Origin of the sequence: Pseudomonas sp. Sample_24 (assembly GCF_004307605.1) — a bacterium.
In the GTDB taxonomy this organism is placed as follows: Bacteria; Pseudomonadota; Gammaproteobacteria; order Pseudomonadales; family Pseudomonadaceae; genus Aquipseudomonas.
In genome coordinates this window covers 1-41,504 of the sequence record NZ_RCNW01000117.1, presented here as the reverse complement: position 1 = coordinate 41,504, position 41,504 = coordinate 1, and the positions used below count along the sequence as shown (strand labels likewise).

Annotated in this window: 40 protein-coding genes and 1 pseudogene; 20 read left to right on the top strand and 21 right to left on the bottom strand. The window is 59.9% G+C overall.

Annotation, left to right across the window (positions count from 1 at the left end):
* The 4 genes and pseudogenes from D8V06_RS05950 to D8V06_RS05935 all read left to right on the top strand — a co-directional run.
* Positions 1-618: transposase (locus D8V06_RS05950; protein WP_241667782.1), on the top strand; the 618-nt coding region annotated here is incomplete at its 5' end.
* A gap of 140 nt (positions 619-758) precedes the next feature.
* Positions 759-1,013: a hypothetical protein gene (locus D8V06_RS05945; RefSeq protein WP_130904713.1), complete on the top strand. Its 255-nt coding sequence runs from the start codon at positions 759-761 to the stop codon at positions 1,011-1,013.
* A 150-nt stretch (positions 1,014-1,163) separates the two neighbouring features.
* A pseudogene (locus tag D8V06_RS05940) lies at positions 1,164-1,438 on the top strand (transposase); the annotation flags it as partial.
* A 278-nt stretch (positions 1,439-1,716) separates the two neighbouring features.
* Positions 1,717-2,727 (top strand): GlxA family transcriptional regulator, encoded by a 1,011-nt coding sequence (locus D8V06_RS05935; RefSeq protein WP_130930609.1) that lies wholly within the window; start codon positions 1,717-1,719, stop codon positions 2,725-2,727.
* Positions 2,728-2,763: 36 nt separating this feature from the next.
* On the opposite strand, the gene D8V06_RS05930 is transcribed toward D8V06_RS05935, so the two are convergent.
* The gene (locus D8V06_RS05930) at positions 2,764-3,624 is read right to left on the bottom strand and encodes a CAP domain-containing protein (RefSeq protein ID WP_056853412.1); all 861 of its coding nucleotides are present in this window, start codon (positions 3,622-3,624) and stop codon (positions 2,764-2,766) included.
* A gap of 368 nt (positions 3,625-3,992) precedes the next feature.
* Positions 3,993-4,781: an alpha/beta hydrolase gene (locus D8V06_RS05925; RefSeq protein WP_130907160.1), complete on the bottom strand. Its 789-nt coding sequence runs from the start codon at positions 4,779-4,781 to the stop codon at positions 3,993-3,995.
* Between the two features lie 52 nt (positions 4,782-4,833).
* Between D8V06_RS05925 and D8V06_RS05920 the strand changes: the two genes are divergently transcribed.
* The 4 genes from D8V06_RS05920 (at position 4,834) to D8V06_RS05905 (ending at position 8,611) form a co-directional block, all read left to right on the top strand.
* Positions 4,834-6,087 (top strand): MFS transporter, encoded by a 1,254-nt coding sequence (locus D8V06_RS05920; RefSeq protein ID WP_130930608.1) that lies wholly within the window; start codon positions 4,834-4,836, stop codon positions 6,085-6,087.
* A 21-nt stretch (positions 6,088-6,108) separates the two neighbouring features.
* On the top strand, positions 6,109-7,053 hold the full coding sequence (locus D8V06_RS05915) for an aldo/keto reductase (RefSeq protein WP_130930607.1): 945 nt from the start codon (positions 6,109-6,111) through the stop codon (positions 7,051-7,053).
* Positions 7,054-7,165: 112 nt separating this feature from the next.
* Entirely contained in the window at positions 7,166-7,828 is a 663-nt protein-coding gene (locus D8V06_RS05910; RefSeq protein ID WP_130930606.1) for a hypothetical protein, read from the top strand.
* Positions 7,829-7,957: 129 nt separating this feature from the next.
* Positions 7,958-8,611 carry a peroxiredoxin gene (locus D8V06_RS05905; RefSeq protein ID WP_056853417.1) on the top strand — a complete coding sequence of 218 codons (654 nt, stop codon included), beginning with the start codon at positions 7,958-7,960 and terminating at the stop codon, positions 8,609-8,611.
* A 99-nt stretch (positions 8,612-8,710) separates the two neighbouring features.
* On the opposite strand, the gene yghX is transcribed toward D8V06_RS05905, so the two are convergent.
* The 6 genes from yghX to D8V06_RS05875 form a co-directional block, all read right to left on the bottom strand.
* On the bottom strand, positions 8,711-9,598 hold the full coding sequence (yghX, locus tag D8V06_RS05900; RefSeq protein WP_130930605.1) for a YghX family hydrolase: 888 nt from the start codon (positions 9,596-9,598) through the stop codon (positions 8,711-8,713).
* A gap of 160 nt (positions 9,599-9,758) precedes the next feature.
* Positions 9,759-10,160, bottom strand: a complete 402-nt coding sequence (locus D8V06_RS05895; protein ID WP_130904720.1) for a heme-binding protein — start codon at positions 10,158-10,160, stop codon at positions 9,759-9,761.
* A 17-nt stretch (positions 10,161-10,177) separates the two neighbouring features.
* The gene (glcF, locus tag D8V06_RS05890; RefSeq protein ID WP_130904721.1) at positions 10,178-11,398 is read right to left on the bottom strand and encodes a glycolate oxidase subunit GlcF; all 1,221 of its coding nucleotides are present in this window, start codon (positions 11,396-11,398) and stop codon (positions 10,178-10,180) included.
* A 3-nt stretch (positions 11,399-11,401) separates the two neighbouring features.
* Positions 11,402-12,466: a glycolate oxidase subunit GlcE gene (gene glcE / locus D8V06_RS05885; RefSeq protein ID WP_130930604.1), complete on the bottom strand. Its 1,065-nt coding sequence runs from the start codon at positions 12,464-12,466 to the stop codon at positions 11,402-11,404.
* Positions 12,466-13,965 (bottom strand): glycolate oxidase subunit GlcD, encoded by a 1,500-nt coding sequence (gene glcD, locus D8V06_RS05880; RefSeq protein ID WP_056853422.1) that lies wholly within the window; start codon positions 13,963-13,965, stop codon positions 12,466-12,468. The genes glcE and glcD overlap by 1 nt, the downstream gene beginning before the upstream one ends.
* A gap of 261 nt (positions 13,966-14,226) precedes the next feature.
* Positions 14,227-15,990, bottom strand: coding sequence for an L-lactate permease (locus D8V06_RS05875; RefSeq protein ID WP_130930603.1), 1,764 nt, complete (start codon positions 15,988-15,990; stop codon positions 14,227-14,229).
* 178 nt (positions 15,991-16,168) lie between these two features.
* Between D8V06_RS05875 and D8V06_RS05870 the strand changes: the two genes are divergently transcribed.
* On the top strand, positions 16,169-16,405 hold the full coding sequence (locus D8V06_RS05870) for a hypothetical protein (protein ID WP_056853424.1): 237 nt from the start codon (positions 16,169-16,171) through the stop codon (positions 16,403-16,405).
* A gap of 99 nt (positions 16,406-16,504) precedes the next feature.
* Here D8V06_RS05870 and D8V06_RS05865 read toward each other — a convergent pair whose 3' ends face one another.
* The 10 genes from D8V06_RS05865 to D8V06_RS05820 form a co-directional block, all read right to left on the bottom strand.
* Positions 16,505-17,929: a gamma-aminobutyraldehyde dehydrogenase gene (locus D8V06_RS05865; RefSeq protein WP_130930602.1), complete on the bottom strand. Its 1,425-nt coding sequence runs from the start codon at positions 17,927-17,929 to the stop codon at positions 16,505-16,507.
* A gap of 187 nt (positions 17,930-18,116) precedes the next feature.
* Positions 18,117-19,640: an amino acid permease gene (locus D8V06_RS05860; protein ID WP_130930601.1), complete on the bottom strand. Its 1,524-nt coding sequence runs from the start codon at positions 19,638-19,640 to the stop codon at positions 18,117-18,119.
* Between the two features lie 122 nt (positions 19,641-19,762).
* Positions 19,763-20,785 (bottom strand): DUF3445 domain-containing protein, encoded by a 1,023-nt coding sequence (locus D8V06_RS05855; protein ID WP_130904342.1) that lies wholly within the window; start codon positions 20,783-20,785, stop codon positions 19,763-19,765.
* A gap of 17 nt (positions 20,786-20,802) precedes the next feature.
* On the bottom strand, positions 20,803-21,771 hold the full coding sequence (locus D8V06_RS05850; RefSeq protein ID WP_056853427.1) for a PDR/VanB family oxidoreductase: 969 nt from the start codon (positions 21,769-21,771) through the stop codon (positions 20,803-20,805).
* Positions 21,768-22,373 (bottom strand): dimethylamine monooxygenase subunit DmmA family protein, encoded by a 606-nt coding sequence (locus tag D8V06_RS05845; RefSeq protein WP_130930600.1) that lies wholly within the window; start codon positions 22,371-22,373, stop codon positions 21,768-21,770. Before D8V06_RS05845 ends, D8V06_RS05850 begins: the two co-directional genes overlap by 4 nt.
* Positions 22,374-22,619: 246 nt before the next feature.
* Entirely contained in the window at positions 22,620-24,056 is a 1,437-nt protein-coding gene (locus D8V06_RS05840; protein ID WP_056853429.1) for a sigma 54-interacting transcriptional regulator, read from the bottom strand.
* On the bottom strand, positions 24,053-25,183 hold the full coding sequence (locus D8V06_RS05835; RefSeq protein WP_130930599.1) for a PAS domain-containing protein: 1,131 nt from the start codon (positions 25,181-25,183) through the stop codon (positions 24,053-24,055). Before D8V06_RS05835 ends, D8V06_RS05840 begins: the two co-directional genes overlap by 4 nt.
* A gap of 613 nt (positions 25,184-25,796) precedes the next feature.
* Positions 25,797-26,216: an organic hydroperoxide resistance protein gene (locus tag D8V06_RS05830; RefSeq protein ID WP_056853431.1), complete on the bottom strand. Its 420-nt coding sequence runs from the start codon at positions 26,214-26,216 to the stop codon at positions 25,797-25,799.
* A 151-nt stretch (positions 26,217-26,367) separates the two neighbouring features.
* Positions 26,368-26,586 (bottom strand): PLD nuclease N-terminal domain-containing protein, encoded by a 219-nt coding sequence (locus D8V06_RS05825; protein WP_056853432.1) that lies wholly within the window; start codon positions 26,584-26,586, stop codon positions 26,368-26,370.
* 121 nt (positions 26,587-26,707) lie between these two features.
* The gene (locus tag D8V06_RS05820; RefSeq protein WP_130930598.1) at positions 26,708-29,155 is read right to left on the bottom strand and encodes a TonB-dependent receptor; all 2,448 of its coding nucleotides are present in this window, start codon (positions 29,153-29,155) and stop codon (positions 26,708-26,710) included.
* Positions 29,156-29,417: 262 nt separating this feature from the next.
* On the opposite strand from D8V06_RS05820, the gene D8V06_RS05815 reads away from it, so the two are divergent.
* Positions 29,418-29,885, top strand: a complete 468-nt coding sequence (locus D8V06_RS05815) for a cupin domain-containing protein (RefSeq protein WP_056853435.1) — start codon at positions 29,418-29,420, stop codon at positions 29,883-29,885.
* Between the two features lie 15 nt (positions 29,886-29,900).
* Here the strand turns inward: D8V06_RS05815 and D8V06_RS05810 are convergent, their stop codons facing one another.
* The gene (locus tag D8V06_RS05810) at positions 29,901-31,313 is read right to left on the bottom strand and encodes an MFS transporter (RefSeq protein WP_130930597.1); all 1,413 of its coding nucleotides are present in this window, start codon (positions 31,311-31,313) and stop codon (positions 29,901-29,903) included.
* 131 nt (positions 31,314-31,444) lie between these two features.
* On the opposite strand from D8V06_RS05810, the gene D8V06_RS05805 reads away from it, so the two are divergent.
* The 6 genes from D8V06_RS05805 (at position 31,445) to D8V06_RS05780 (ending at position 38,431) form a co-directional block, all read left to right on the top strand.
* Positions 31,445-32,335: a LysR family transcriptional regulator gene (locus D8V06_RS05805; protein WP_130930596.1), complete on the top strand. Its 891-nt coding sequence runs from the start codon at positions 31,445-31,447 to the stop codon at positions 32,333-32,335.
* Positions 32,336-32,818: 483 nt separating this feature from the next.
* On the top strand, positions 32,819-34,216 hold the full coding sequence (locus D8V06_RS05800; protein WP_130904333.1) for a diguanylate cyclase: 1,398 nt from the start codon (positions 32,819-32,821) through the stop codon (positions 34,214-34,216).
* Positions 34,217-34,224: 8 nt separating this feature from the next.
* Positions 34,225-35,541, top strand: a complete 1,317-nt coding sequence (locus tag D8V06_RS05795; protein WP_236708421.1) for a glycosyltransferase — start codon at positions 34,225-34,227, stop codon at positions 35,539-35,541.
* A 1-nt stretch (position 35,542) separates the two neighbouring features.
* A complete protein-coding gene (locus D8V06_RS05790) occupies positions 35,543-36,361 on the top strand; it encodes a hypothetical protein (RefSeq protein ID WP_130930595.1) in 819 nt (272 codons plus the stop codon).
* Between the two features lie 6 nt (positions 36,362-36,367).
* Positions 36,368-37,483, top strand: coding sequence for a biotin/lipoyl-binding protein (locus tag D8V06_RS05785; protein ID WP_056853441.1), 1,116 nt, complete (start codon positions 36,368-36,370; stop codon positions 37,481-37,483).
* A gap of 3 nt (positions 37,484-37,486) precedes the next feature.
* The gene (locus D8V06_RS05780; protein WP_130930594.1) at positions 37,487-38,431 is read left to right on the top strand and encodes an NAD-dependent epimerase/dehydratase family protein; all 945 of its coding nucleotides are present in this window, start codon (positions 37,487-37,489) and stop codon (positions 38,429-38,431) included.
* Here the strand turns inward: D8V06_RS05780 and D8V06_RS05775 are convergent.
* A complete protein-coding gene (locus D8V06_RS05775) occupies positions 38,403-38,663 on the bottom strand; it encodes a hypothetical protein (protein ID WP_130930593.1) in 261 nt (86 codons plus the stop codon). The genes D8V06_RS05780 and D8V06_RS05775 overlap by 29 nt on opposite strands.
* Before the next feature lie 186 nt (positions 38,664-38,849).
* On the opposite strand from D8V06_RS05775, the gene D8V06_RS30335 reads away from it, so the two are divergent.
* The 3 genes from D8V06_RS30335 to D8V06_RS05765 are packed head-to-tail and all read left to right on the top strand — an operon-like array spanning position 38,850 to position 40,475.
* Complete coding sequence (locus D8V06_RS30335) at positions 38,850-38,996, top strand: hypothetical protein (protein ID WP_177434382.1); 147 nt, start codon at positions 38,850-38,852, stop codon at positions 38,994-38,996.
* Positions 38,997-39,040: 44 nt separating this feature from the next.
* The gene (locus D8V06_RS05770; RefSeq protein WP_130908354.1) at positions 39,041-40,105 is read left to right on the top strand and encodes a hypothetical protein; all 1,065 of its coding nucleotides are present in this window, start codon (positions 39,041-39,043) and stop codon (positions 40,103-40,105) included.
* A 16-nt stretch (positions 40,106-40,121) separates the two neighbouring features.
* Positions 40,122-40,475: a DUF1428 domain-containing protein gene (locus D8V06_RS05765; RefSeq protein ID WP_056853445.1), complete on the top strand. Its 354-nt coding sequence runs from the start codon at positions 40,122-40,124 to the stop codon at positions 40,473-40,475.
* A gap of 15 nt (positions 40,476-40,490) precedes the next feature.
* On the opposite strand, the gene D8V06_RS05760 is transcribed toward D8V06_RS05765, so the two are convergent.
* A complete protein-coding gene (locus tag D8V06_RS05760) occupies positions 40,491-40,685 on the bottom strand; it encodes a hypothetical protein (protein ID WP_056853446.1) in 195 nt (64 codons plus the stop codon).
* Positions 40,686-40,794: 109 nt separating this feature from the next.
* Here D8V06_RS05760 and thpR point away from each other — a divergent pair, with 109 nt between their 5' ends.
* Positions 40,795-41,334 carry an RNA 2',3'-cyclic phosphodiesterase gene (gene thpR / locus D8V06_RS05755; RefSeq protein WP_130930592.1) on the top strand — a complete coding sequence of 180 codons (540 nt, stop codon included), beginning with the start codon at positions 40,795-40,797 and terminating at the stop codon, positions 41,332-41,334.
* Positions 41,335-41,504: the final 170 nt, after the last annotated feature.

Here is a 41,504-nt window from a genome sequence, read left to right as displayed (position 1 = left end):
GTCGCCGAGGATTATCAGCGCTACCTGACGGATTTACGTGAACTCAAAGATGCATGGGGCGTAAAGGTCTACGCCTACTGTTTGATGACCAACCATGTTCATCTGTTGCTGGCTCCGGGTGACTCTGCTGCTGGACTGGGGCAGTTGATGAAGGTCTTGGCAGCGCGTGCGACGCGCTATCGCAATCGACTGGAAGGGCGTACAGGCACTCTGTGGGAGAGTCGGTACAAATCCAGTGTGGTGCAGTCAGATTCCTACCTGCTTGCTTGTTGTCGTTACATTGAATTAAATCCAGTACGTGCTCGCATGGTGGCCGATGCGGCGGATTACCCATGGTCCAGCTATGGAGCCCGAATCAGTGACAGGCCTGATGAGCATTGGCTGGATTTCGACCCATGCTTTACGGCTTTGGGTGACACGGCGATGGAGCGGCGCCTTCAATATGAGCGGTTCATGCAGCAAGCTACTTCCGATGAGGAGACCAGATTGATTCGGGACGCCTTGCAGCGTGGTCAACTGACGGGGACAAGCCGTTTTGTGGACGAGGTGGAGCGGATTGTGGGGCAGCGGGTAGAGCAGCGTGGGCGAGGCCGACCAAGGAGCGGACTAGGAAAATAAATCTGTCCCCTTTTTTCTTTATATCGGAACAATTAAAGCCTTTTGTAGGCGATAGTGCAGCTCAGGTATTTGGAAATATGGCAGGAGCAGGAATTTCAGAAGTAATAGGGGGGCGAAGTCCAGTCGCTGGGTGATAAATAATGAAGCCAAAAAAAGTTGGGTTGCATTTGTTCTTGCTGTTGATTGTATATGCCACTGCGTTATTTTATGTCGCAGGGCTATGCGGAAGTCTTATTGGTGCAGCAATAAATTACTACAAAAGTGGTGCTTGGACATTTGACGGGGATGATTTTCTAGTTTCGTTACGGTTTGCTCTTGTCTATGGCGCTTGGGGCGGAGCAGGAGTTTGGGGTTTGTCAAAAATTGAAGACGTTAAGAAAAAAAGAAAAAAATAAAATGAAAGAAGCTCTCACTTGAATTGCCGCATGAGGACCAATGTTTATTTTTTAAGCCTCTTGATCCTTCGCTTTCAAAAAGGGGACAGGGACAGATTTATTTTTTCTCCTTTGCTACGCTGAAAACCTCCATGGAAGGAGAAGTAAAAAGTGCACAGAATGGGACGCCTCGTATTACCCAACTACCCGCACCACGTTGTGCAACGCGGTCATAATCGCCAGGTGGTATTTGCTGTCGCCGAGGATTATCAGCGCTACCTGACGGATTTACGTGAACTCAAAGATGCATGGGGCGTAAAGGTCTACGCCTACTGTTTGATGACCAACCATGTTCATCTGTTGCTGGCTCCGGGTGACTCTGCTGCTGGCTGGGGCAGTTGATGAAGGTCTTGGCAGCGCGTGCGACGCGCTATCGCAATCGCCTTGCGATAGCCATTTTCTGACTTCCCAAATCCCCCCATCTTCAGCCGCTTCCTGCAATCCTCCATGTCCTCATTGAAAACCCTCGGATTTCTGTGATTGCCTGATCAACCCCAACAAAATTTCTTCCGATGAACCCTCCCACTTGCTCGCTGGTTTCAACTGGCGTAAACAATGCACGCACCGCGCAGGCGCAACTGTGCGGTTTTTGCTGCGGAGCAGGAGTGATAGACATCAAGGCGCTTAATCACATGTACGACCACACGACGAAGCGAGGCGGGCGTTGGTAGAGCGACGTCAGTTCAGCGGTGCGATGAAGGGCAAGAACCTTCGCTACCTCAATGAACAGGAAGGCCAGTCAATTCGCGCCCGGGCAGGTTTTTTGCTGCTGGAGCATTTCTCGTTGCCGGCATTTACCCAGGCACTCGATACGATTGTCACTGCGAACCTGCTGCGGCCAGAGCTGTTTTCCACCAAGACTTTCGGTTTGCGCGAAGGTGAAGTGATCAGCGATTTGGGGTTGGTGATCCGCCCGGATGCGCGCCTCGATCATGGGCAGATTATGCAGCTCGATCTGTTGGTGATTTGTGGCGGGTATCGAACGGCGCTCCAGGCTGACGACGTGCTGGTCAGTCTTTTGCAAGGGGCCGCCGAAGCAGGCGTGAAGCTGGCAGGGATCTGGAATGGCGCCTGGTTTCTCGGTCGAGCCGGTTTGCTGGACGGTTATCGCTGCGCGATCCACCCGGAGCATCGTCCCGCGCTGGCGGAAATCGCCAAACTCACCCAGGTCACCAGCGAAGCGTATGTGGTGGACCGCGATCGTCTGACGGCGTCCAGTCCCAACGGTGCGTTCTACATGGCGCTGGAATGGATCAGAGGTTTGCACGACAAGGCGCTGACCGACGGTATTGAAGACATACTGGCATTTGAAGCGTCGCGCTATCGACGCATCAAACCCAGCCTCAATGTCTCTGTCAGCGGCCCGCTGCGCGAGGTGGTCAACCTGATGGATGCCAACCTGGAAGAGCCTTTGGAGATGGAGACGCTTTGTCTGTATGCCGGTCGTTCCCGACGGCAGATCGAGCGACTGTTCAAAGAGCAGTTGGGTACGACACCGCAGCGCTATTACATGGACTTGCGCATCACTGAGGCACGCCGGTTGCTGCAGCACACGACCTTGACCATCGTCGAAGTCTCCGTCGCCTGTGGCTTCGTTTCACCGAGCCACTTCAGCAAATGCTACAGCGCCTATTTCGGCTATCGACCGTCCAAGGAAACCCGGTTGGTGAAGTAACGGCTCGATGAATGATCGGCAATCACAGCGAGCCGATCATTTCGCCCCGAACAGCATCGTCCAGTAGACCCCTTCATCGCTGCGTGCGTCCGTCGCAAAGCCCGCACCCACTTGAGTGAACATCGGGTTCATCAGGTTGGCGCAATGCCCGGGGCTGGCGAGCCATCCGGCCATTGCCTTGTTCGCCGAGCCTTGGCCGGCTGCAATGTTTTCGCCGATCTGCCGACCACGGTAACCGGCGGCGCGCGCCCGGTCGGCGGGGGTGTCGCCATCGGGGTCGCGGTGGGCGAAGTAGTTACCGTAGGCCATCGCTTTACTGTGGCCTTGCGCGGCGGCCCCGAGACTTGCATCCCAGGACAACGGACGGGCCGCGGCGAAACGCTGGCGACCGCACAGCCGTGGTTTGGCCCGGGCGGCATTCACTTGCGCCAGCAAAGCTTTGCTGACGGCTCGCGGATCGGCCATTTGACTGTCGAGAACGGGACGGGCCAACACCACTTGCCACTCACCCCGACTGCGGCTCACACCGATGTCAGCGTACTGGCTATCGAGCAGTGCGGCGCAGTGATCATCCTGCAGCAGTTCAAAGGCCTCTTCGGCATCCTGCGCACCCACCACGCGGATGGAGCGCACGGCGACAGCCTGGTAGCCGGATGCCTTCAATCGATCGCGTAAACCGCCACCGTAACCCACCGGCAATGCCAGGTTTGACTTCAGGGCCAGCGGCGACAAGCGCTGGGCCGGTCGCCGCGAGCAGTCTCGCGGATGGGCACGGTAATCGTTGATGGCTTCCACCAGTTGTCGCTCCGCGCCGGCGTGGGCGGGAGGGGCGATCAAGGGCAGTAAAGTAACCAGACACAGCGAAGTGAAGCGCAAGGCGGAGGCGGTTTGGCGCATGGTGCGGACAGCTCGGATGAGGTGACGACGTTAAGGAGGAAGTGCAATCGCCGGTCTAAGACTGGCGCCGTGAAACAAGGTTCACGGGACGGACGGGCTTATTGGTTGGAGACGGTTTGTGTCCGACGGACGTACTTGAGGATGGCGGTCCATTGCCTGTCGGTGTGTCAGTCGGGTGAGATGGTGGATGGGCCGGCCTCATCGCCAGCAGGCTGGCTCCTACCGTTGATTGGTGTCGTACGCGAGGTATATGCACGCCGTAGATCCCTTGTAGGAGTGAGCCTGCTCGCGATGACGGTGTGTCAGGCGCGGGAGATTTTGGATGTGCCGGCCTCATCGCCAGCAAACCGGTTCCTGCAGGAATCGCGCTATAACCCATCCCCCAGCGCCTTGAAGTACTCAGGGCTGTCGCTGATCGAATTGTGCCCCGCCCCCTTGATGATCTGCATCGATGCCACGCCCTTGGCGAAGTGGCTGTACAGCCGTTGCGTGCTGGAATTTGGAATCACTTCGTCATGTTCGGCGGCAATCAGCCGCGTCGGCACTGCGATGTGTGATGCATAGCGCCAGGATTCGAATTTGTCCTGCAACAGCCACCGCACCGGGAACCATCGGAACTGACGGGCGGCGAGCTCTTCGAGGCTGTTGTAAGGCGTGACCAGCAGCAGGCGGGTGGCCGGTCGAGAACTGGCCAATCGCACCGCGACGCCTGACCCCAGGCTGCGGCCGACCACGATGATGTGCGGATGATCGGCATAGACCTTGTCGAACAAGGTCATGGCGTCGCGGGCAATGGCCTCCTCGGAGGGCGATCCACTGCTGCCGCCGTAGCCTCGGTAATGCATGAAGTACAGTGCATGGTCCGGGAAGGCCTCGGCGAAGCCGGGCAGGCTGCGGGAAACGTCTTCGGCATTGCCACCGAAATAAATCAGCGCCTTGGGGCCGTCGTGCGAACGCACCGAAACCAGCACCTGCGCGTCATCGACGGGCAGCGTGAGCAATGCTTGCGCTGAACCAGCGGCGCGGGGTTGCGGGTAGTAGATCAGCGAGCGCTGAAACACGTACAGCGCTGCGCAAAGCGACAGATACGCTGCGGCAAGGATGACAACGAGTAACACCAGGGTTCGGGACATTCGACTAACGTTAGTGGGCGGCATTGACGGCTCCGGGGTGCTGTCAGAGTGTAGCTGGCGGTGAAGGAGGGCACCGATGCCCATCGGTCTCAAGTGGCTCAATGTGTTGCCTTCGGAAAGAGCGGCCCTGGCCCTGGGTTTTGCTTTTCATTTTTGCGTGCTCGCCAGCTATTACCTGGTGCGACCGTTGCGCGATGCGCTTGGGCTGGAGGGCGGCGCCGATCAATTGCAGTGGCTGTTCACCGCCACGTTTGTGGTGATGCTGCTGATGGTGCCGGTGTTCGGCGCGCTGGCGTCGCGTCTGCCGGCCACGCGCTTCGTCCCGTTGATCTACCGCGTCATTGCCGCCTCGATGCTGGTGTTCGGCCTGCTGATCGCCAACCACGTCGCGCCAGTGACGGTCGGGCGGGTGTTCTTTGTCTGGATCAGTATCTACAACCTGTTCATCGTCTCGATTTTCTGGAGTGTGCTGGTCGACCGTTTTACCAGTGAACAGGGCCGGCGGCTGTTCGGTTGCATCGCCGCCGGTGGCACCCTCGGCACGTTTATCGGGCCGCTGCTCGCGGCGACCATGGCCACCCGGCTTGGCCCGGTGGCATTGACCGTTGCGGCGGCACTGTTGCTGGAGATCGCCGTGCATTGCTATCGAGGGCTGCTGGCGCGCACGCAGTCGCAATCGGGCAAGCCGTTACTCGACGAACGGCGCATGGGCGGCAACATGCTCGCCGGCATCACCCTGATCCTGCGGTCCCCGTACTTGTTGGGGCTGGTGCTGTTCATGCTGCTGCACACCAGCGCCGCGACCCTGTTGTATTTCGAGCAGGGACGGATTGTCGCTGACAGCTACGCTGATACAGGCAGCCGGACGCAATTCTTCGCCATTGTCGATTTGATCGTGTCGGCACTGACCCTGACGTTGCAACTGCTGCTGACCGCACCCTTGATCCGCCTGGTGGGGATCGGCGGTGCGCTGCTGGCAATGCCGTTGGCGACCATCGTGGCCTTTGCCGCCATGGCACTGGCACCGGTGCCGGCCACCGTGGCACTGGCCCAAGGCTTGCGCCGGGCTGTGGAGTTCGCCCTCGTGCGACCGGCGCGGGAGGTATTGTGGACAGTGGTCAGCCGCGAAGAGAAGTACAAGGCCAAGAATGTCATCGAGACCCTGGTCTATCGCGGCGGCGACGCCGCCAGTGGCTGGTTGTCCGCCGGTTTGACGGCGTTGGGCGCAGGGTTCGGCCTGGTGGCGCTGGTGATCGTGCCATTCGCCGGGGTGTGGGGCGGGTTATGTCTGTGGCTGGCGCGGCGCCAGGCGCAACAAGTCGAAACCTGATTGGCGGGCGAGGGACGATTTATGAGCCATCCTGTGGGGTACACCCGTAGAAAAATTCTTACGCTGGCTGCCGGTGTTTCGGCGGTCTTCACGTTCGGTCCGACCGGCGCACAAACCCCGCCGTCGACGGGAACAGGAGGCAAGAACATGCAGACCCGCGTCATTCCTTCCAGCAAAGAGTCGTTGCCCATTGTCGGCCTGGGCACCTATCGCGGTTTTGACGTGGCCCCGGACGATGCCGCCTACAAGCAACTGCCTGCGGTGCTTCGCGCATTGTTCGAGAAGGGCGGGACGGTGATCGACAGCTCGCCAATGTACGGCCGTGCCGAACAGACCACCGGTGAACTGTTGTCCATCCACGAGCCCCGCTCACCAGCGTTCCTGGCAACCAAGGTCTGGACCCGGGGCCGCGAAGAGGGCATCGCGCAGATGGAGCAGTCGTTCAAGTTGTTGCAGACCGATCGTATCGACCTGATGCAGATCCACAACCTGCTCGACTGGCAAACCCATCTGCCAACATTGCGCCGATGGAAGGAAGAGGGGCGCATTCGTTACATCGGTATCACCCATTACACCGCATCGGCGTATGAGGAAGTGGAAGCGGTGCTCAAGGCCGAGCCGCTGGATTTCTTGCAGATCAACTATGCGCTGGATGATCGCGGTGTCGAAAAACGCATCCTGCCGCTGTGTCGCGAGCGCGGTGTAGCGGTGATTTGCAACCGGCCGTTCGGCGGCGGTGGCTTGTTGGGGCGACTCAAGGACAAACCGCTACCGGGCTGGGCGGCTCAAGTCGGGGTCAAGAGCTGGCCGCAACTGGCGCTCAAGTTTTTGTTGTCGCATTCGGCGGTGACCTGCGTCATTCCCGGCACCGGTAACCCGCGCTACATGGCTGAAAACGCCGGTGCCGGTTTCGGGCCGATGCTCACCGATGCGCAACGGCATCAATTGATCGCCATGGTGGATTGACGAGGGCTCGCTCGATCAGCAGCAGGCACGTTCCTGACTACACTGAGTGAAGCATTCGGATTTAACCTCCCTTAAACACGACGGCTCGCCTGCGGGCCGTAAGGCCGTGCCTATGCAAGACAACCGCGAACAGCTGCGTACACGCGTGCTCGATCCTGTCGATCGGGTCACGGAAGTGATTTTTGGCTTGCTGATGGCCATGACTTTCACAGGCACTATCAGTGTTGCGACCGCCAATCAGGAAGAGGAGCGCACCATGATGATTGCCGCGCTCGGCTGCAACCTGGCCTGGGGGTTGGCGGACGCGGTGATGTATCTGTTGCGCACGGTGATCGAACGCACGCGCAACCGCACACTGTTTGCCGGTTTGCGCGCGGGCGTGGACGCAAGCGCCGGCCAGGCACTGATTGCCGATGCGTTGCCACCGCGTATCGCCACGGCGGCTGGCACCGAAGGCCTGGAAGTGTTGCGCCAGCGCCTGGTCGCATCGCCGGCCACGCCGAATTATCCAGTCCTGAGGCTGGAGGATTTCAAGGGGGCGCTGGGTGTTTTCCTGTTGGTGGTGCTCGCGACGTTTCCGCTGGTGGTGCCGTTCCTGCTGCTTGAGCAGACGGGGCTGGCGGTGCGTTTGTCCAACCTGATCGGGCTGGTGGTGCTGTTCGTGGCTGGCTGGATACTGGCGCGATACGCCGGCGCCAAGCCTTGGCAGGGCGGGGTGGCGATGGCGGTTGTTGGTGCAGCGCTGATCGCGGCGATCATCGCGCTGGGTGGCTGAGCGTGGGCTTGCAGCCTGTCATCATTCGTCTCCTATACTCAGTCGCGTTGACTGGCTCGACAGCCATGCACGAATGCTGTTGCGCGTGCTCTGACAGCATCCCTGAAACTCACTTTAAGGAGATCGATCATGACCATTCGCATTGGCGATGAAGCACCGGATTTCACCGCCGACACCACCGAAGGCCCTATCAATTTTCACCAGTGGATTGGTGATGGCTGGGCCATTCTGTTTTCCCATCCCAAGGATTTCACACCGGTCTGCACCACTGAACTGGGCTATCTGGCCAAGCTCAAGCCGGAGTTCGACAAGCGCAACACCAAGATCCTCGGGCTGAGCATCGACCCGGTCAGTGATCACAACAAGTGGGTCGGTGACATTGAAGAAACCCAGGGCAACGCCGTCAATTATCCGTTGATCGGCGACGAAAACCTGGTGGTGGCCAAGCTCTATGACATGATCCATCCGAACGCCAGCGGCGGCTCGCGCACCGCTGTGGACAACGCCACCGTGCGCTCGGTGTTCCTGGTCGGGCCGGACAAGAAGGTCAAGGCCATGCTGATCTACCCGATGAGTGCCGGGCGTAACTTCGATGAAGTGCTGCGCCTGCTCGATTCGCTGCAACTCAATGCCAAGCACACCGTGGCTACGCCGGTGAACTGGCGTCCGGGTGAGGACGTGATCATTCCGACGTCGGTGTCCGATGAGGACGCGAAGAAGAAGTATCCGGATGGGTTCAAGACTTTGAAGCCTTATCTGCGCACCGTGGCGCAGCCCAAGTAATCAGCGGCAGTGACACCGCCAACGCGAGCAGGCTTGCTCCCACATTCGATCATCTGTAGGAGCGAGCCTGCTCGCGATTGGGCCGGTCCTGCCGGCCCGTCAAACCAGATACTTGCGAAACCACTCCAACGTCCGATCCCACGCCAGTTTCGCCGCCGCTTCGTCATAACGCGGTGTGGAGTCGTTGTGGAAACCGTGATTGGCGCCCGGGTAGATATACGCTTCATACGTCTTGCCGTTGGCCTTCAGTGCCTGCTCATAAGCCGGCCAGCCTTCATTGATTCGCGTATCCAGTTCGCCAAAGTGCAGCATCACCGGCGCCTTGATCCGGGGCACATCCTTGGCATCGGGTTGGCGGCCATAAAACGAAACGGCGGCGCCCAGTTCCGGGTAAGCCACCGCCGCCGCATTGGTCACGCCACCGCCGTAACAGAACCCGGTGATGCCGACTTTGCCGTTGCCGGCTTCATGTTTCATCATCCATTCCACGGCCGCGAAAAAGTCATTCATGAGCTTTTTCGGGTCGACCTTTTCCTGTAGCGCGCGACCCTTGTCGTCATTGCCCGGATAGCCCCCCACCGAACTCAGGCCATCCGGAGCGAGGGCGATGAAACCGGCCTTGGCCACACGCCGGGCGACGTCTTCAATGTACGGGTTGAGCCCACGGTTTTCATGCACGACCACTACACCCGCGACCTTGCCGGTGGCTTTGGCCGGGCGCACCAGATAACCACGTACCTGCCCGTGACCCTTGGGCGACGGGTAGGTGATGTATTCAGCGATGATGTCCGGGTCGGTGAACTCGACTTGCTCGGCGAGCGCGTAATTCGGGCTCAGGGACGCGAGCAGCGCACTGGCAGTCAAACCACCGAGAGTGAACAACGCGGCGCGGTCGAGAAATTCGCGGCGGTTGATCAGGCCATGGGCGTAAAAGTCGTAGAGTTCCAGCAACTGCGGGGCAAAGTCTTTCGCGGTGAGGCGGGTCATCGGTGTGCTTCCTCTTCGGCGGGTTGGACACTACCCCCGTAGGAGCGAGCCTGCTCGCGATGGCGGTGTATCAGGCAAACGGATGTTGGATGTGCCGCCGTCATCGCGGGCAAGCCCGCTCCCACAGGGATCTGCGGGGGTTGTTAAATGTGCATCGCGATCACTTCAAACACTGCGCCCCGGCTTTCGCCACTTGCGCATCCTGCTCGGCCTTGACGCCCGACACGCCCACCGCGCCGATCACCTGGCCGTCGACGATGACTGGCACGCCGCCCTCCAGCGATGTCAGCAGTGGCGCCGATAGAAAAGCCGTGCGGCCGCCGTTGACCATCTCTTCATAGCCCTTCGATTCCCGCCGACCCAGCGCCGAAGTGCGGGCCTTTTCCGTGGCGATATAGGCGCTGATGGGCGAAGCGCCGTCGAGGCGTTCCAGGGCCAGAGGATGACCGCCGTCATCGACCACCACGATGGTCACCGGCCACTGGTTGGCCTGGGCTTCGGTCCGCGCCGCCGTCAGGATCTGGCTGACTTCGGCCTGGCTCAGGATGGCTTTGCTGTTCATGGGCAATCTCCGGGGCGTTATTGGGACAGGGCGGCTTCGACCAGTTCGATCCAGTGCCGGACCGGTGTACGGCCCGCGCCATCGAGGTGCGACTGGCAGCCGATATTGGCCGTGGCGATGACTTCGGGGTAGCCGCTTTCCAGGGCATTCATCTTGTTGTCACGCAGTTGTCGGGCCAGTTCCGGCTGGGTCAGCGAATAGGTGCCCGCCGAGCCACAGCATAGATGACCGTCGGGCACGGTCGTCAGATTGAAGCCCAGGCGCATCAACACCGACTCCACTGCGCCACCGAGTTTCTGCGCGTGCTGCAACGTGCAAGGGCAATGAAACGCCACGCGTCGGGCGTTATGAATGCCGAGTTGTTCCAGTGGCTCATTACGCAGTACTTCGACCAGGTCCTTGGCCAGAGCACTGACGGTTTTGGCCTTGTCGGCGTAGGCCGGGTCGCGTTCGAGCAAATGCCCGTAGTCCTTGATAAATGCACCGCATCCACTGGCCGTTTGCACGATGGCTTCGGCGCCGCTTTCAATGCTGGGCCACCAGGCGTCGATGTTGTGCCTAGCACGATCCAGTCCGGTCGCCTGGGCGTCGAGATGATAATCCACGGCACCGCAACAACCGGCTTCGCGGGCCGGCATGACACTGATGCCCAACCGATCGAGCACCCGCGCAGCGGCCACGTTGGTATTGGGTGACAGCCCCGGTTGTACGCAACCTTCGAGCATCAACACCTGCCTGGCGTGGCGGGTGGTGGGGCGTTTTTTGGTTGCCGGTGAACTGCGCGGCAATTTGCTTTGCAATGTGCCAGGCAGCAGCGCACGGAACATCTGGCCGCTGTTGACCAGGCCCTTGAACAGGTCCGCATGCGGCACCAACGTGCGCAGCCCTTCGCGTAACAGGCGCTGACCAATCGGGCGCGGCACTGCCGCATCGACCACCGCCCGGCCGATGTCCAGCAGGTTGTGATAGTCGACGCCGGACGGGCAGGTGGTTTCGCAGTTACGGCACGACAGGCAACGGTCCAGATGTTGCTGGGTTTTCTGCGTGACCTCGTTGCCCTCGAGCACTTGCTTGATCAGGTAAATGCGCCCGCGCGGGCCATCCAGTTCATCGCCGAGCAACTGATAGGTAGGGCAAGTGGCATTGCAGAAGCCGCAGTGCACACAGGTGCGCAGGATGCTGTCGGCTTCTTCGGCGCGGGGCAGTTGGCGAGCATTTTCACTCAGGGTGGTCTGCATGGTTCAAAGCTCCGCGTACAGACGTCCGGGGTTGAAAATGCCCCGGGGATCGAGTTGCTGCTTGAGGTTGCGGTGATAGCGCATTAGCCCGTCGGGAAGTGGCTGAAATGGACTGTCAGTGAGGCCGTGGCTGTAGCAGGTCACGTGACCGCCGACCTCTTCGACGACCTGGCGAATGAATGCTGCCTGGGCGTCGGACTTGAGCCAGCGCTGGGCGCCGCCCCAGTCGATGAGCTGCTTGCCGGGCAGCGACAGGCGCGGCGTGTTGTTGGGCAAGGACAGGCGCCACAACGGTTGGTCCTCGTCGAAGAAACTCAAGCGCTGTTCATTGAGATCCGCCCAGTACGCCGCCTCAAGCAGCTCACCACCCAAACGGTCATGGGCCGCCGCCACCGAGCCTTCACCGCCCTCGAGCCGCAGCTGCAAGCGTTCGCCATCGTGACACGCGGCACTGATCGGCAACGGTTGCTGGCCCCATTCTGCCAGGCGCAACAGCGCGCGCTCAGCGCTCATTTCAAGACTGATGCTCAAGGCTTGGCGGGGTTTGGGCAAAACCTTGAGCGAGACTTCAGTGATCAAGCCCAGGGTTCCGTAGCTACCGGCCATCAGCCGCGACAGGTCGTAGCCGGCGACGTTCTTCATCACTTCGCCACCGAAACGCAAATGCTTTCCCTGGCCGGTGATCACCCGTGTGCCGAGGACGAAATCGCGTACCGAGCCGGACCAGGGCCGCCGCGGCCCCGACAATCCGCAGGCAATCATGCCGCCAACGGTGGCGCCATCGCCAAAGGCTGGCGGCTCACAGGGCAGCATCTGCTGGGCGGCGTCCAGCACTTGCTTGAGTTCGGCCAATGGCGTACCGCAACGCACGGTGATCACCAACTCAGTCGGGTCGTAACTGACGATGCCGCGATGTGATCGGGTGTCGAGTATTTCGCCGGCCGTCATGCGCCCGAGAAACGCTTTGCTGTTGGCGCCCTGGATGCGCAACGGCGTGGCGTTTTCCAATGCCTCGTTGACCTGCTCCAACAGCAGCGCGCTGTCGTCCAAATCGGCTTTTGCGTACATCAGAAACGCTCCAGGTCAGGGAACGGCAGTTTTCCGGCATGCACGTGCATTGCGCCAAATTCGGCGCAGCGGTGCAGGGTCGGGATGTTCTTGCCGGGGTTGAGCAAGCCACCGGGGTCGAACGCGGCCTTGATCGCGTGAAACAGGGTCAGCTCATCGCTGTTGAACTGTGCGCACATCTGATTGATCTTTTCGCGCCCGACACCGTGTTCACCGGTGATGCTGCCGCCGACCTTCACGCACAGCTCCAGAATCTTGCCGCCCAGGGTTTCGGCACGCTCCAGTTCACCGGGCTGATTGGCATCGAACAGAATCAGCGGGTGCATGTTGCCGTCGCCGGCGTGGAACACATTGGCGACGCGCAAACCGTATTCCGCCGACAGCTCGGCAATGGCCTTGAGCACGCCGGGCAATTCGCGGCGCGGAATGGTGCCGTCCATGCAGTAATAATCCGGTGACAGGCGACCGACCGCCGGAAAGGCGTTTTTCCGACCGGCCCAGAACCGCACCCGTTCGGCTTCGTCTTTGGCCAGGCGCACTTCGGTGGCGCCAGCCTGTTCCAGCACCTGGCGCACGCGGTCGCAGTCGTCATGCACATCGGCTTCAACGCCGTCGAGTTCGCACAGCAAAATGGCTTCGGCCTCAACCGGATACCCGGCGTGGATGAAGTCTTCAGCGGCGCGGATAGCCAGGTTATCCATCATCTCCAGGCCACCGGGAATGATCCCGGCAGCGATGATATCGCCGACGGCACGGCCGGCTTTTTCCACGGAATCGAACGCCGCCAGCAGTACCTTGGCGGATTGCGGCTTGGGCAACAACTTGACCGTGACTTCGGTAATGACCCCGAGCATGCCTTCGGAACCGGTGAACAGTGCGAGCAGATCCAAACCCGGTGAGTCTAGGGCGTCGGAGCCCAGCGTCAGGTGTTCGCCATCGACGGTGAGGATGTCCACCTTGAGCAGGTTGTGCACGGTCAGCCCGTATTTCAAGCAATGCACGCCACCGGCATTTTCCGCGACATTGCCGCCGATGGAACAGGCGATTTGCGAGGAGGGATCGGGGGCGTAATACAAGCCATAAGGTGCGGCGGCCTGGGAAATCGCCAGGTTACGCACGCCCGGCTGAACCCGCGCAGTGCGGGCTGCGGCGTCGATATGCAGGATCTGATTGAAGCGCGCCATCACCAGTAGCACGCCTTTTTCCAGCGGCAATGCGCCGCCCGATAAACCGGTCCCGGCACCCCGAGCCACCACCGGCACCCGGCGCTCATGGCACAGGCGCAATATCCCTTGAACCTGCGCGATTTCACGCGGCAACACCACCAGCATCGGTGTGGTGCGGTAGGCGGAAAGCCCATCGCACTCGTACGGCTTGAGTTCTTCCTGCTGGTGCAGGATTTCCAGGTCGGGCATCTGCGTTTGCAGGGCCTGCAGCAGTGCGTTTTTGTCGACGTCGGGCAGGGTGCCGTCAACGCGTTCATCGTAAAGAATGTTCATCGGCGCTCGACACTCGGTTTGTTGTTCTGGGATTGCTTGCCTTGGGTTTGTCCCTATCTTTTCGTCCCTGGTAAAGCGCTTTTCATTCAATAAGTTTTGCCCTGAAACGCAGATACGCAAGTACCACCGCAATCCCGGCCCCTGTAGGAGCGAGCCTGCTCGCGATGTACTCCAGAACTGCCCTTCGAAGAAAAAGCCCGGAAGGCGAACCTCCCGGGCAAGGGCTTGAGCTTCAGCGCAGTGAAACCTCGGTCTGTCGGTTCAATTTCCGCCCACCACCATACTGCTGAATGGCGCCACATACGCTTGCAACGTCACCAAACCGCCGACCAGGATCGCCAGGATGATCGAGTGGAAGAACACGTATCGCAGGATTTCCCCTTCATGGCCGTACCATCGGGTAGCGGTGGAGGCGACCACAATCGACTGCGCATCGACCATCTTGCCCATCACCCCACCGGAACTGTTGGCCGCTGCCATCAACACCGGGCTCAGGCCCAGTTGCTCGGCGGTGACCCGTTGCAAGCCGCCGAACAGCACGTTGGACGCGGTGTCCGAGCCCGTCAGCGCCACGCCGAGCCAGCCGAGTAATGTGCCGAACATCGGATAGAAGATTCCCGTCGCGGCAAAGGCCAGGCCCATGGTGGCATCCAGCCCGGAGTAACGGGTGAGGAAACCCAGGGCAAGCATCGCCGTGATGGTGATCAACGAATAGCGCACCACCCACAGGGTTCGCAGGTATTGGTGGATCAATTGCGGGATGGAATAGCCCATCAGCAATCCACCGACAATCGCTGCCAGCAGGATCCCGCTGCCGGTGGAGGTGAACCAGGTGAATTTGTAGACCGCCTCTTCGACTTTAGGCGCTGGCACCACCGGTGGCACTTTTTCGATTTGCTGGTGGATGGTGGTGAAGGTCAGGACCGGAGCGAATACCGGGTTGGCTTCGCGCATCGGCTTGCCCTGCGGGTCGAGCTTGGCCGAATTGGTGGCCGGATCAATCGCCGGGCGGGTGTCGAACATGTTCTTGAAGCCCTGGGTACCCCAGGCGAATACGAATATCGTGAGGATGATCCACGGCATCCACGCGCGCATTACAGCCTTTTTCGATTCGCTGGAAAACGCCGCGCTCGGCTCGATTTTCGACTCATATTCGGCGTCGATCTTCGAGTTATCGACTCGGCCGGTGAGGGCGGCGGACGTGTGTACGGTGGCCGGTTTCCAGACTTTCAGGAAACCGGTCAGGCAGGCCATGGAAATCAATGCGGCGATCACGTCCACCAGCATCGGCCCGTGATAGTTGGAAACAAGAAATTGCGGAATGGCAAAACTGACCCCGGTGACCACGATGGCCGGCCAGATTTCCAGCATCTTGCGCCACCCGGCAAAGGCCCAGATCAACCAGAACGGCACGATCACCGAGAAGAACGGCAATTGCCGCCCGACCATCATCGACAGCTCCATTTCATCCAGCCCGGTGACTTTGGCCAGGGTGATGATTGGCGTGCCCAATGCGCCGAATGCCACCGGCGCGGTGTTGGCGATCAGCGCCAGGCCCGAAGCCGCCAGCGGCGAAAAGCCCAGGCCGATCAGAATCGCGCCGGTCACCGCCACCGGCGTACCGAAGCCGGCCGCGCCCTCGAAGAAAGCGCCGAAGCAGAAGGCGATCAGCAGCAATTGCAGGCGCCGGTCGTCGGTGATCCGCGCCAGGGAATCCTGCAGCACTTTGAACGAGCCGTTCTCGGTGGTGAGGCGGTGCAGGAAGATGATGTTCAACACGATCCAGCCAATCGGCAGCAAGCCATTGGCCGCGCCGTAGAGTGCAGCAGACCCCGCCATGTCGGCGGGCATGCCGAATGCGAAAATCGCGATCACCAGCGCCGAGGCCAGGGCGAGCAGTGCCGCCAGGTGGGCCTTGACATGGAAAAATGCGAGGGCTGCCAGCATCACCACGACCGGCACGGCGGCCATGACGGTGGAGAGTACCGGGTTATTGAACGGATCGTAGATTTGCTGCCAAACCATGTTCCACCTCTGCTTTTTATTGTTGGATGCGCAGACCCCGGAGGGGCGGTGGCTTGTAGTATAGGTGGCATTTCGCCGCTGTCAGGTTGAGTGTTCAGAGTCGCGAATCAGCGCGATTGCGGGGCTGAGCTAGGATTGGCAGTAAGGTCGAAAATCCTGCGACGGGAGGAAAATTGCAATGACTGAGCGCCATCTGGACCACAAGGAGACGCTGTCGAACGGATGCAGCATTCGGGTCAAAGCCGAGATTTTGAAGGACGGTTCGCTGGGGATGTTCATCGGCGTCTATCGGCCGGACGGCACGCCGATCGACGAAAACCATGACCCGAAACCGCACATGCTGGACATGGAAGCGGCGATGGATTGGGGTATCGATATCGCCAAGGGTATCGGCAACAGTCAGCGAACGTTGTAGGGATTGGTTTTGGAACAGCGGCGACGCCATCGCTGGCAAGCCAGCTCCCACAGGGATTGCTGAGATTTTGTGGGAGCTGGCTTGCCGGCGATGCGTTTCTTAGTGCTTGAACATCACATGCCGAACGACGGTGTAATCCTCGAGCCCATACATCGACATGTCCTTGCCATAGCCAGACAATTTCTGCCCGCCATGGGGCATTTCGCTGACCAGCATGAAGTGCGTGTTGACCCAGGTGCAGCCGTACTGCAACCGAGCGGACAAGCGATGGGCGCGGCCGACGTCGGCGGTCCACACCGAGGAGGCCAGGCCGTAGTCCGAATCGTTGGCCCAGGCCAGCACTTGGGCTTCATCGCTGAATTTGGTCACTGACACCACCGGCCCGAACACTTCGCGGCGGACGATTTCGTCGTCCTGCTGGGCATCGGCCAGCACGGTCGGTTCGAAGAAGAAACCATTGCCCTCGACCGCTTTGCCGCCAGTGATCAGGCGAATGTGCGGCTGGGCGATGGCGCGTTCGACAAAACCGGCGACGCGGTCGCGGTGTTGCGCGGTAATCAGCGGGCCGAGCTCGGTCGCCGGGTCATCCTGCAAGCCGTACTTGATGCTGCTGACCGCCGCGCCGAGCTTCTCGACGAACTTGTCGTAAATGCCCTCTTGCGCATAAATGCGGCAGGCGGCGGTGCAGTCCTGGCCGGCGTTGTAGAAGCCGAAGGTACGGATGCCTTCGACGGCGGCGTCGATGTCGGCGTCGTCGAAAATGATCACCGGGGCCTTGCCGCCCAGTTCCATGTGCATGCGTTTGACGCTGTCGGCGGTGCTGGAAATGATGTTCGAACCGGTGGCGATCGAGCCGGTCAGCGACACCATGCGCACTTTCGGGTGCGTGACCAATGGGCTGCCGACTGTAGGACCACGACCGAACACCAGGTTGAGCACGCCGGTCGGGAAAATCTCCGACGCCAATTGCGCCAGACGCAGGGCGGTCAACGGCGTTTGCTCCGATGGCTTGAGCACCACGGTGTTGCCGGCGGCGAGGGCCGGGGCGATTTTCCAGGCGACCATCATCAGCGGGTAGTTCCACGGCGCGATGGAAGCGATGACGCCCACCGGGTCGCGGCGGATCATCGAGGTGTGGCCCGGCAGGTATTCGCCACCGGCCGAACCGCTCATGCAACGGCTGGCGCCGGCGAAGAAGCGGAACACGTCGGCAATCGCCGGGATCTCGTCGTTCAGCGCGGCGCTGTAGGGTTTGCCGCAGTTGTCCGATTCCAGTTTGGCCAGCTCTTCGCCATGGGCCTCGATGGCATCGGCGAGTTTGAGCAGCAGCAGCGAACGCTCTTTCGGCGGGGTTTGCGACCAGCTGTCGAACGCAGCATCGGCGGCACGCACGGCGGCATCGACCTGGGCTTCACTGGCTTCGTTGATTTCCACCAGCACACGGCCCAGCGCCGGGTTGAATACGGGTTGGGCGGGGCCTTCGCCGGTAATGAGTTGGCCGTTGATCAAGAGTTGGGTTTGCATGGCATTGTCCTCTTCAAAATTATTGTTTTTGTCCGTAGAAACCGGTCCCTGTGGGAGCTGGCGAGTCGAGTCGCCGCATCGCAGCGATAGCGGTGGATCAGCCAACATCTTTGTTGAACCTTCCGGCCCCATCGCTGGCAAGCCAGCTCCCACAGGAATTCGGTTCCCACATTGGGAAATGGGGTTGTCAGTTACCGACCACGACTCTTTGCGACGCTTTGGTCTGTGGTTTCGAGAACTTCCACGCATCACCCGCCGGTGCCGTGCCTTTGTCGTAAGGCTTGCCCAGCAGCATGTAGACCAGACCGGCACCCATCACCACCAGGGTGGTCAGGATCATTGAATAGTTGATGTACCACGGCGCATCCGGCGAGCGCGGCCAGACCATGTTGATGATCGCGCAAACGCCGTAAATCAACGCCGCCAGGTTGATCCACAAGCCCCAGGCACCGAGGGTGAATTGACCATTCGGGCGCCAGCCCTTGGCGCGGGCGATCAACGCGGCGACCACGATCAGCTGGAACGCCACGTAAATACCGATGGCCGCAAAGCCGACAATGGTGGCCACGGCGTCGGCCATGAACATGCCCAGGCAGACAATCGCCGCCGGCACCAGGCCGCTGACCAGCAGCGCGAACGATGGCACATGGTTTGCCGACAGACGCTTGAACAGCGAACTGCCGACGATCATTTCGTCCCGGGCATAGGCGAACAGCAACCGGCTGGCGGCCGCTTGCAGGCTCAACACGCAGGAAATGAACGAGACCATCACCACCGCCATCACCAGGCGCGAACCCACGGGGCCAAACGCGTTGGCCAGGATGGTCGCGACCGGGTCGGTGTCTTCGCCGGCCAAAACCTTGGCCATGTCCGGAACCGAAAGGATCAGCGCCAGGCAAGCGAACATCGCCGCCGCGCCACCGATGTAAATGGTCATGCGCATGGCTTTGGGAATGCGTTTGCCCGGGTTCGGGGTTTCTTCGGCGACATCGCCGCAAGCCTCGAAGCCGTAGTACTGGAACAGACCGGCCAGGGACGCCGCGAGGAACGCCGGCAAGTACGAACCATTGACCTCAAGGTTGAAGGTGTCAAACAGCACGCTGAACTGTTGATGACGCTCGAAGATCAGCAGATAGCCACCGACGAGAATCGCTCCGACCAGCTCGCAGAGAAAGCCGAACATCGCCACCTGCGCCAGCAACTTGGTGCCCACCAGGTTCAACGCGGTGGACAGCAGGATGATTGCCAGGGCGATGTAGATGTTGGCCTCGGGACCGGGGCTGAAGCCCAGCATGATCGCCAGATACGGCCCGGCACCCACCGCGACCCCGGCGATAGTGGCGCACAAGGCCCAGGCATACACCCAGCCGACCATCCACGCCCAGCGCTTGCCCACCAGGCGACGAGCCCAAGGGTAAACACCGCCGGAAATCGGGAACTGCGAAACCACTTCACCAAAAATCAGGCACACCAGCATCTGCCCGGCACCGATCAACAGGTAAGACCAGAACATTGGCGGGCCGCCGGCAGCCAGGCACAAACCGAACAGGGTGTAGACGCCGACGACGGGCGACAAGTAGGTAAAGCCCAGGGAAAAGTTCTCCCACAGACTCATGCTGCGGTTGAAATCGGAGCTGTAGCCGAGGGCGCGTAGTTGTTCCGCGTCCTGGTCGACGCTGCTGCTTGCACGCGTGTTAGATGAGCCACTCATGTTATTTCCTCATTATCAATGGCAGTGGATTGCGGGTATTCAATCCTGTGGGAGCCAGCCTGCTGGCGATGGGGCCCTCACGACCGCCATCGCCAGCAGGCTGGCTCCCACAGGGGATTGCGTCAGGCTTTGGCTTCGTCGTCGTATTGGGACAGCCACTCCACCGCCGCGTCGCGGTAACGGCTGAACCCCTTGTAGTCGACCAGTTGCTGATTCAAGTCGCGCAACACGCGGTGCATGCGCCGGGCCCACGCCGGATTGGTGGCGATGTCTTCGAGGCTCAACAGGTAGGTGCGAATCGGAAAGACAATGGCGTTACTGCGTGGCAGGCGATGCAGCGGTTGCAGTTCGATGCGCAGATACACCAGCTTGCCGGCGTTTTCGGCGGTGACGATGGTTCGGTCGGGTGCCCATTCCGGCAGGCTTTCAGCCGACACTTCCAGACGCGGGTTGACCGTCAGCGACCAGTTCAGGCGTCGCACCGGGTGGCCGATACGCAGGCGCAGCAGGAATTTCAGGGCACGGTCGAGCATGCCGATTTCCTTCACCAGCGGTACCGGACCGTGGAATTCTTCCCAGCTCATGCCGAGGTTGAAACGCAGCGAATAGTCGGCACGCTGAGTGGCGATGCCGGCACCCCAGTACAACGTGCCGTCGCGTTCTTCCTGCAAGACCCAGTCGCCCTGAGCCTGACGGGTCACGTATTCCATTGGCTCATAGGGCAGGGTGGTCGGGTCGCCAAAGGTGAAACGGTCGTCGATGCCCAGCAGCCGGTTGGTCCAGTGCCACTGGCGACCGTCGCGCTCCAGGTTGAAGTATTGCGGGTAATCCCGGGCATAGGACTCCATGATCAATTCCAGAAGGTCCCATTGCGCCTCCATCATGTGCGGTGCCGAGACATAGTGCATGCCCGGGTCTTTCTCCAGGGTGATGGCGCGATCGCGGCACTCGCTGATGTAGTGCTCGTCGATATCGAATGCGGCGCGGAATGCACCGTCGCCCACCGAGACATGCGGTTCGAGGTTCATCGAATACATGTACTCGTCATCGGGAAACGGGAAGGGCGCGCGCGCGATGGTTTCCGGGCTGTTGGCGAAGGTGTAGTCGTCGCGGTAGGTTTCGTCGGGATTGAATTTTATGTTCATTGTTTTTTCTCCGTCGATCAGAGGTCGATGACCAGGCGATTGCATTTGGCGCGGGATACGCAGGGCATGATTTTCTTGCCACTGGTCTTGTCGTCGTCGGACAACCAGTCGTCGCTGTGCAGCAGTTCGCCGTCGAGTTCCAGCACGGGGGTTTCACAATGCCCACAGGCCCCGCCACGACACAGGTAAGGCATGCTGAAGCCCGCGGCTTCGACCGCTTCGAGCATGGTCTGGTCGGGTGAGACCTCGATGGTTGTGCCGCTGCGGCCGAGGGTGAAGCTGAAGGCTTCGCCGCCGCTGCTTTGTTCCAGGAAACGTTCGAAGTGCACATGGCTGTCGGTCCAGCCAAGGTCGCGAGCGCACGCCAGGGTGGCATCGATCATGCTGTCCGGGCCGCACACGTAGACGTGACTTCCCAACGCACGGTCGGCCAGAATCTTGCCGATTTCCATGCGCGATTCGACACCCTTGCGGTACAGATGCACCTGCTGGCCATAGATGGCCTGCAACTCTTCGCCCAATTGCGCATGTTCTTCGCCACGAACTGCGTAATGCAGCTCGAACGGCACCTTGCTCAGGCGCAATTCTTCCAATTGCGAAATCACCGGGGTAATGCCGACACCGCCGGCGATGAACAAATGCAGGCGCGCCTGTTTGATCAACGGGAAGAGATTGACTGGCGGAGTCACCTCGATCATGTCCCCTTCGTTCACCGAATCGTGCAGCGCGACCGAACCGCCGCGACCGCTTTCCACCCGACGCACGGCAATCTGGTAGCTGCTGGTGTCGTAGGGCGAGCTCAGGAGCGAGTAGGGGTTGCGCAAAGTGTTGCTCTGATTGGCGATCAACACCACGACGTGACTGCCACCGGAGAACGCCGGCAAGTGCGCGCCGGTCGGCGAGACCAGGGTGAAGCGTTTGATTTCCGGGGTCACCGCTTCGATGCGGGCCACACGCAGATTCAAAGTCCCATTGTTCTGGCTCATGTATCGAGCTCCTCGGCAGGGGGTAGTTCGCCCGGTACTTCGGCGTCGGCCTTGACCGCCTGAAACGCTGCCAGGCGCCGGGAATAGTGATCGCGCACCACCAGCGTCAGGCCGCAGCCGGGGCAGTCGTAGACACGTTGGGTGACGTTTTCGGTATAGGTGTCGCAGTGCACGCACCAGACCCGGCGCACGAGGGTGCCGGAGTTCTCGCGCAGGACTTCGTCGCGGTTGAGGTCGAAATGCGTGGCCACTTGCATGGCGCTGCCGAGGAAGCTTTCGGAGCCGGCCAGATACAGGCGGGTGCCCATGCGGGCATCGGCGAGCAGCACCTTGAGCGCGTCGATCAACGCTTGGTTCGTCTCAACGACCTGCAATGGCAGGTCGGGGTGGCGCTGCTGCAAAGGTGCGAGGAAGTCCTGCCCGGAAAACGACTCGCGGGAATACAGCAAGGTAATGGGGCTATCCAGCTCCACCAGCTCGTCCAGCAAACGCAACATGGCACGACCGCCGCTGCCTTGCCCGGCAACGATATGGCGCCTGCCTCCCGGTAATGGTTGCAACCGGTCATAGACCGGCCGGCTTTTGATCCCGGTGATCAACATTCTTATTATTCCTCCTGGCTAGCGAGCCGGCGTTTGGAAGCCGGCTGCGATGCAAAGCCCAACGATGGTGGGTTGCAGATAGCAGGAGCACAGGTCGTGCCAAGTGATTAACTTGTTGAAATATAAGGAAGTATCATTTTTGCTGGACTGCGATGCAGGCAAAAGTAAGCAGATGTGTATGCGTTTTTGCAGCGGCTGGAGGAGTGCCGGACAGCGCACAATCCCCGTGGAACCGCCTGACGGCGGTCAATCGCGCTGCAACTTGCGAATCAGCGTGCCGATGTCGATGCCCAGGTGCTGCGCCGCCTTGCGTTTGCTGCCACACAGGTCCACGGCCTGGAGGATCACTTGGCGTTCGAACTGTTGAACCTGAAGCTTGAGGTTTTGCTCCGGGTTGTCTTGCGTCTCGACCTCCACGAAGGAAGGGCTCTGGTGCTGCGGCGATCGCTGCGGTTCCAGCAGCTCGGCTGGCAGGTGATGTTCCTGCGCTTCATCGTCGGCGAGCACCGCCAGCCGCTCGAAGATGTTCACCAGTTCACGAATATTGCCGGGGAAGTCGTAGCTCATCAGACGCTTGCGGCAGCCGCTCGACAGGCTCAGCGACGGCTCGCGGTCGCCATTGATGCGACTCAGGAGAATATCGATCAGGAACGGCAAGTCATCCCGATGCTGACGCAGCGGCGGAATTTCAACCGGCAGCACGGCGAGGCGATAGTAAAGGTCGGCACGAAATTCGCCGATGCTCACCAAATGGCGCAGGTCTTTGTTGGTGGCGGCGATGACCTGCACCTGTACGGTCTTGCTCAAGGGCGAGCCGACTGACTGGATGGTGCTGTCTTCCAGAAACTTCAGGAGCTTGGCCTGCACATGCAGGGGGATTTCGCCGATCTCGTCGAGAAACAATGTCCCGCCCGAGGCCGCCTCGATATAGCCCTGCTTGCCGCCCTGCAAGGCGCCGGTAAAGGCGCCGCGCTCGTAGCCGAACATCTCCGATTCGAACAGGCTCTCGGGAATGCTCCCGCAATTGACGTGTATGAACGGCCGGTCACCCCAACCGGCCGCCCGATGAATATGCCGGGCGATGGCGGTCTTGCCGACCCCCGGTTCACCCAGCAGCAACAACCGTGCGCGCCGGCGAAAAGCGCGCACGCCGGTATCGGCGATGCTCGACAGTTGCGGGGAAAGATGCAGAGCATTGTCCTGAGGATCTCGCAGGCCCTGGGGTTCTACCGGTCGGCCGCCAAGGGCGGCTCGCCGCTGTGGCTGGCTGCCGTCGAAGTCTTTCTGGGTCAACATGCGGAAGGGTTTTTCGTAAGCCCCCGTGGGGATCGCATGCGTGCTGCTGAGCAGCACGCGACCTTCCCGCGAGCGGGTCAACGCGCTGTTGCCACCACGATTCAATGCAGCCAGCAAATCGTCGTAGTTCAACGCCGAACGCTGGAAGAAATCACTTTCCGACAGCCCGACGGCTTGCTGTTTGGAGAGCCGGTTGACCCGTTCGGCGGCCAGATTGAGAAAGCGCACCTGGCCTTCGCCGTCCGTCACGATCAGCGCTTCGCTGAAGCTGTCGAGCAAGGCGTGCAGCGCTGGAGTTTGCAGCAGTGCACCGAGCACTTCAGTGCTGACATTGACCGAAGAACGCATGCCCATCTGCATGGTTGGAGGCAGGTTGGTATCTTTCATGGGTGCAACTCTTCGGTGCGGCGAACGCCCTGGCTTTGGCGGAACACCGCCACCCGCCAGGCCACGCCTTCACGGATCAGGATGCGCGAACAATGCACATTGAAGTGCCGTTCGCGCCCGCCAAGGCCCGGCAGGGGCAGGCTGTGCCAAGTGCGCTCGGGCAGGGCGTTATCCAGCAACAATCGAGCGATGCCGGCACCTTGGGTGATCCCGAAGGTTTCTTCGAAGGCTGCGTTACGCCATTGCGGTTGCAGGTGTTCATCAATCACCAGCACCGCGTCAGGCACCGCATCGAACACCCGGCGCAGGGCATCGATGCGTTGCTCGGCGTCGTGCTGCATGCGCAGTTCCTGGCTGACGTCGCGAATACTGCCCCACATCCGCAACAACTGGCCGTTGACGATGGTCGCCCGGACGTCGTTTTCCACGTAGGCGGGCGAACCGTCATGGCGACGGTCCACCGACAGTGCGCAATCGACGGTGAATCCGGCTTCGATCAAACGCCGCACGAACTCTTCGTTGGCCGGGCTGCGCGGCCAGTACAGTCGCACGGGTTGCTGGTTGAAATCGACATCGGACGGCATCTCGTAGACATCGGCCATTGCCCGGTTGCACAGGCGCCAATGGGAGTCGTTTTCGAACACCTGGCGGACGATTTCATCCGGGGAATTGTTGATGTCCACCGCCTCGGCGAACTCGATGCACCAGTAGGCGACCTTGGCGCTCTGCAGCATCTGGCTCATCACCTCATTGGCGTTGTGCATTTCCCGTAGCCGATGGCCCAGCACGCCGAGCGGGATTTTCAACAGATGAAGACGTGCCGGTTGCACTGTCCGCCATTCCAGCAAGCCGCTGGCAATCACGTGCAACAGCCCGCCGTTGCGGCGAATCAGGGTCAATTCCAGGCTTTGGACCTGTTCATCGGCCGGTGGGTTGGTAAACAGCGAATGCACAGCACGCATCGAGTCGACGCTAAAGATGCGTTCGATCGGCTGGTCGAGCAGTTCCTCGGGTGCATAACCCAATTGATCGCTCAGGCTGGCGGAAAGGTTGAGCAGGTGCCCGTCGGCACTCAGGGTACTGGCAAGAGGCTGGGCTTTTCTGGCCAGCAAATTCAGGATATCCATCGATGAGTCGGCTCACTCTGGTTTATGGGGTTCCTGGATGAAAAACCACAGGCAATAACAGGAGGGCATTTCGCATGCCAACTCGAAAGCCTGCGAACAGGGAGCAACGCAACAAGGTACTTTGTCGACTGCTGCGATATTGCAGCGAAATGTGCATTTATGCAGCGCATGAGTCGAGCTTAATGCGCGAAGATCGTAGGCGGTAGGCATTCCGATGAGTGACGTATGGGCATAGCATTTTTCAATCCAGCGGTATTTGCCACAGGATGAAATCGGTCTAAAAACAGCAACCCACACTTGTTGTGCTTTGCTACTCTGAAGGTGTAGGTGAAAACGCAGACTGATGCGCAAGCGGATAGCGAGGACGCGTGGGGCGCGCTCCGAAGGGTACACGGTTAGAAAGATCTCCGCGCTGAGATCCAGCCCTTATGCCGTGTGAAGCAGGGCAGCGCAAATTGCTGTTTCTGTGGGAGTCCTGATAAACCTCGTAAGCCAGAGACCAGCACTGGCCACCTACTTGGCTCTCGAAGCCGACTTGTGCAGCTGCGAACAAGCAGTTCGCCAAGATCAAATGCCCCGCCTGCCGGGGCATTTGTTTGTCTGCACTATTGCATCAAACCAGATTGATCGTCACGTCGATGTTGCCACGGGTTGCCTTGGAATACGGGCAAGTCTGGTGGGCAGCGTCCACCAATGTGCGGGCCAGTGTTGGCTCAACACCTGGCAGGCTGACGTTGAGACGCGCCTGGAGGAAAAACGCGTTATCGGTCTTGCCCAGATCGATTTCGGTCGCGACGCTGACGTCGGCCGGCAAGCTGACCTTCAACGCCGCCGCGGCTTTGCCCAGCGCACCGATAAAACAGGCCGACCAACCGGCACCCAGCAATTGCTCGGGATTGGTGCCACTGCCGGAAGAGCCCGGCGGGGAGAGCTTGATGTCCAGGCGCCCGTCGTCACTACGCGACTCGCCTTGGCGACCGCCGGTGGTGACAGTCTTGCCGGTGTACAGCACGGTATCGATTTGATTGATCATGAAGTGGCTCCTGCGGGGGTTGAACGGCGACCCGCGCACTTTTTCACTTTCATGTACACCGTATGTGTCCTGGGCACGCGATTGTGTATCGCCGTGTAGTTTCCCTGGCCTCGAATACAGATCGATACAAATCCCTTCCTGAGCGCCTCAGTTATTGTCGGGCCTGCGCCGATTGCCGGTTGTGGACGATCTGCTTCGGCCCGGCCAAAGCCCAGGCAATCAGTCCCAGCAACGGCACAAACACAATCACCACCATCCACACCCCCCTGGTGCTCGCCTTGCCCTCGCTCTTGCGTAGCCGATTGATCGCCCACAATTCAATAATCAATAGCACTGCCGCGAGTACGATCCACGTTGGTTCGAAATGCATGTGTCACCTCCTGATGGTTAAACGGTTAGGTGAACATGGACCGGCAGGGTTCATTAAATTTTGCGGATTGCTACGACGATCAAGTCCTTCCGATTGCCGCAGCCGAGGGGCGAAAGGTCCTTCAGAAATCCACCGTCGCCGACAATTTCAGCGTCCTGGGCTCACCTTGAGTCAGGTAGTTGTTGGCGGTCGAAGCCGACGACCAGTACGCCTTGTTCGCAACGTTTTCGACGTTGGCGCGCAAGGTGATGTATTTGTCGTCGGCCGTGAAGCCGAAGCGGGCGCCGAGGTCGACGCGGGTCCAGGCCGGGATGCTCAGGCTGTTCGCCGCGTTGACGTATTCGCCGCCGGTGCGCAGCATGCGAGCGTTGAGCGCCGCGCCTTGAATGCCCGGCACGTCCCAATCGGCGCCGAGGTTGTACTGGAAACGTGGCACGCCAGCGGCGCGGTTCCCGTCGTTGAGACCGTTGGAGGTTTTCTTCTGTTCGGTGTCCATCCAGGTCGCCCCCGCAAGCACGCGCAAGCCGTCCAGCGGTTCGCCGAACACATTCAGTTCTACGCCTTTGTTCACTTGCTCGCCGTCGACGCTGAAGGTCGGCAAGCGGTTGCCGGTGACGGTCGAGGTCGAACTGTTCGGCATCTCGATGCGGTACACACCCAGCGTCGCGCCGAAGCTGTTCCAGTCCAGTTTCACCCCGGCTTCCGTCTGCTTGCTGCGGTTGGGAGCGAACACTTCATTGGGGTTGGTCACGCCGGTGGACGGCGAGGTGGGGCCTTGTTGCAGGCCTTCGATGCGGTTGGCGTAGAACGACACATGCTCCCACGGCTTGATCACCAGACCGTAGACCGGCGTGGTGATCGATTCTTCGTAATTGGCCGTACGCGCACCGCTGGTGGTGTTCCAGGCGTCGACTTCGAGGGTCTGCCGACGCACGCCGAGGGTCAGCAGAATGCGGTCGTCGATGAACCCCAAGGTGTCGGACACCGCTGCACTCTTGACCCGGTTCTTGCCGACAATGCGCGGATCATGAATATCACTGCCGAAATAAGTGTTGGTCGGGCGCGGCACCTGTACCGGGTTGTACAGATTGCCGTTGACGCGGTTGGCCACCAGGATCGCCTCGAATGCCGAACGTTGCTCGCCCCAGGTGCCGGACAAGCCAACGTTCATCTGATGCGAGACCGGGCCAGTGTTGAAGTGGCCGTTCAAACCGGCAATCGCGCTTTTGTTGTCTTCGTCGTGGGGTGAATAGAGAAAGCCGACTTTACCGCTGCCGTCGTTGGCGACGTACAACGACGAATACTGGCCGTTTTCCCGGGTGTGCTTGGCACCTCCACCGGCGTAGGCCGTCCAGTTGTCGTTGAGGTCGTATTCGCCGTTGACCATGCCGTAGGTGTCTTCGAGTTCCGACCAGGTCCAGTCCTGGGCATAGTTGTCCTTGGCCGATGGCGCGTGCGGGACTTTGGTGCCGGTCGGGTAGACCACCGAGCGTCCGTTGTTGATGCGCTGCTTCTGATAGCCAAGGTCGGTGGAGACGCGCAGACGCTCGCCGCGATAATCCAGGCCCACGGCGATCAACTGGGAATGCTCGCTTTCATCATCCACGGCAGTATCGCCGCCGTGCTGGGCGAGGTTGACCCGCGCGCCGAAACGGTTGTCATCACCGAAGCGCTGGCCGAGGTCGATGTGCCCACCGACCTGGCTGTCACTGGCGTAATCGAGGCTTGCGCTGCGGGTCGGAGTGTCCTGCGCGCGCTTGGGCACCAGGTTGACGCTGCCGCCAATGCCGCTGCCGCCTGGCGCCACACCGTTGATGAACGCATTCGGGCCTTTGAACAGCTCGACCCGTTCCAGCGCTTCGGTGGTGATGATCTGCCGGGGCAGAACGCCGTACAGGCCATTGAACGAAATGTCGTCCGTGGTCAGTGGCAGGCCGCGAATGGTAAACACCTGAGAAAAGTTGCCAAAACCTGCGGACTGGCGCACCGACGCATCGTTGAGCAGCACGTCACCGACGGTTCGCGCTTGCTGGTCCTCGATGGTCTTGGCGGTGAAGCTGACCACGCTGAACGGCACGTCATTGATATCGCGATTGCCCAGCACCCCCAGGCGCGCTGAGCGGGCGAGCTGGTCACCCGCATAGGTGTCCGCTTCGCTTGCCACGCCACTGACCGTGGTGGCGCCCAATTCCAGCGCTGCGCCGCTGTTGACCTGGGGTGCCACGGTGTAGCTGTCGGCGCCGGTGGCAATCAGCGAATAGCCACTGCCTTGCAGCAAACGGGCAAAACCGGACGGTACGGTGTAATCACCTTGCAGGCCCTGGCTGTTCTTATCTTTCAGCAAATCGGCGTCGAACGACAACAACACCCCCGACTGCGCTGCGAACTGTGCCAACACGCTGGACAGTGGCCCGGCGCCGATGGCGTAAGTGTGGGACGTAGCGCTTTGGCTGGCTTCGGCAGCCCAGACGCGGTGTGCGGGGGCGATGGCGGACAGGGCAATGGCCAGGCTCAGCAGATTCATGGGGAGCCGGTGTTTGCAGCGGTTCGAAAGCGGTCGGGATGTCATTCGGCAATGCCTGCGCAAGCAAAGGAAAAAGGAAACTTTCCCAACACACCGAACGGTCGCGAAAAAGGTATCAACCCCTTGGACAATATTTTCGCAAAGGACGCGACGCATGTATCTGAACGTATCTCCATCGCCAACCATTACTTGCGCATACAAAAACCGCACTGCGTGACACGCCAGCGATACACGCAAGTCGCCTAATGGAGCAGCCTCACAACGGCACCCCGCGCATTTTTCATCCCGCGCTCATTGGAGAATTGCGATGTCCCGAAATAACAAAACCAACGCCGCCAGCCTGCTCGGCGCCGCTATTGTCGCCGCAGCACTCACCGCGTTCAGCGGTCTGTCTCAGGCCCAGGAAAACAAGGCAACCGCCGACGCCGGCCAGGCCCCTGCCAAGAGCTGGCAGACAGGCATCAAGCGTACCGATCTGGTGCGTCACGACCTGGATGTAGAAGGGCGAGAAGTGATCCAGGTGCTCGTCGACTTCGAACCGGGCGTGGTCTCGCCAAAACACTCGCATCCCGGAGTCGAAGTCGCCCACGTCATTGCAGGGACATTCGAATACGAAATCGAAGGTCAGCCTAACGTCACGCTCAAGGCCGGTGACTCACTGTACATTCCCGCCGGCGCCGCCCATGTCGCGAAGAACGTCGGCAAGGACAAGGCTTCGGAACTGGCGACCTACATCGTCAAGAAAGACACGCCGTTGTTGAAACTGGAAAAATAAACGTCAAGGCGTTGTTCAACGCTGATCACGCTTTGTGATCAGCGTGCAGCTGCCCGCTGCGATCAGGCCCGCCAGGCCAATCAGGCCCAGCGCGACAGTAAAGGTCACACGCAGGCCCCTGGCAATCGCCTCTGGCTGCGCAGTGGTGATGTCGACCGTTGCCGAGGCCATGGCGAATACCGCACCCATCACCGAAGCCCCGGTGATCAGCCCCAGATTCCGCGACAGGTTGAGCAGGCCGGACACCACGCCCCGTTGATCTGCCTGGACCTCGGCCATGACCATCGTGTTGTTGGCGGTCTGGAACACCGCGTAGCCCAGCGTGATCACCACCAGCGGCGCCATGTAGCCCCCCATACCCAGGCTGCTCGGCAGTATCGATAACAGGAAACAACCGAGGGCAACGGCGATCAGTCCGACGAGTGTCATGCGCCGAGCACCGAAGCGGTCGGCAATGTATCCGGCGGGAACGCCCGTCAACGCGGCAACCAACGGCCCCACCGACAACACCAGCCCGACCCCGACAGCGCTCAACCCGAGCGACTGCGACAGATAGAATGGCCCCACCACCAAGGTGCTCATCAGAACCGTTGTCACCAACAGGCTCATGATCAGGCTGCCACTCAATTGTGCGTCGCGGAACATCGCCACTTGCACCAGCGGCGCAGCAACGCGCGCTTGGACCCATGCGAACAAACCGACCCCCAGGCATGCCGCCAGCAGCAGGGCAAGATTGAGCATGCCGAAATGACCGCGACCAAGGGTCATGGCCAGCGCGTAGGCGCCGAGGGTCAAGGCCAGTACCAAAGTGCCCAGCGGATCGAAAGTCGCGGGTCTGGCCGATGGCCGATCCTCAGGCAAGTAGCGCAGGGCAAGCAGCAAAGTCAGCAAGCCCAGAGGGACGGTGATCAGAAAAATCGCCCGCCAGCCGAAACTGCCGATCAACAGACCACCCAGCGACGGCCCCAGCGCCGTGCCGATGGCTGACATCGTTCCCAGCAGGCCCATGGCGCTACCGGTCTTTTCTTTGCCGACGGTCTCGCTGACACAAGCCAATGTCAGTGCCATCATGATCGCCGCGCCAAGCCCTTGCAGCGCTCGCGCGCCAATCAGCCATTCAAGACCTGGCGCCAGGCCGCACAGGGCTGACGCAAGCGTGAACACGCCAATTCCGCCTAGCAGCAAACGACGCCGTCCGATGAGGTCACCCAAGCGCCCGACGCTGACGATCAGCGTGGTAATCGCCAGCAGATAGGCGAGAACGATCCATTGCACTTGTTGAAAGGATGCTGTGAATACCTCGGCTAACGTCGGCAAACCCACGTTGGCGATGCTGGTGCCCAAGGAAGACAGCAGCATTGATGATGACAGGCTGAGCAGTGCCCATTTGACCGACAGAGCGGGTAGGCCGACTGATGTAGTTTCCATGCCGTATCTCTTTGTGGCGGCTCCCGATTGGAGCTACCGCCAATCTACGTTCGCGCCTAACATGGCGGAAGACGCACGGCTTGCACTTAATACGTGCGTCTGACGCCACTTCACTCAGTTACGGTGCGATCATGTCCGGTTCCGACTTCAACTTGCTGCTTACCCTCGATGTCCTGCTCAGCGAAGGCAGCGTCGCTCGGGCCGCCAAGCGCCTGCGCCTGAGTCCGTCGGCGATGAGTCGGGCGCTGGCGCGTCTGCGCGAAACCATGGGCGATCCGCTGCTGGTTCGGGCCGGGCGCGGTCTGGTGCCAACGCCGCGGGCGCTGGCACTGCGCGAGCATGTCAGGGAATTGGTGCAGCAGGCAGAAGCGGTGCTACGCCCGGCCGAGCAACCGGACCTGAGCTGTCTGGAGCGCACCTTCAGCTTGCGCACCAGCGAAGGCTTCGTCGAAAACTTCGGCGCCGCGCTGATCGCCCGAGTCACCGAACAGGCACCGGGCATACGTTTGTGCTTCGTCAGTAAACCCGACAAGGACAGCACTTCACTGCGCAACGGCACGGTCGACCTGGAAACCGGCGTGGTGGGTAAAACCGCCAGCCCGGAGCTGTTGACCCAAGGCTTGTTCCGCGACCGATTCATCGGGGTGGTACGTGAGGGGCACCCATTGAGCAAAGGCTCCATCACCCCCGAGCGCTACGCAGCGGGTCAACACATCAGCGTGTCCCGCCGCGGTCTCGAAAACGGCCCGATCGATGAAGCACTGCACCTCCTGGCATTGCAGCGACGCACCGTGACTATCGTGGCCGGATTCTCGACGGCATTGGCATTGGCGCGATCTTCGGATCTGATCGCAAGCGTGCCGGAGCGACACACCAGCGCGGCGCGAGTCGGGATGTACAGCTTTGCGCTGCCGCTTTCCCTTGCGCACTTTTCCGTCGCCATGTTCTGGCACCCCCGACAGGACGCCGACCCCGTGCATCAGTGGTTACGTGGATGCCTTCGGGAGGTTTGCACACAATAAAGTTTCATGTGTACGTTCTTGAAACAATCACTGTTTCAGGTATGTAACAGTTATGCGACTCGGAATATTCAGGCAATAAAAAGTTGGCGGTACGTTATAAATGATCCTGAACTTGTCGGTCATTGTGAGGTATTGCCAACAATTGTTATTTGGATCCGTTTTTTTTTGTGAATGAAAGTTGATTGCAAATACGTTAGGTGGCGTGATGCTATTAGTTGGTGGCAATTAACCAGTAGTCATGAGGTGGATGGATTAATGTTTTGATGTGATCGCAAGCCTTTGATTAATATAATAAATAAACTTGTTGGTGTGCTGGCTATGCATATTATCGGATATTTAAAAACATTATGCGATCTCGGAAGGTTCGTTGCGCAAACAAGATAAAAAAATAACTTCACAATAAAAGCACACGCTTTTCTAATGCGATGCTAGTGTTGGTACCCTCCGTTCACCCCGCTGGCTTTTCTGAAGAGGACGTGCGTCATGCCCACTCAAAACCCGCGGATTGCGATACTCGGTAATAGAGCTCCCGGATTGAACCTTCCCGAGCTTGAGCACTTTACCGATCTCGGCAGTCTGTTGGCTGCAGTCGCATTTGATGTCGTCCTGTTGGACATGCCCGCCGCCTACGCAGCAAAAGTTCTTCGCAAACTGCGCTCGACCGAGCCCTATCGCTACACGCTCATCTACTGTTGTCGCGACCAGGATGCCTGGTGTGAAGCCCTGGGTGACGGAGCGTGCCCGGTTGAGTCCAGCGAAATAAAAACGCTTTGGGCGAACTGGCTGGAGCGCTTCCGGCTTTTCAAGCAGGGATCGGGGCAGGAGCGTTTCGAAAGTCGGGTGTTGACCTGGCTGTGGCTGCGTGACAACGCCCAGGTGTACGCCCTGCGAGACCCACAGGTGCCTCAGCATTACCGTTATCCGTTGCTGGATGCCCTGGCGGATAACGAACCGATCAACCCGTTTGTCTGGCTCGGTTTGATGGTGCAGCAGGAATGGCTGGAGGAGGGCGTACTGATCGACCGCGTCCGGTTGTGCTCGGACTGCGGTTCGGGGCGGCTCAATTACATCGACGTCTGTGCCGAATGTCATGCCATGGACATATCACGGCAACCGTCATTGCATTGCTTTACCTGCGGGCATGTCGGGCCTCAGGAATCATTTCTCAAGGATGGCGTGCTGTTGTGCCCCAATTGTCTGAACCGCTTGCGTCACATCGGTAGCGATTACGACCGTCCGATGGAGAACTACCGCTGCCGCTCGTGCCAGGCGTTTTTTGTCGATGCCGAAGTGCAAGCGCGTTGCCTGGATTGCGGGTTGTCGCACACGCCCGACAAACTGCGGGTGCGAGAAGTCCGGGATTTTCGCTTGGCCGAAGCGGGGCGGTTTCGTTGCCGGCAGGAATTCAGCGAGCGTTCGTCTCGGCACTTTGGCAGGCTCAACCTGCTGGGCGGCAAGGACTTCTTTGATCTGCTGAACTGGCAGATCCAGATCGTTCGCCGCTATTCGAACCCGGCTTTTTCCTTGATCGGCCTGCGTTTTGTCAACCTGGCCGGCACGTTGACGCGTCTGGGTGAACAGCGTGGCCATGCGTTCATCGACAGTGTCGCCGATCGTCTGCAGGAGTCGGTCAGGGAAACGGATCGCTGCTCTCGAAGCACCGAAGAGTTTTTCTGGATCATGTTGCCCAATACTGACGAAAAGGGGCTGGAATCGGTCAAGCAGCGTCTCGGCCGGGTCGCCGAGCTGTTTTCCGCGCCGGAAATCAGTGACGTGTCCTTACGGTTGGTCAGCATCACCGCACCCAAGGAGCTCCTCGATCAGGAAGATGGTGAACTGCTGCTGGCCCGACTGGCCGGCGAATTGGGTGATGCGAGATGAGCCCATTCATGGAGCAACTTTACAGCCTGCTCAGTGCCTTGATGGGAGCGGACGGGCTGAGCCGATTGTTTTACATGCTGTTCCCCCTGTTTTTGATGTTCGAATTGCCGTTGATGGTCATGGTGATGCTCGGTGTGCTGCGCTGGTTCACTCGTCGGCGCACGCGCGTGCCCAAGACCAGTGTCTATCGACCCCGGGTCTCTTGCATCATTACCTGCTACAGCGAAGGCCTTGATGTACAAACCACACTGTTGAGCCTGTGCGAACAGACCTACCCCGGCCATATCGAGATGATTCCGGTGGTCGACGGCGCCACGGTCAATCAAGCGACGCTCAGCGCCGTACGCGGTTTCAAGGTCGATGCGTATCTGTACCCCAGGCGCCATTTGCGACCTATCGCCAAATGGCAGCGGGGCGGACGGGTATCTTCATTGAACGCCGGCCTGTCACTGGCCAGCGGGGACATTGTCATGGCCCTCGATGGCGATACGTCCTTTGACAACAACATGGTCAGCTCCATCGTGCGGCACTTCGAGGACCCTTCGGTGCCGGCGGTTGCCGGTAGCCTGCGGGTGCGCAACGTCTGGTCATCATGGGTGACCGCGATGCAGGCGCTGGAGTACCTGTTGTCCATCCACATGTCGAAAATCGGTTTGTCGGAATGGAATCTGGTCAACAACGTCTCGGGGGCCTTCGGTGCGTTTCGCCGCAGCTTCCTGGTGAAAATCGGTGGCTGGAACACGCATACCGCCGAAGACCTGGACCTGACGTTGCGGATCAAGAGCTACTTCAAGCGCCACAACCTGAGAATCCCGTTCGAGCCTGAAGCAATCGGCCACACCGATGCACCCAAGACCCTTCGCGAGTTTCTGATGCAGCGCCTGCGCTGGGACGGCGACCTGTACTTTCTCTATATCAGAAAGCACAACCACAACATCGACCCCAAGCTGCTGGGCTGGCGCACCTTCCTGATGATTCTGCTCACGGGGTTCTTTTTCCAGCTGGTGCTGCCTTTCCTGATCCTCACCTACACCCTGGTCGCGTTGTTCGTTCTGCCGGGCAAGACGTTGCTGATTCTGTTCGTGATGGTTTACCTGTTGTACCTGATGATCACCTCGATATTGTTCCTGGCCATGTTGGTGATGGTCTCGGACCGGCCCCGCAAGGACATGACCTTGGGGGTGCTGGTGCCGGTCTTTCCGCTGTTCATGCTGATACTGCGCTGTTGGAGCGCCGTGGCAATGCTCAATGAAATGTTTCGTCGCGGACACGAAGAAAGCTCGATGGCGCCGTGGTGGGTACTTAAACGGGCCACGAGGTTTTGATATGCGATCGATTCTGCTCGCCATGACGCTGCTGATTGCGCCGCAAGTGGTGCACGCTGCACCTTCGCAGTGGTCCCAGGCCAGTTACGTCTGGGACAGCGAAGCCTTGCTCGATCCCGAGCATCGGGGGGCTGAACTTGCGGCATTGCGCAAGGCCGGTATGGACAAGATTTACCTGGGCCTCAAGGCCGCCCAGATCAAGGACCTTGGCACCACGCGTGAACAACTGGAGCAATTACTGCAGCAAGCGACCGGAGCAGGGATGCAGATCAGCGTGTTGCTTGGCGATCCGGAATGGATAAAGCCTGAGGGGCGTCATCAGCTCAGCGAATTACTGGCAAAACTCGACGGCCTTTCCTTCACCAGCCTGCATCTCGACCTGGAGGTCGAGCAGTTGGGCGTACCGGTGCCTGACCAGCGTTTGAAAGACTGGCTCGACACTTTGCGCCTGGCGGCCCGCGAAAGCCCTTGGCCGGTGGAAATTTCCAGCCACCCCCGCTGGTTTGGCGACGCGAAACCCGGAGAAACCTGTGTGCCCTGTGGGCTTCCCGAAGCGGGTGTGCGCCAGGTCAGCCTGATGATCTACACCCGCAACCCGAAAAACAGTGCGCAACGAGCAGAGGCTATCGCCAAACGCTGGCCCGATCTGCAATTTCGCCTGGCGCAAAGTACGGAGCCGCAACTGGATTCCACCGAATCCTGGGCCGGTGCATCGACTGAACAGTTGCAACACCAGGCCAGTGTCTGGCGCGAGCAACTGCAACCTCAAGGGATTGCCGGAATTGACTGGCAAGCCTGGCGAGACTTTCCAAAACGGTGAGCCGTCATGAAGATTCGTTTCGATAGTCGCAAAGAATTGAGCCCTACTCAGGAACAAGGCTTGACGGTGCTTTACGCACCGGGCAAACGCATGGCGTTCCGGGTGCGCTGGTACCTGATTCTGTTATTGGTGGCGAGCCCCTTGATCTGGCTGGGTGGCAAGCTGGTTTACGGGATGTGGATGATCGACGCGCCGGCGCAATTGCGCCTGCCGATTCTTGAGGTCCGAGCGCGGGATGCCGGGCGGGTCGAGCAATTGTTCGTCAAGGCGGGGGAGCAGGTGCGGATCGACCAGCCGCTGGTTAACCTCGACAACCCCGAATGGCGTGCGCGGCTGGCGCAACTTGCGGCCATACCGGCCGATACGATGCGCTTGAGCAATGCCAAGCTGGGTGGCCGCGAACGTCAATTGCTCAGGACCCGTATCGCCCGCGCGGAAGACCGCGTGAAGGTGCTTGAAGAGCTCGTGGTACGCGGCGCGGTTTCCCGGGGAGAGGTGTTGTCCGCCCAGTCCGAACTCGACAGTTTCAGGGCCGATCTGCTGGCGTTTGAACGACGCGAGCAACAAGCCAGTCAATCGCCCTTGAGTGATGAGCGAGATAAGGCACAGCGCAGTGCCGAGCAAGCATGGTTGCAGACGCGGCTTGCCGCGCTGCCGGTCGCGGCCGCGCAGAGCGGACGGGTGGCAGAAGTTTTGGTCAACCCTGGGGAAAACGTCGGCGCCGGCACCTTGCTGATGCGCATCGAGCAATTGGAAGATCCGCTGCTGTGGATTTATCTGGAGCCACTGAACATCAGCTACGCCGCCATTGGTCAGCCGTTGCGTGTACGCATGCCGGACGGCGAGTGGTTGACCGCCCACGTGGTTCAGGCGGTTGACAGCGCCGGACGTACGCCGACGGTGTTGCGCGGGCCGTTTGCCGCCAGCGAAATGGGCCTGCAGGTTGCCGCGCGGTTTGATCGACCTCTATCGCCACGCTGGCGAATCGATCAATTGCCATTGAATGTGCGCTTTCCCACTGACTGGAAAAAAATGCTCACTGACGGCCGTGAATTCATCGATGAAATAGGCGATTTCATCGCCATGGTTCGTCCCTCCGCCACCGAGCAAGAGAGAGAATAAGTCATGACTGAGCGAATTCTTGTGACGGGAGGGGCCGGCTTCATTGGCTCGCACCTGGTCGAAGCGCTGCTTGAAAAAGGCTATGGCGTGCGTGTTCTGGATGATCTATCCACGGGCAAATTATCTAACCTGCCGATTGATCGCTGCCATTTGACCCTGGTAGTGGGGGACGTCGCCGACGGGCCGACAGTGGCGAGGGCGATGAAAGATTGCAGCGCGGTGGTGCATCTGGCCGCGGTAGCTTCAGTGCAAGCATCGGTAGACGACCCGGTTGCGACCCATCAAAGTAATTTTGTCGGCACCTTGAACATTTGTGAGGCGATGCGCCAGGAAGGGGTAAAGAGGGTGGTTTTTGCCTCCAGTGCGGCGATCTATGGCAATAATGGCGAAGGCACCGCGATCACCGAGGACACTGCGAAAGAACCGCTGACCCCCTATGCCGCCGACAAACTGGCCAGCGAACACTTTCTGGATTTCTATCGTCGTCAACATCATCTTGAGCCGGTCATTCTGCGATTTTTCAATGTCTATGGTCCGCGCCAGGACCCTTCGTCGCCTTACTCCGGCGTGATCAGTATTTTCAGCGAGCGGGCGCAAAAAAAACTCCCGATCACCGTTTACGGCGATGGGGAGCAAACACGGGATTTCGTTTACGTAGACGACCTGGTCAAGATCCTCGTACAGGCTGTCGGTGATGTTCAACCCGGCAGTGACCCAGTCAATGTCGGGTTCAACCGTTCCACCAGCGTTAATGATCTGGCGTCGATGCTAGGCGAATTGCTCGGGCGGCCACTGACGTTGAACTACGACAAGCCGCGCAGCGGTGACATCAAGCATTCGCGCGCCGACAACAGCCGACTGCTCAAGCGGTTTGCCATGGCCCCGCCGACCGGTTTCGCCGAGGGGCTGGGACAATTGCTCAAAAGTATTGATGGCGACGGGCGTTAGCGGCGACTTCGGTCGCCAGCAAATGCTCGGCCAACATATCGTTGAGAAAGCGGAACTGATCGTTGAGCCCCACCACTTCGTTGTTGAAATGATTGCCGGCAGCTGGAATCAGCAAGTCTTCGAATTTTTCGTCGAACATCAGTGTCAACACCTTACGGGACTCGAATTGCTGCGAGTAGTAGTTGTTGCCGAACACCGGGAAGCTCACGGCCAGGGTGACTTCGTTGATCATGACGTGCGCTCCTCGGAGAGAACGAACCAGGCGAATACGCTCAACGTGGAGGCCGTCAGGGCCAGACAGGTCAGGAGATGGATCAGCATGATTCGAACCTCCGCTACAGGGTTTCGTGTGGGGTTGAAACTGATCCTACGCTGACGGTTTTGGAGCGGAAGGCATTCGTGGCGATGGTGAGTATCGATGGCAGTGATGGTCGGGCTTCGCCAGCAGGCTGGCTGCCACAGTAGTCCCTTGCAGGAGCCAACTGCTGTCGATGAAGGCATTCAGAACAACATCAACAACCAGCGGGCAAGGACTGCCACCTATACTCAAATCAAGGGTTTTTGAGCGTCGGGCATTTGGTTTGGCGCAGACTTTAGGGAACCGCGATCTTGAATCGGCGCTCGCTGATCGTCGTCATGCTGCTGCTGTTGGCGGGATGCGCCACAGCTCCGCGTGCGCCGGTGGAAGTGCCGCAGGTCATGATCTCGCCAAGTACCTGGCAACAAGTCGATCAGGAAATCGTCAGCGCATCGCAATCCGCCACCGAACAAACCAAAATCTACGCCCGTGGCGCCATGGATTACTGGCGCACGCGGGTCTATCAGTTGACCGAAGAAAACTTCATCCCCTGGTTCAGCAGCTATTGGACCCAGGAATGGCTGTCGATGAAGGTCAGTTGGTACACCATCAGCGCCAAGGGCGAGCGGGACACCTCGGAAAAGCGCCTGGCCGCTTACTTGCTGGAGAAATACCAGGAAAAGGTACTGGCTCCAGTGGCGGTGGAGATTGATCCGGATGCGATTCTCAGTCTGGCGTCGGCGTTTTACGTCGACATCCTCAGGGAAGAGTTGCAGAAAATCTCCCAGCGCCACGGCGTGCCGATGGCTCAACTCAATGGCCGGATCCAGAAGGTCCCGGCGATAGCCCTCGGGCCGCCATCGGCCCGGGATGCTTCGCTGTATCAGATCGTTCACGCCGAGACGTTGAACTCGCTGCCGGCCTATGCCGCGCTCATCGACAAGGTACACAAGGCCGGTGGCGAGAAAGGCGTCGATTCGACCGACACCGCCATGGCGCCGGTTGCCAAGCGTGCCAGTCAGCGAATCGAGGCGGAAATGGCCCCTCGCGGTGCGGCCAGTGCCGTGGCGGCGGCGGCGGGAAAACTCGCCGGTGGCTTGATTACCGTCGGTGTCGCGGGGATACGTGCGTTGATCCAGGCCAGCGACCGGCCGGACAGCGAGGCGCTGATTCGCAGCAGTCTGGGTAACACCTTCGACAAGGCCTGGACGAAGATGGTGCAAAGCCCGACCAGTGGCGTGATGGCCGGAACGTTGTACATGGCGGGGCAGATCGAAGGCAATCTGGCGCAAAGTGCGCAACCGCCGGTCGGTGTCAGCGTGGGAACTGTCGATTGGAGTCCGACCGAATCGACTAACCAGCAGATCAACCCATGAAGCAAGGAGATGACTCATGTCTTACATCGATGGTTTTGTCGCGGCGGTGCCTACCGCCAATCGCGAGCAATACAAAAAACACGCCGAAATCGCTGCGGCGGTTTTCAAGGAAAATGGCGCCTTGAGTGTGGTCGAATGCTGGGGCGAAGACGTGCCGCAAGGCACCGTCACCTCTTTTCCGATGGCGGTGAAACTCAAGGAAGGCGAAACCGTGGCATTCGGCTGGATCGTCTGGCCGGACAAGGACACCCGCAATGCCGGCATGGACAAAATGATGCAAGACCCGCGCATGAAACCGGACGTCAATCCGATGCCGTTCGATGGTCAAAGAATGATTTACGGTGGATTTGAACAGCTGCTTGAAGCCTGACAGCGTAACGCAGGATCACTCTGCCGCCGGGGTGATCCTGCAACTCTTGCGCCCGCGGATTTCATCGTCCGTCGGCCGTTCACGAATGAACTCGAAACGCGGTTCGCCTTCGCTGTAATGCACCAGCCAGCCCCATTCCAGCTCGAATTCGTCCTGCCCGGGCTTGGGTGGAGCGGCCCACCATGGTTCTTTGCTGAGGATCTGACGCATGGCCGCCTCCTGATGGTTCGCTTGCATGAACTATAACGTGCATGCCGTCATGCGCCAGAAACAGCCCGTCGGTTGTAGACTCAAGTGAGCCAGCCAGAGATCCCCCTGCATGAATGACGAATCCCGTGAGCCGTTCAAACGGCTGTTCTTTGCCTTGGACTGCGCGCCGGCACAACGCAAGGCCATCGCCCAATGGCGTGGCGCATTGCAATTGAGGAGTGGACGCCCGGTGCCGGCGGAGAACTTTCACCTGACCCTGAAATTTCTCGGTTCGATCGATAACGCGCGAATCGCTGATATCTGTGAGGCAGCCGCATCTGTGCGCACATCGGGCGCGCGACTGACGGTGGTGCTCGACCGATTGGATGTCTGGCGCAGGGCAGGGGCGCTGGTACTGGCGCCGGAACAGCCACCGCCGGCATTGTTGCGCCTGGTGTATGACCTGGAACAGGCCTTGTTGCCCTTTGGCCTGGAAGACGCCCCCCGGGAATTTCGCCCGCACCTGACCTTGGCCCGCGACTTTCGCGCACCCCTGCCCGAGGCCGTCACGGCGCCGGAATTTTTCCTGCGCGCCGAACGCTTCATCCTGTTCGAATCCCACAAGGGCCGCTATCGGGCACTGGCCGAATGGCCTCTGGGCACTGCCTGATCCCAAACAAAAAAAGGCGCCCGAGGGCGCCAAACTTCACCTTAACCGAGGAGCCAGGTGAGCGATGCAGCGGTGGTAAGGCGCTGCATGAAGGTAAACCTCGATCGTTATTTTCTTGATCGTTCCCACGCTCCGCGTGGGAATGTAGCCCGGGACGCTCCGCGTCCCTC

Coding starts and splice junctions, on each gene's coding strand:
- D8V06_RS05945 (WP_130904713.1), top strand. CDS start 759: ATGAAGCCAAAAAAAGTTGGGTTGCATTTGTTCTTGCTGTTGATTGTA.
- D8V06_RS05930 (WP_056853412.1), bottom strand. CDS start 3,624: ATGCGCCAAACCGCCTCCGCCTTGCGCTTCACTTCGCTGTGTCTGGTT.
- D8V06_RS05925 (WP_130907160.1), bottom strand. CDS start 4,781: ATGCCGCCCACTAACGTTAGTCGAATGTCCCGAACCCTGGTGTTACTC.
- D8V06_RS05920 (WP_130930608.1), top strand. CDS start 4,834: ATGCCCATCGGTCTCAAGTGGCTCAATGTGTTGCCTTCGGAAAGAGCG.
- D8V06_RS05915 (WP_130930607.1), top strand. CDS start 6,109: ATGAGCCATCCTGTGGGGTACACCCGTAGAAAAATTCTTACGCTGGCT.
- D8V06_RS05910 (WP_130930606.1), top strand. CDS start 7,166: ATGCAAGACAACCGCGAACAGCTGCGTACACGCGTGCTCGATCCTGTC.
- D8V06_RS05905 (WP_056853417.1), top strand. CDS start 7,958: ATGACCATTCGCATTGGCGATGAAGCACCGGATTTCACCGCCGACACC.
- yghX (WP_130930605.1), bottom strand. CDS start 9,598: ATGACCCGCCTCACCGCGAAAGACTTTGCCCCGCAGTTGCTGGAACTC.
- D8V06_RS05895 (WP_130904720.1), bottom strand. CDS start 10,160: ATGAACAGCAAAGCCATCCTGAGCCAGGCCGAAGTCAGCCAGATCCTG.
- glcF (WP_130904721.1), bottom strand. CDS start 11,398: ATGCAGACCACCCTGAGTGAAAATGCTCGCCAACTGCCCCGCGCCGAA.
- glcE (WP_130930604.1), bottom strand. CDS start 12,466: ATGTACGCAAAAGCCGATTTGGACGACAGCGCGCTGCTGTTGGAGCAG.
- glcD (WP_056853422.1), bottom strand. CDS start 13,965: ATGAACATTCTTTACGATGAACGCGTTGACGGCACCCTGCCCGACGTC.
- D8V06_RS05875 (WP_130930603.1), bottom strand. CDS start 15,990: ATGGTTTGGCAGCAAATCTACGATCCGTTCAATAACCCGGTACTCTCC.
- D8V06_RS05870 (WP_056853424.1), top strand. CDS start 16,169: ATGACTGAGCGCCATCTGGACCACAAGGAGACGCTGTCGAACGGATGC.
- D8V06_RS05865 (WP_130930602.1), bottom strand. CDS start 17,929: ATGCAAACCCAACTCTTGATCAACGGCCAACTCATTACCGGCGAAGGC.
- D8V06_RS05860 (WP_130930601.1), bottom strand. CDS start 19,640: ATGAGTGGCTCATCTAACACGCGTGCAAGCAGCAGCGTCGACCAGGAC.
- D8V06_RS05855 (WP_130904342.1), bottom strand. CDS start 20,785: ATGAACATAAAATTCAATCCCGACGAAACCTACCGCGACGACTACACC.
- D8V06_RS05850 (WP_056853427.1), bottom strand. CDS start 21,771: ATGAGCCAGAACAATGGGACTTTGAATCTGCGTGTGGCCCGCATCGAA.
- D8V06_RS05845 (WP_130930600.1), bottom strand. CDS start 22,373: ATGTTGATCACCGGGATCAAAAGCCGGCCGGTCTATGACCGGTTGCAA.
- D8V06_RS05840 (WP_056853429.1), bottom strand. CDS start 24,056: ATGAAAGATACCAACCTGCCTCCAACCATGCAGATGGGCATGCGTTCT.
- D8V06_RS05835 (WP_130930599.1), bottom strand. CDS start 25,183: ATGGATATCCTGAATTTGCTGGCCAGAAAAGCCCAGCCTCTTGCCAGT.
- D8V06_RS05830 (WP_056853431.1), bottom strand. CDS start 26,216: ATGATCAATCAAATCGATACCGTGCTGTACACCGGCAAGACTGTCACC.
- D8V06_RS05825 (WP_056853432.1), bottom strand. CDS start 26,586: ATGCATTTCGAACCAACGTGGATCGTACTCGCGGCAGTGCTATTGATT.
- D8V06_RS05820 (WP_130930598.1), bottom strand. CDS start 29,155: ATGACATCCCGACCGCTTTCGAACCGCTGCAAACACCGGCTCCCCATG.
- D8V06_RS05815 (WP_056853435.1), top strand. CDS start 29,418: ATGTCCCGAAATAACAAAACCAACGCCGCCAGCCTGCTCGGCGCCGCT.
- D8V06_RS05810 (WP_130930597.1), bottom strand. CDS start 31,313: ATGGAAACTACATCAGTCGGCCTACCCGCTCTGTCGGTCAAATGGGCA.
- D8V06_RS05805 (WP_130930596.1), top strand. CDS start 31,445: ATGTCCGGTTCCGACTTCAACTTGCTGCTTACCCTCGATGTCCTGCTC.
- D8V06_RS05800 (WP_130904333.1), top strand. CDS start 32,819: ATGCCCACTCAAAACCCGCGGATTGCGATACTCGGTAATAGAGCTCCC.
- D8V06_RS05795 (WP_236708421.1), top strand. CDS start 34,225: ATGGAGCAACTTTACAGCCTGCTCAGTGCCTTGATGGGAGCGGACGGG.
- D8V06_RS05790 (WP_130930595.1), top strand. CDS start 35,543: ATGCGATCGATTCTGCTCGCCATGACGCTGCTGATTGCGCCGCAAGTG.
- D8V06_RS05785 (WP_056853441.1), top strand. CDS start 36,368: ATGAAGATTCGTTTCGATAGTCGCAAAGAATTGAGCCCTACTCAGGAA.
- D8V06_RS05780 (WP_130930594.1), top strand. CDS start 37,487: ATGACTGAGCGAATTCTTGTGACGGGAGGGGCCGGCTTCATTGGCTCG.
- D8V06_RS05775 (WP_130930593.1), bottom strand. CDS start 38,663: ATGATCAACGAAGTCACCCTGGCCGTGAGCTTCCCGGTGTTCGGCAAC.
- D8V06_RS30335 (WP_177434382.1), top strand. CDS start 38,850: ATGGCAGTGATGGTCGGGCTTCGCCAGCAGGCTGGCTGCCACAGTAGT.
- D8V06_RS05765 (WP_056853445.1), top strand. CDS start 40,122: ATGTCTTACATCGATGGTTTTGTCGCGGCGGTGCCTACCGCCAATCGC.
- D8V06_RS05760 (WP_056853446.1), bottom strand. CDS start 40,685: ATGCGTCAGATCCTCAGCAAAGAACCATGGTGGGCCGCTCCACCCAAG.
- thpR (WP_130930592.1), top strand. CDS start 40,795: ATGAATGACGAATCCCGTGAGCCGTTCAAACGGCTGTTCTTTGCCTTG.